Below are 56,929 nucleotides of genomic sequence, written 5' to 3' on the forward strand. Positions count from 1 at the left end.
CTCGCGCACACGGGCACGGACTCCCTGGGCTTCACCGTACCGGCGGGCGCTGCCCTGCTGATCGGCGGCACCGTGCTGTACCGGAGGTCACGTCCGCGGACGTGACGGGCTCCTGGGCCGGCCCGGGCCGGCGGCCGAACTCCCCCGGCCCCCGGCCGCGGCACGTCGGCCGCAGCAGCCGGCCGACCGCCCCATCACATCAGTGAATGACATCATTTGGGTGCATACAAGGCGTTCCCCTGCGTGGGACACCGCGGGAACGTGCATCCACCACCAGTGTCGTCTCACGGTCTCGCGGGGCCGTGCGGGCCCCGACTCCCGCGGCGGCGGAACCGGGCGCCGCGCACCGATATCTGAGCCACACTGCGAGAGCAAGGTAAGTGAAAGCACCAGAACAACGTGGCGAAGTCCCAGCCAGAACCGGCACCGGCGGCTTCGGTGGCGGCGCCCCAGGACTCGCGGCCGGGGCGGTGTGGCCGGTGGCCGGGGCGGCACCGGCCAGAACTCTGCTCGATGTGCTGGAGGCGTCGGCCCGGGCGCATCCCGACGCGCCCGCTCTGGACACCAGCACGGGCTCGCGGGCCGATGGGGGTTCCGGGCTGCTCGACTACCGCGCCCTGACGGCCCGGGTCACGGAACTGGCCGACCGGCTGGCGGCCGCGGGCATCGGCAGGGGCGACCGGGTCGGGGTGCGCGTCCCGTCGGGCACGGCGGAGTTGTACCTCGCGATCCTGGCGGTGCTGCGCACCGGAGCGGCCTACGTACCGGTGGACGCCGACGATCCGGACGAGCGCGCGGAGCTGATCTGGGCCGACGCCGCGGTGTGCGCGGTGATCGGCGCAGGATGCGAGATCGTGCCGCGCCCCGCGCAGCGGCCCGGTGGCCGGCCGGGCCGCCCGGGACCCGACGACGACGCCTGGATCATCTTCACCTCCGGCACCACCGGCCGTCCCAAGGGAGTGGCGGTCAGCCACCGTTCGGCCGCCGCGTTCGTCGACGCCGAGGCGCGGATCTTCCTCACGGACGCGCCGCTGGGCCCGGGCGACCGGGTGCTGGCGGGGCTGTCCGTCGCGTTCGACGCCTCGTGCGAGGAGATGTGGCTGGCCTGGCGGCACGGGGCGTGCCTCGTACCGGCCCCCCGGTCGCTGGTGCGGGCCGGCGTCGACCTGGGGCCCTGGCTGGTCGAACGGGGCGTCACCGTCGCCTCCACGGTGCCGACGCTGGTGGCGCTGTGGCCCGTGGAGTCGCTGGCCCGGGTGCGGCTGCTGATCCTCGGCGGTGAGGCGTGCCCGGCCGGACTCGTCGACCGGCTGGCAGCGCCGGGCCGCGAGCTGTGGAACACCTACGGGCCGACGGAGACCACCGTTGTCGCGTGCGCCTCGCTGCTGACGCCGGGGCAGCCGGTCCGGATCGGCACACCGCTGGACGGCTGGGAGATCGCCGTCGTCAACAGTGAGGGCAAGCCCGTCGCCTGGCACGAGACGGGAGAACTGCTGATCGGCGGGGTCGGCGCCGCCCGGTACCTCGACCCCGCCAAGGACGCCGAGAAGTTCCGTCCGCACCCGGGGCTGCGCGGCCCGCGCGTCTATCGCAGCGGTGACCTGGTGGTGGCGGAACCCGAGGGCCTGGTCTTCGTCGGGCGCGCCGACGAGCAGGTGAAGCTGGCCGGCCGCCGGGTCGAACTCGGTGAGATCGACGCGGCGTTGCGGGCGCTGTCCGGGGTGCGCTCCGCCGCGGCGGCCGTGCGGAACACGGCGGCGGGCGGCCAGGTACTGGTCGGCTACCTCGTCCTGGACCCACCGGACGGGGAGAAGGGACAGGACGGCGGAGACGCGACCGCCCAGCAGGACCCGCCGCGGTTCGACTCGGCTGCGGCGCGCGCCCTGCTGCTCGAACGGCTTCCGGCGACGCTGGTCCCCGCCCTGGCCGTGGTGGACGAACTGCCGACCCGCACCTCGGGAAAGGTCGACCGCGACGCCCTGCCCTGGCCGCTGCCGACGACCGCCGGTACCGGAGCGGACCCGTCGGGCGACGGCGCCACGCTCGGGGAGACGGCGGCCTGGCTCGCCGGGAAGTGGCGGGAGGCGCTCGGCCTGCCCGTCACCGGTGACAGCGACTTCTTCGCGCTCGGCGGCACCAGCCTGGCCGCCGCGCGACTCGTCTCGGTCCTGCGGGAGCGGTACCCCGGGGTCTCGGTGGCGGAGGTCTACGGCCGCCCCCGGCTGCGCGACCTCGCCGCCCACCTCGACGAACTCGGCGGCGGCCCGCGCGAGGAACGGCAGGTCCGGCCGACGCCGCGCCGCGCCGGAGCCGTTCAACTGCTGGTGCTGTCCGTGCTGTACACGCTCGGCGGACTGCGGTGGATGCTCGGCCTCGCGACGGTCGACAACCTGATCGGGCCGCTGCCCTGGGCGCCGCACACCTCCTGGTGGCTGATCCTGGGCGGCTGGATGGTGCTGTCGAGCGCCGCCGGCCGGGTCGCCATCGGCTCGGCGGCGGCCCGGCTGCTCACCGCCGGGATGCGACCGGGTTCCTATCCGCGCGGCGGCCGGGTCCATCTGCGGCTGTGGGCGGCGGAGCGGACGGTGGCCATGTTCAACATCGCCTCGCTGCTCGGCACACCCTGGGCCCGGCACTACGCCCGCGCGCTGGGCTGCCGGGTCGGGCGGAACGTCGATCTGCACACCGCGCCGCCGGTGACGGGCATGGCCCGGTTCGGCGACGGATGCGCCGTCGAACCGGAGGCCGACGTGGCCGGGTGGTGGCTGGACGGCGATGTCCTGCACCTGGGCGCCGTCGAGATCGGGGCCGGTGCCCGCGTCGGCACCCGGAGCACCCTGATGCCCGGTGCCAGGATCGGCGACGGCGCCGACATCGCGCCCGGCAGCTGCGTCCTCGGCGACGTCCCGGACCACCGGCAGTGGCACGGCTCCCCCGCCCGCCCCGTCACCGGCACACCGCAGGCCGGCGACGGCTGGCCGCTCCCCGACCACCACCGTGCACGCCGCTGGGACCTCGCCTACGCGCTCGCCCTGCCGGTCTTCAACCTGCTGCCGCTGATCGCGGCGGCGCCCGCGCTGTGGATGACGTACCAGGCGGTCCGCGGCGAGGGGACGCTCACCGGGGTCCTGGTGCGGCTGCTGGGGCTGACCCCGCTGCTCATGGTGGTGGGCGTCGTGGCGTACGCGGGGCTGATCGTCGTCCTCGTCCGGCTGTTCGGCATCCCGGTGAAGCCCGGTCATCACCGCGCGCACGGCGGTGTCGCCTTCTGCACCTGGATCGTGTCGGGTCTGATGACCACGGCGCGCGGCTCGCTCTTCCCGTTCTACGCCAGCCTGTTCACCCCGGTCTGGCTGCGGCTGCTCGGCGCCCGGGTGGGCCGCCGGGTCGAGGCGTCCACCGTGCTCGCGCTGCCCGGACTGCTGCGCGCCGACGACGGCGCGTTCCTGGCCGACGACTCGCTCGTCGCCCCGTTCGAGCTCCGTGGCGGCTGGTTGCGGCTCGGCGCCGCACGGGTCGGCCGCCGGGCCTTCGTCGGGAACTCCGGCATCGTCGGCCCGGGACGGGAGCTGCCCGACCACGCCCTCATCGGAGTGCTGTCCGACGCCCCCGAGCACGCGGAGCCGGGCTCGTCCTGGACCGGACGGCCGGGCTTCCCGCTGCCCCGCGTCCCGGACCACGCCGATCCCGGGCGTACCTACGACCCGCCCCGCCGGCTGGTGCTGGCCCGCTCGGCGGTGGAACTGTGCCGTGTCGTCCCGATGCTGTGCTCCGCGCTGCTGGGCGCCGGGTCCCTCGCGGTGCTGCAGGCCGTCTTCACCACGTACGGGCTGCTGGTCGGCGCGGCCGTCTCCGGTCTGGTGAGCGTGGGCGCCGGCATCGTCGCGCTGCTCCTCACGACCGCGGCCAAGTGGATGCTGGTGGGCCGCTTCCGCACGGGCGAGCACCCGTTGTGGTCGTCCTTCGTCTGGCGCAACGAGCTGTACGACAACTTCGTGGAAGAGCTGGCCATGCCCTGGATCGGCACGACCCTGACGGGCACACCGTTCCTGAACATCTGGCTGCGCAGCCTGGGTGCGCGCATCGGCCGTGGGGTGTGGTGCGAGAGCCACTGGCTGCCCGAGGCGGATCTGGTGCGGCTGGACGACGGCGTCAGCGTCAACCGCGGGTGCGTCCTGCAGACGCATCTGTTCCACGACCGGCTGATGCGTCTCGACGCGGTCCACGTCGGGGCGGGCGCCACGCTCGGCCCGCACTCCATCGTGCTGCCCGGCTCGGTGCTCGGCGCCGGGGCCTGCGTCGGCGCCTCCTCGCTCGTCATGCGCGGCGAGGGCGTACCGGCGGGGTCCCGGTGGGTGGGCAATCCGGTGGCTCCGTGGCCGCGGGAGGATCCCGGCACGCCGCCCGGAGCCGGCGCGGGCACCGGACGCCTCAGGTCCCCGGGCCGGCCCCGTGGTCCGGAGGACGGAGCGTCCGGTTACGAGGCCGGCGTCCCCACGGACACCAACCGCTCGGCCGCTTCGGGGTCGAGGGCGTAGGGGGCGACCCCGCTGCGGCTGCCCGGCTCGTTCGGCGCGGCTTCGTTGCAGTCCTCGAAGTACCGGCGGCCGATGCCGTCGAGCAGCGGCGAGGTCGCGACCAGCACAGAGGTGGCCGCGCCCTGCTCCGGTGTCTTCCACCGCATGCCGCCGCCAATGCTCTGGGCGCGGAGCCACACCCCCGCCTGACGGCCTGCCGGAACTCGTCCACGGATTTCTGTTATCGGCCTCCGCCCGCCGGATCTCCTGTGTGTGCACCCGCACCCAGCAGACCCCGCACCGGAAAGTGAAGCCGCGTGAACCGTGAGACCCAGCCCCCGACGTCCACCCCGGAACCGGGCGCGAGCAGCGCCCCGTACCAGCAGCGCCCGGACGGCCGGGGCACGCATTCGGCCGCCGGGCGGGGCCGCAGCGCCGGGCGGCACAGCGGGCGGAGCGGGCAGCACCGGGGGCGCCGCTCGCGGTGGGCGGCGGCCGTCGGTGGCGCCGCCGCGCTCATAGCCGTCGCGGGCGGCGGGTACACCGTGGTCCAGTCGACGACGGACCGGACCGACGAGACGCGTGCGGCCGCCGGACCCGCGCCGGTCACGGACGCCCCCGATCCGGCCGGCACCCCGGGCGGCGCCTCGGCGGCCACGGGATCCGCGGCCCCCGCCACCCCTTCCCACAGCGCCTCCGCCACGGCGACCCCCTCCGCGCAGCGGCCGGGCACCCACCCGGCCACCACCGTGCCGCACACCACCGGAACGGGCACCGGCACCGGGGGGACCGGCACGGGCGTCGGCTCCCGTAAGGCACCCTCCTCGGGCACGCTGTCCGGCGGCGGAACCACCGCCCGGTACGCGCAGCAGGTCGTGGACATGGTCAACACCGAACGCGCCCGGCAGGGCTGCAAACCCGTCACCGTCAACGCGAAGCTCCAGGCCGCGGCCCAGGCGCACTCCGATGACATGGCCGCCCGCAACTACTACGAGCACGACACCCCTGAGGGCGTCGGGCCGGGCGCGCGGATGACGGCCGCCGGCTACCGCTGGAGCACATGGGGCGAAAACATCTACAAGAGCCCCAAGGACGCCCAAACCGCGATGGACGGCTGGATGAAGAGCCCCGGACACCGTGACAACATCCTCAACTGCGCCTTCAAAGAGATCGGCGTCGGCATCAACATGAGTGCGAACGGTCCCTGGTGGACCCAGGACTTCGGCGCGGCCTCCTGAGGTCACGGACGGTGCGGGGCAACACGGCACGAGACGGTGGACGGGAGCGGTCGGACGTGGAGCGGGACAGCGGGGCCGCGCTGGTGGCGGCCGCCAGGGCCGGGGACGAAGGGGCCCGCGAGGAGCTGGTCGCGGCGTATCTGCCGCTGGTCTACAACATCGTGGGCCGGGCGCTGGACGGGCATGCCGACGTCGACGACGTCGTGCAGGAGACGATGCTGCGCGTCCTGAGCGCCCTGCCCGACCTCCGCGATCCGGCGGCCTTCCGTTCCTGGCTCGTCGCCATCGCGATGAACCAGGTCCGCCGGCTGCGGTCGGCGAGCGGTACGCCCCGCGCCGACGGGCTCGACCAGGCGCGGGAGATCGCCGACCCGACGGCCGACTTCACCGACCTGACGATCTGGCGGCTCGGCCTGTCCGGGCAGCGCCGGGAGGTGGCCGAGGCCACCCGCTGGCTCGACGCCGACGACCGGGAGCTGCTGTCGCTGTGGTGGCTGGAGGCGGCCGACGTCATCACCCGCGAGGAGCTGGCCGCCGGGCTCGGGGTCCCGGCACGGCACGCGGCGGTGCGCGTCCAGCGGATGAAGGAGCAGTTGGAGACAGGCCGGCTCGTGGTGCGGGCGCTGGCCGCCGTACCGCGCTGCCCCGAGCTGGGCTACCTCGTCGCGCCCTGGGACCAGATACCGTCCGCGCTGTGGCGCAAGCGCATCGCCCGGCACGCCCGTGACTGCCCGGACTGCTCCGGGCGCGCCGCCGACCTGGTGCCGGCCGAGGGGCTGCTCGCCCGGCTCAGCCTGGTGCCCGTCCTCCATTCCCCCGGCCTCGGCTCCCCGGCCGGCTCACCGACCGCAGCACACGGCTCGGGTGGTTCAAGCGGTGCCCATGGTCCCGCCAGTGCGCACGGCTCCGGCGGTTCGCACCGCTCCGGTGGCGGCTCGGGAGGCTCACGCGGCTCGGGCTCGCGCGGAAAACCGCCGCGCTCCCGGCGGCCCCGTACGCCGGCCGTCGTCGCCGGCGTGCTGCTGGTGACGGGCACAGCGGTGGTGGCCGCGCTGCGGTGGGGACCCGGTCAGGCGTCCCCCGCGCCGGCTGCCGCGCCCTCCCTGGCGGCCACCGCACCCGTGACCACCGCGCCCGCCCCCCTATCCCCGACGCCGACCGCGACGCCCGCTCCGACCACCAAGCCCGCGGCGCCGCCCGCCCGTCCCCGGCCCACCCTCGAACAGCAGGTCACCGAGCTGGTCAACGCGCAGCGGGCGCTGCACGGCTGCCGCCCGGTGCGCGCGGACGCGAAGCTGCATGCGGCGGCGCAGGCACACTCCGACGACATGGCCGCCCGTGGCTACTACGAGCACGACACCCCGGAGGGGGTGGGCCCGGACGCGAGGATCACCGCCGCGGGCTACACGTGGAGCAGATGGGGCGAGAACATCGACCGCGGCCCGTCGACCGCCTCCCGTGCGGTCGCCGACTGGATGAGCGATGCCGCACACCGGGACAACATCCTCAACTGCCAGTTCACGCACATCGGAGTGGGCGCCCACCTTGGTTCCGGCGGCCCTTGGTGGACCCAGGACTTCGCCGCCCACTGACGTCCGGCCCGGAGCGCATCCGGGCCTGATCGCTTCGGCGGTCCGGGAGTCTCAAGCGATGCTGGAGCGCTTCGGGGAACCCTGCTCGCAGTTGCCTGCGCAGTTCTTCGAAGGGATCCCTCATGGCTGTCGTCGCGGAGGCCACCACCACCGCCGTCCCGGCAAGGCACCGCCTGCGCTGGTACGCGCTGGCCGCGGTCCTGGCCACCCACTGCATGGACCTGCTCGACTCCATGATGGTCAGCACCGCCGGCCCGACGATCCGCACCGGACTGCACGGCAGCTACTCCGATCTCCAGTGGATGACCGCCGGCTACACCCTCGCCTTCGCCACGATGCTGATCACCGGGGGGCGGATGGGCGACATCTTCGGCCTCAAGCGGGTGTTCCTGGTCGGCACCGCCGGCTTCACCGTCGCGTCGGTGGTCGCCGGACTCTCCGTGAACACCGACATGCTCATCGGGATGCGCAGCCTGCAGGGGTTCTTCGTCGCCATCATGGTCCCGCAGGGCCTCGGCATCCTGCGGGAGCTGTTCCCGGGGCGTGAACTCCCGAAGGCGATCGGCATGATGGGCCCGGTCGTGGGTATGGCGGCGATCATCGGACCCATCCTGGGCGGCGCTCTGGCCAGTGGCGACCTGTTCGGCCTGGGCTGGCGCGCGGTGTTCTTCGTCAACGCACCGATCGGTCTCGCCGCGGTCATCGGCGGGATCAAACTCATCCCCGGCACCGGCCCCACCGACCGAGGCCGATCGCGCCGGCTGGACGGAGTGGGTACGGCGCTGGCGGCGGCGGCGATGCTCCTGCTCGCCTACCCCCTGATGCAGGGACGCGACAAGGGCTGGCCCGCCTGGTGCTTCATCAGCATGGCCGCCGCGCTACCCGTGCTCGTCGTCTTCGGGATGCACCAGCGGCGCCGTGCCGCGGCAGGGCGCACCCCGCTCGTGGAGCTCGGGCTGTTCAACAACATGCGGTTCGTCGTCGCGCTGCTGCTGGGCATGCTGTACTACGTGGCGCTGAGCGGCATGATGTTCGCGCTCATCGTTCAGCTGCAGCTCGGCCACGGGTTCTCGGCCCTGGACGCCGGGCTGGTGATGATGCCCTGGACACTCGGCTCGGCCATCGGTGCGGCCCTCGCCGGAGCGGTGCTGGTGCGCCGGTGGGGTGACCGGGCGACCCTGCAGGCGGGGCTGGGGGCTCTGGCCGTCGGGGCGGTGGCCCTGACCGTCGTCGTCGCCAACATCCACTCCAGCGATCAAACGGTGACAGCGTGGCAGCTGCTGCCGGCGCTGCTGGTGATCGGACTGGGTATGGGCGGCGTACTGACGCCCTACTACAACATCGCCATCGGGAGCGTGGCCATCAAGGAGACCGGCTCGGCCTCCGGACTGCTGAACGCCTTCCAGCAGGTGGGCAACAGTATCGGGGTGGCAGCGCTGGGCACGGTCTTCCTGAGCTGCCTCACCCACGGGGGCACCGGAGGATTCGACGGGGCCATGCAGGTGACCTTCTGGATCGCGGCCGGGCTGCTGACCGCGGCCTTCGCGTCAGCCTTCCTGCTCCCGAGCCGGACGCACCATCGGGAGGACTGACACCCCCTTGGTGTACGCCCGGCAACCGGACGGGTGTCTCCCGCAGCGCCCCCGTCGCTGCGGGAGACACCTTCGTGTTCGGATACCGTTCGCCTCAGCAAGGTGAAGGACACGTTCTGAGGAGCACGGCCGATGGGCGCACCGCTACTGCAACTCACCGGCGTGAGCCGCTCCTACGGAAAGCGCACGGTGCTGCATCCGGTGGACCTCTCGCTGGACGGCGGCCAGTGCGTCGCGCTGCTCGGCCACAACGGGTCGGGGAAGTCCACACTGCTGCGGATCGCCGCCGGGCGGGACAAGCCCACCAAGGGCAAGGTCACCTTCGACGGCCGCCCCATGACGGAGAACGACGCCCGAGTGCGGGCCCGGGTGGCGGTGGTCGGGGACACCGTGGCGTGCTACCCGGACCTCACCGTGCGCCAGCACCTGCAGCTCGTCGCCGTCGCGCACGGGGTGGAGGGGGCGGACGCGTGGATCGATCACGTACTCGCCGACCGGCTGCTGAGCGAGCACGCCAGGTCGCTGCCCTCGGGCCTCTCCTCCGGGCAGCTGCAGTCGCTGCTGCTGGCGTCCGCGCTCGTGCGGCCGCGGGATCTGCTGCTGCTGGACGAGCCCGAGCAGCGGCTCGACCCCGACGCGCGGCGGCGGCTGGCCGACCTGATCGCCGCGGAGGCGGCCGACGGGGTGGGCGTCCTGCTGGTCACCCACCACGCCGAGCTGGCGCGCGCGGTCGCCGACCGGGTGCTGGTGCTGCGCGAGGGCAAGCTGGTCGCCGACGGCACACCCGATGAGGTGCTTTCCGACGACGCGGCCGACACCACGTGGCAGACCGGCGTCGCGGGCGCGGCCCGGTGAGTATGACGACGCGGCACACCGGGGAACAGGCCGGAAACGACGGAGCCGACGGCGGCCTCGACGACGAGCGGGACGCCTCCTGGGACGAGGAGGAGGACGACTGGACCGCCGAGGCGCTGCTGCTGTTGCGCAATCTGCGCTCCCCGCACCGCCGCAAGCGGGCCGGCCAGGTCGGCTTCGCGGTCTACTGCGTCCTGCTGATCCTGGTCGTGTGGGGTGTGCTCCCCGGCTTCAGCCTGTTCATCAAGAGCTCCATGGGCGCGGACTACACCGTGCACGGCGCGGCGATCCTCGCCGCCGTCCCGTCGGGGGTCTGCGCGCTGGCACTCGGCGCGCTACTGGTCGCCGCGCGCGACGCGCTGTGGCGGGGGCCGGTGGTGCCGCCGCGTGACAGCGCGGACTGGCTGCTGACCCAGCCGGTGCGTATCGCCCGCATCCTGCTGCCGTGGTTCTGGCTCTCCTGCGCGGTCTCACTGTCCGTGGGACTGCTGGCCTCCGTGATCGGCATGGTGACGCTGGGACTGACGGTCAAGACCGGGCTCGCGGCCGCCTTCGCCTGGTGCGCGGTCGGCGGCGTGTGCGTACCGCTGCTCGCCACCGCGCTAGCCGTGGCCGTCGAGGCCCATGAGTCCTTCGCCCGGCGGGTGCGGACCGCGACCCCGTACGCGGGTCTCCTCGTACTGGCCCTCGCCATCCAGAGCGGGCTGGCGGCAGCGGGTCACCGGGTGACCTGGCTGGAACGGATCGAGCTGTGGTCGGGGCCGTGGGGCTGGAGCGGTATCGCCGCCCTGTCGCCGACCCCGGCAGCCGTGCCGGGCGGTCCGGTCGCGGCGCTGCTGGCGCTGGCCGTCACGGCGGCGGCGATCGAGCTGGCGCGGCGGGCGGCGGGTTCGCTGCCGCTGGCCACCGTGCGGCAGCGGTCCCGCACCACGACCGTTGTGCTGGCCGCTTTGCAGACGGTGGAACTGCGCACCGCCCGCCAGGTCGCCGCGGGCGCCTCCGGGACGCCGCGCCCCGCGCGGCTGCAGCTGCCCGCGCCGCGCCACGCGGTCCTGGCCGTGCCGTGGCGCGACGCGCTCGCGCTGATCCACGCCCCCGGCCGGATCGGGCGTTCCGTTCTGCTGTCCGTGCTCGCGGTCCTGAGCGCGGTCGTGGCCGCCGACTCACGGCACGCCGGGGGCGTCGCTGCCACGGCCGCCGCACTGGTCTTCGGCTACTGGGCCGTCGCACAGCTTCTGGAACCGGCCCGGCTGGAGACCGACGACACCCGGCGCGGTTCGTGGTCCCCGTACCCGTACGGCGGCCTCATGCTGCGGCACACCATCGTGCCCGTGGTCCTGGGGCTGGTGTTCGCCCTGGTCGCGGGGGTCTGCGTGGTGCTGCTCGGCGGCGGGGTGCGCGTCGCGCTGGCGCCGGCCGTGGTGCCGGCGTTCGTCGCCGCCGGCCTGGTGAACGCCTGCCGGGGTGTGTCCAAGCAGCATCTGCTGCTGTCGCCCGCGCAGAGTCCGACCGGCAGCGTCGGCCCGGTGCTCTTCCTGGCCTGGTACCTGTCGGGACCGCTGGTGGCGATCGCCGCGCTGATCGTTCCCTTTGTGCTCGCCCTGCACACACCGACGGCTGAGCATCTCCTCCTCACGGTGTGTGTGAGCGCGGCCGTCACCGCGGGTCTGCTGCAGTGGGCGTACGTGCGTGCCGGCAAGCTCCTCGCATGACCGACGGGGTGGTACCGCGTCGGGCAGGCTGGGCGGCATGAACGTTCCCAGCCGCGGTGCGTGGCTGCGCGCCGGAATCAGCCGCGACGGCGGACCGCTGCGCGAGGACCACCATGTGGTGTGGGTGCAGGCCGGCGCGTACTACGCGGACAGCCGCGGTTTCGCCGGCCGTACCTCGTACGACGGTGAGCAGGTCCGCTTCCACCATGACGTGGGCGAGGCCGGCGACGACACCGGCACGCTCAGGCCGGACGGCGAGAACCTGACCGAGACCGGCACCAACCCCGACGGCAGCACCTTCCGGGAGATCTGGGGACCTCTCCCGGACGGCGGCGGCCCGTGCGGCGCCTGGCGGGCAGGACCGGTGCAGGTCGTCCGGGTCGGCGCACATGTCGTGCACGTCGACGGCACCGGCGGAACCTACCTGCTGCTGCCGTCGCCCGGCTCCCGCTGAGCGTTCACTTCGCGGAGAACGCCGCGTCGAACGAGGCGGCGGGGGGTTCGATCGCCGCCAGGCGGCGCACGAAGGCCAGCGCTTCGGGGGCACCGAGCAGCCGGTCCATGCCCGCGTCCTCCCATTCGACGCTCAGCGGTCCGGTGTAGCCGATGGCGTTCAGCGCCCGGAAACTGTCCTCCCAGGGCACGTCGCCGTGCCCGGTGGAGATGAAGTCCCAGCCGCGCCGGAGGTCGGACCACGGAAGGTGCGAGGAGAGCCTGCCGCGGCGCCCGTCACCGGTGCGGACCTGGGCGTCCTTGCAGTCGACGTGGTAGATCCGGTCGGCGAAGTCGAGGATGAAGTTCACCGGATCGAGGTCCTGCCAGACGAAGTGCGAGGGGTCCCAGTTGAGGCCGAACGCGGGCCGGTGGCCGATGGCCTCCAGCGCGCGGACCGTCGTCCAGTAGTCGTAGGCGATCTCCGACGGGTGCACCTCGTGGGCGAACCGGACGCCCTCGGTGTCGAAGACATCGAGGATCGGGTTCCAGCGGTCGGCGAAGTCCTGGTAGCCCGCTTCGATCATGGCGGCGGGCGCGGGCGGGAACATGGCGACGGTGTGCCAGATCGACGAGCCGGTGAATCCGACCACGGTGTCGACGCCCAGCAGCGCGGCGGCGCGGGCGGTGTCCTTCAACTCCTGCGCCGCACGGCGGCGTACCCCTTCGGCGTCGCCGTCGGCCCAGATCCGGGCCGGGAGGATGTCCTGGTGGCGCTGGTCGATGGGGTGGTCGCAGACGGCCTGGCCGACGAGGTGCGTGGAGATCGCCCACACCTTGAGGTGGTGCTTCTCCAGAATCTCCAGCCGCCGCGGTACGTAGCCGGGATCGGCGAGCGCGCGGTCGACCTCGAAGTGGTCGCCCCAGCAGGCGATCTCCAGGCCGTCGTATCCCCAGCCGGAGGCGAGCGCGCAGACCTCCTCGAAGGGCAGGTCCGCCCACTGGCCGGTGAAGAGGGTGACGGGACGGGGCATGGCGGTCCTCCGGCGGGAGCGGGTCGGTCCGGTCGTCGGCTGTCGGACGGCCGGTGGAAAGCGGGGCGGCGGCGCCTGTCGGCGGCAGGAGCCACCACCCCGCGCTGAGGGGGGCGGTCGGGCAGGGTCCTGGGTCAGCCGACGGGTGTCCACCGGCTGTCGTCGCGCGCGCTGGCCTCGACGGCGGCCAGCACCCGCTGCACCTGCAGTCCGTCGGCGAACGACGGTGCGGGATCGGAACCGTCCCCGATCGCCTGCACGAAGTCCCGGATCTCATGGGTGAAGCTGTGCTCGTAGCCCAGGAGATGGCCGGGCGGCCACCAGGCGCCGGCGTAGGGGTGGTCGGGTTCGGTGACGAGGATGCGGCGGAAACCGGCGGTCCGCGCGTTCTCGGTGTGGTCGTGGAACCAGAGGTCGTTCATCGACTCGAAGTCGAAGGCCAGTGACCCCTCGGATCCGTTGAGTTCGATCCGCAGGGCGTTCTTGCGGCCCGCGGCGAACCGGGTGGCCTCGAACGAGGCGAGCGCGCCGGCCGCGGTGCGCGCGGTGAACAGGGCGGCATCGTCCACGGTCACCGGACCCGTCCCGCCGGCCGCCGCTCCCGGGGCGAGCCCGTCCGAGGTGCCGGCCAGCGGGCGTTCCTTGACGAAGGTCTCGGTCACCGCCGAGACGCCGGTGATCCGGGAGCCGCCGACGAACTGCGCCAGGTCGATGATGTGCGCGCCGATGTCGCCGAGGGCGCCGGAGCCCGCCCGTTCCTTCTGCAGCCGCCACACCAGCGGGAACAGCGGATCGGTGATCCAGTCCTGGAGGTACTGGGCGCGGATGTGCCGGATCCGCCCCAGTCTGCCGTCGGCCACCAGCCGGCGGGCGAGCGCGATGGCCGGCACCCGCCGGTAGTTGAAGCCGACCATGGAGCGGACACCGCGGGCGGCGGCCCGTTCGGCGGCCGCCGTCATCGCCTCGGCCTCGGCGACGGTGTTGGCGAGCGGCTTCTCGCACAGCACGTGCTTGCCGGCCTCCAGCGCGGCGACGGCCAGCTCGGCATGACTGTCGCCGGGAGTGCAGATGTCCAGGACGTGGATGTCGTCGCGGACCAGCAGCTCCTTCACATCGGTGACGGCCTCGGCCCAGCCGAGCTGTTCCGCTGCGCGCGCCACATCGGGACCCGACCGGCCGGCGACGGCCACCATCGCGGGGCGGCGCGGCAGCTCGAAGAACGCGCCCACGGACCGCCAGGCCTGGGAGTGGGCGCGCCCCATGAAGGAGTACCCGACCAGGCCGACGCCGAGGGCCGGTGGCTGTGCTGGGGACATCGTCGTCGATCCCTTTCCGTCGTTCGTTTCCGTCGTTCGTTTCCGGAACGGCCGCGCCGCCGTCCGGCCGGGTGGTTACGAGAAGCCGACGGCCATGTACTGGTCGACGTTCTCCTTCGTCACCACCGCCGAGAAGGTGGTGACCGAGGCCGGTACCTCGTGCTCGACGAGGTCGGCCATGCCATGGCCCTGGGCGATGAGCCGGGCGACGGTGATCGAGGACGACGCCATGCTCGGGCTGTAGAGCACGGTGGCCTTCACCGGGCTGTCGTCGGCCTTGATCGACTCCATGGCCTTGCGGGATCCGGCGCCCCCGACCACGACGAACTCCTTGTCGCGCTGCGCCTGCTTGATCGCCGCGAGCACGCCGATCCCCTGGTCGTCGTCGTGGTTCCACATCGCGTCGATCTTCGGAGTGGCCTGCAGCAGCTGCGCGGTGACCCGCTGGCCGGTGGCGGCGGTGAAGTCGGCGGCCTGCCGGGCCGCCAGCCGCAGCCCGTTGGCGGCCAGCGCGTCCTTGAAGCCCTTGCTGCGCTGCTGGGTGAGTTCGAGGTTGTCGATCCCGGCGACCTCGACGATGACCGGATCGCTCTTGCCCGCCGCCTTCATCCGGCGGGCGATGAAGTTGCCCGCGTTCACGCCCATGCCGTAGTTGTCGCCGCCGATCCAGGTGCGGTAGGCCAGTCCGCTGGCGAAGATGCGGTCCAGGTTGATCACCGGAATGCCGGACGCCATCGCCTTCTTGGCGATCTCGGTGAGGGCCTTGCCGTCGAAGGGCAGGATGACGAGCGCGTCCACCTTGGCGTCGATCAGCGACTGCACCTGCTGGATCTGCGCGGCGACGTCGTTGGTGCCCTCGGTCGCCTTGAGGGTGACGTCGGAGTACTGCTGGGCCTGTGCCTTGGCGTTGATGGTGATCGCGGCGGTCCAGCCGTGGTCGGCGGCCGGGGCCGAGAACCCGATGGTGACCGCCTTACCCGCGGTCGCTCCCGACGAGGACGCGCCGGCCTTCACCTGCGGGGCGCTCTTGTCGTTGTCGCTGCTGTTGGTGCATCCGGTGAGGAGGGCGCCCGCGCCGATCGCCGCCCCGCCGAAGAGGACGTGTCTGCGGTCCAAACTGGTGCTCATATCGGTCTCCGAATCAGGTGGTGACGGACCGGCCACGGCCCCAGCGCTGGATGAGCAGGACGGCGATGATGATCGCGCCCTGGGCGATCTCCTGGATGGGGGTGGTGAGGTTGTTGAGGATGAACAGGTCGGTGATGGTCGTGAAGACCAGGACGCCGAGGATCGAGCCGAGCACGGAGCCGAAGCCGCCGGTCAGCAGCGTCCCGCCGACGACGACCGCGGCGATGGCGTTGAGTTCGTAGAGCATGCCGTGGGTGCTCGCACCGGTGTTGGCCTGCGCGGTGAGCATCACTGCGGCGATGCCGCAGCAGAAACCGGAGACCACGTAGAGCAGACAGGTGTGCAGCCGGACGTTGATGCCCGCCAGCCGGGCGGCCTCCGGGTTGCCGCCGACGGCGAAGGTGCGGCGGCCGAACGTGGTGCGGTTCAGCACCAGCCAGCCCAGCACGACGACCGCGGCGAAGATGTAGACCAGCAGCGGCATGCCCAGCCAGCGGGTCTCGGCGATGGACAGGAACGTGTCCGCGGTGACGATCTGCGACTTGCGGTCGGAGAGCTGTTCGGCCAGACCACGGGTGGCGACCATCGTCGCCAGCGTCACGATGAACGCGACCAGCCGCCCGTAGGCGATCAGCAGACCGTTCAGCAACCCGCAGAGCGTGCCGACCAGTACGGAGGTGAAGATCATGACGGCCGGGCCCTGGGCCTGGCTGCCGGTGGTGGTCGACCACACCGAAGCGAGCGCGATCAGCGCGCCGACCGACAGGTCGATGCCGCCGCCGATGATGACGAACGTCATCCCGACGGTGACCACCCCGATCACGGCGGCGAGGCTGAGGATCAGCACCATGTTGCTGGTGGTCGCGAAGCTGCTGCCCTTGGTGACGGCCCCGATGCCGCACAGGATGCCGAGGGCGATCACCAGCGCCAGATGCCGTAGCGCGCCGGCGCCCCGGGCGGCGCCGGATCCCCCGCCGCGTCCCCCGAGCCCGCCGATCCCGCCCAGGGAGGCGAACGGCCCGGTGCGTACGCCCTCCTTGGCGGCGTGCGCGGCGAGCTCCTCCACCCGGCGGTGCTCGTCCGCCTCGGGAACGCCGCCGGGGACGCCGGCGCGAGCGGAGAGGTCCGGGGCGGGGGCGTGTGGTGTGTCGCTCATAGCGCGCTTCCTTCCATCACCAGGTCGAGGACCCCGTGTTCGTCGATGTCCACCGCGTCGCAGGCGTGGATCACCCGGCCTTCGCGGAGCACGAGGATCCGGTCGGCCAGACCGAGCACCTCCGGCACCTCGCTGGACACCAGCACGATCGCGAGACCCGCGTCGGCCAGCGCCCTCATCTGCGCGTACAGCTCGCTGCGGGCGCCGACGTCGACGCCACGGGTCGGTTCGTCCAGCAGCAGCACCTTGCAGCGGCGCAGCAGCCAGCGGGCCAGCACCGCCTTCTGCTGGTTGCCGCCCGACAGGGTGCGTACCGGCCGCTCCGGATCGTCGGGGCGCAGCTGTACGGCGGCGATCTGCTGGGCCGCGTCGGCCGATTCGCGGCGGCGGTCGAACCAGCCGTAGCGGGTGTAGCGGCTGAGCGAGGCGACGGTGATGTTGCGTCCGACGCTCTCCAGCATGAGGAGCGCCTGCGACTTGCGTTCTTCCGGGGCGAAGCCCATGCCCCGGCGGACGGCCGCCGTGGTGCTGCCGGGGCGCAGGGGCGCACCGCCGAGCAGGACGCGGCCGGCCAGCGGGGTACGGGCGCCGTAGATCCCCTCCAGGATCTCGGAGCGGCCGGAGCCCACCAGCCCCGCGATCCCGACGATCTCGCCGGCCCGGACGCTGAACGAGACGTCGTGGACGCGGCCCGCCACCGACAGCCCCTCGACGCGCAGCACTTCGGGACCGCCCTTGCGCATTCCCGGCGCGGGCCGGCGCGGGAAGGTGTGCTCCACGGCGCGGCCGGTCATCAGAGCGACCACGTCGGCGGTCGGGGTGGTGCGGGCGGGCAGTCCGACGGCCCGGGTGCGGCCGTCCTTGAGGACGGTGATGCGGTCGCCGATCTCGCGGATCTCCTCCAGCCGGTGCGAGATGTAGACGACGGCCACCCCGGTGGCGGCGAGCTCGCGGATGATCCGGAAGAGGTTGGTGACCTCGTCGTGCGCGAGGGCGGCGGAGGGTTCGTCCATCACGATCAGCCGGGCGTCGTGCGACAGCGCGCGGGCCATGCTGACGACCTGCTGCGCCGCCGCGGGCAGTTGGCCGACCGGCTTCCACGGCGGGATCTCGGCGTGGCCGAGGCGTCCGAGCAGTTCACGGGCGTTGCGGTGCATCTCGCCGCGCCGGGTGACACCGAAGGAGGCCGGTTCATGGCCGAGGAAGATGTTCTCGGCCACGCTGAGGCCGGGCACGAGGTCGAGTTCCTGGTAGATGGTGGCGACGCCGAGCCGCATGGCGGCGGTGGGGTGGGAGAGCCGTACCGGCTCGCCCTGCCACAGCAGTTCGCCCGCGTCGGGGTGGTGGGCGCCGGACAGCACCTTGATCAGCGTGGACTTGCCGGCCCCGTTCTGCCCCAGCAGACAGTGCACTTCGCCGGCGCGGACCTCGAGGTCCACCCCGTCCAGGGCGCGGACGCCCGGGAACTCCTTGACGATTCCCCGCATCGCGAGCAGGGGTGGATCTGCGGTGGCGGTCACGGGGACCTCCTCGGTGGCGCCAGAAAGCGGCGGTACGTAAGCGGCTGTGGTGCTGAGCGGCGGTACGTGTGCGGCTGTGCGGCGGAGCGGCACCGGTCCTGGCGCACCTCTGTGACCTGCGATTACCGGTCGATTAAGGTGACGTGAGGGGCAGTCGGAACCTTGACGCCCCGGTGCGGTGCGACTTAGTTTGTGGTCGCGACTAACGACTGTCAATGCTTCGCACAAAGGGGTGTGCCATGCGGCCCGTCAGCAGCGGAGCTGTCGACTTCATCGATGTCCGGGAGACCAATCTCGCCGTCGTCCTGCGCTTCATCCGCCGCGAAGCACCGTGTTCGCGGGCCGAAGTGGCCGCCGGTACCGGGCTGAACAAGGCCACCATCTCCAACATCGTCGCCGAGCTGATCACCCGTGGCATCGTCGTCGAAGTGGGGGCGAGCGAGGAGCGGCGGATCGGCCGGCCCGCCGTCATGCTCACCCTCGACGGCCGGCGTTTCACCGCGCTCGGCCTGGAGGTGAACGTCGACTATCTGTCGGCGGTCATGGTCGACCTGGCCGAACGCGACGTCCTGACCTGGCACGAGCCGGTCCAGGCAGCCGAGTTGGGCGCCGAGGGCTGTGTCGTCCGACTGGCCGACCTGGCCCGCCGGGCGATGGGCGAGATGGCACGCCAGCACCGCGAGGTGCTCGGCATCACCATCGCGGTCCCCGGTCTGATCGGCACCTCCGACGGCGAGGTGGCCGAGGCGCCGAACCTCGGCTGGCACGAGTTCCCGCTCGTCGACCGCTTCCGGGAGCAACTCGACGACAGCAGCGTCGCCCTGTCGCTGGACAACGACGCCAACCTCGGGGCGGTCGGCGAGTACCGGCGCGGTGCCCTGGCGCACACCCAGAACCTCGTCTATCTGACCGGCGAGGTCGGCGTGGGCGGCGGCGTGATCATCAACGGCGCGCTGATGCGCGGCTCTTCGGGGTACGGCGGCGAGGTCGGGCACATCACGCTGATGCAGGACGGTCCGCTGTGCGGTTGCGGCCGCAGAGGCTGCTTCGAAGCGCTGGTCGGCATCGGCTCGATCATCCAGCAGGCGGCTCCGGACCTGGCCGGCAGTACGGCGCAGCCGCTGACCGACCTGGCCGCGAAGGTCGCCGAGGTGGCCCGCCGGGCCGAGGCCGGCGACGCGCGGACGACCGCCGCGCTGATCCGGGTCGGCGAGTGGCTGGGCCGCGGATCGGCGATCCTGCTCAATCTGTTCAACCCTCAGGCCCTCATCCTCGGCGGCTACTTCGTGACGCTGGCGCCCTGGATCATGCCGCCCGCCCGGCGGACGCTCGCCGCGCATACCATCGCGCCGAACCTCGGCGGCTGCCAGGTCGCGCTGTCCACCCTCGGCTTCACCGCGGCGGCCAGGGGCGGAGCGTCGTCGATCATCGACGCCATCGACACCGCACGGCTCCCGCTGCCGCGCAGCGGCTCCGCGGCGCACCGATAACCGGTGCGGGACCTCTTGACGACTGCTCCCGGCCCACTTACTTTCTCCCCTCAACTAACGAACGCCTCCTGAGAGTTCAGGAGGACCGGTCACCGGGCGCCTCGGCGGGGCGTCCTTTCCGCAAGGCGGCTTCGCGCTGCCCTGGAAGGGGAACCCCGTGCGTTCAGTCCTGCCCGCAAGCCTCCTGCCCGCAAGGCCCGCGAGACGTCCACGTCCACGCCGCGTCCGGTTCCGCACCCTGTTCACCGCTCTCCTCGCCTCGGCGCTGCTCCTGCTGGGCGCCACCGGAGCCATCACCCCGGCGGCCGCGCACGACGGCCCGCACCCGGACGCCGCAGCCGCCGCGGCCGCCTTCCAGCAGGTCCAGCTCGCGCGGGGCACCGCGCAGACCGGCGAGCCGATGAGCCTGGCGGTGCTCCCCGACCGCATGGTCCTGCACACCGACCGGCGCGGCACCATCTTCAAGACCGACGCCGGCGGCACCACGACCGTCGCGGGCACGCTGCCCGTCTACACCCATGACGAGGAGGGCATCCAGGGCATCACCACCGACCCGGCCGTCGCCACCAACCACTGGATCTACGTCTACTACTCCCCCGTCCTGAACACCCCGGCGGGCGACGCCCCCTCCGACGGGACCGCCGCCGACTTCGCACCCTTCGCCGGGCACAACCAGCTCTCCCGCTTCACCCTGCGGGCCGACAACACCATCGACCCGGTCAGCGAGAAGCAGCTCCTGCAGATCGCCACCAACCGCGGCATGTGCTGCCACGTCGGCGGCGACCTGGACTTCGACGCCGCGGGCAACCTCTTCATGACCACCGGCGACGACTCCAACCCCTTCTCCTCCGACGGCTACAGCCCGCTGGACATCCGCGCGTCACGCAATCCCGCCTACGACGCCCAGCGCTCCGCCGCCAACAGCAACGACCTGCGCGGCAAGCTGCTGCGCATCCACCCCGAGGCCAACGGGACCTACACCGTCCCGGCCGGGAACCTGTTCGCGCCGGGCACGACGAAGACCCGGCCCGAGATCTACGCGATGGGCTTCCGCAACCCGTTCCGCATGAGCGTCGACCGCCCCACCGGCACCGTCTACATCGGCGACTACGGGCCCGACGCCGGCGCGCTGAACGCCACCCGGGGACCGGGCGGCCAGGTCGAGTTCGACCGGGTGACCTCGCCCGGCTTCTACGGATGGCCGTACTGCACCGGCACCAACACCACCAACGAGACGTACAACGCCTTCGACTTCGGCACCAGCACCTCGGGCGCGAAGTTCGACTGCGCGGGCGGCCCCGTCAACAGCTCGCCCAACAACACCGGCATCAGCAAGCTGCCGGCCGCCCGGTCGTCCTGGATCAAGTACGACGACTGCAGCGTCGCCCAGTTCGGCTGCGGCAGCGAGTCACCCATGGGCGGCCCGGTCTACCACTACGACCCGAACCTCTCCTCCTCGGTGAAGTTCCCGCAGTCCTACGACGGGCATGCCTTCATCGGCGAGTTCGGCCGCCGCTGGATCAAGGACGTGCAGGTCAACGCGGACGGCAGCGCTGGCACCATCACCGACTTCCCCTGGACCGGCACCCAGGTGATGGACATGGCCTTCGGCCCGGACGGCGCCCTGTACGTCCTGGACTACGGCACCGGCTTCGGCGACGGCGACTCCTTCTCCGGGCTGTACCGCATCGAGGCGATCGGCGCCGGCGGCCGCGCACCCGTCGCCCAGGCCGCCGCCACCCCGTCCTCGGGCCGGGCGCCACTCGCGGTCACCTTCTCCTCCGCCGGCACCACCGACCCCGACGGCGACGCGCTCACCTACGCCTGGGACTTCGACGGCAACGGCAGCACCGACTCCACCGCCGCCGACCCGTCGCACACCTACGCCGCCAACGGCCAGTACCCGGCGAAGCTCACCGTCACCGACACCCACGGGCTGACCGGCACCGCGAGCGTCACCGTCACCGTCGGCAACACCGCGCCGGTGCTGACCGTCACCGCGCCCGCCAACGGCCAGATCTTCCACTTCGGCGACGCCGTCCCCTTCCGGGTCACCGTCACCGACGCCGAGGACAGCGCCGTCGACTGCTCCCGGGTGCAGGTCCAGTACCTGCTCGGGCACGACAGCCACGCGCATGCCATGACCGACGCGACCGGCTGCTCGGGCACCATCCAGACCGTTGTCGACGGTGAACACGCAGGCTCCGCGAACCTGTTCGGCGTCTGGCGCGCCTCGTACACCGACAACGGCGCGAACGGCCAGCCCGCGCTGACCGGCACCGCCACCAACGTCACACCCACCGCGACCAAGCAGGCCGAGTACTACACCGGCTCCAGCGGCGTCCAGCCCGCCGGCCATGACGCGGCCGAGGGCGGCACGACCGTCGGCTACATCGAGAACGGCGACTGGATCTCGTTCACCCCCTACAACCTGGCCGGCATCACCACCTTCACCGCCCGCGCCTCCTCGGCCGGCTCCGGCGGCACCCTCGAACTGCGGGCCGACTCCCCCACCGGCACGCTCATCGGATCCGCCACGGTCCCGGTCACCGGCGACTGGAACACCTTCACCGACGTCACCGGAACCGTCACCGCCCCGACCGGCACCCACACCCTGTACTGGGTCTTCAAAGGCGGCACGGGGAACCTCTACGACCTCGACCAGTTCACGTTCGGCGGGTCCGGCACGGTGCCGGGCGCCGTCCAGGGTGAGGCGTTCACCAGTTCCGCCGGCGTGCAGATCGCCCCGCACGCCACCGCGCACGGCGGCCAGACCCTCGGCTACATCGACAACAACGACTGGGCAGGATACGCCGGCACCGACCTCACACACGCCAACGGGCTGACCGTACGGGTCGCCTCCGGCGGCATCGGCGGCACCCTCGAAGCCCGTGCCGGATCGGCCACCGGACCGCTGCTCGGCAGTGTCACCGTCCCCGTCACCGGCGGCTGGGAGAACTACACCAGCCTGACGTTCCCACTGACCCCCTCCACGACGAGCGGGCTCTTCCTGGTCTTCCACGGCGGCACCGGCGGTTCGCTCTTCGATGTCGACGACTTCACCGTCACCAACGGTGCCGCCCTCACCACCGTCACCCAGGCGGAGAGCTGGACCGCCACCGGCGGACTGCAGCCCGCCGACCACGCGGCCGCGCACGGCGGGAAGACCGCCGGCTACATCAACAGCGGCGACTGGGCGACGTACGCCGGCACCGACCTGTCCAAGGTCACCGGTTTCAGCGCCCGGGTCGCCTCCGCCGGAGCCGGCGGCACCCTGCAGATCCGGGCCGGATCGGCCACCGGTACGGTCCTGGGCACCGTGGCCGTCACCGGCACCGGCGGCTGGGAGACCTTCGCCGACGTCTCCACGACGCTCACCGCCAACCCCGCCACGACGCTCTGCCTGACCTTCACCGGCGGCAGCGACTACCTCTTCGACGTGGACGACTTCACCCTCACCCGCAGCGCCTGACTCACCCATCTTGCGGAAAGGCACTCCATGTACCCATCCATCCGGTTCCGCCGCACGCACGGCGCGCGCCGCCGGCCGCTGCTGCCGACCCTGGCCGCCGCGCTGCTCGGCCTGCTCGCCCCCTTCGCCCTGACCTGCTCCGCCCAGGCCGCTCCGGCCTTCAAGGTGCTGGTCTTCTCCAAGACCGCCGGCTTCCGGCACGACTCCATACCGGCCGGGATCGCCGCCATCCAGAAACTCGGCCAGGACAACGGCTTCGGTGTCGACGCCACCGAGGACAGCGCCGCCTTCACCACCGCCAACCTCGGCCAGTACCAGGCGGTGATCTGGCTCAGCACCACCGGCGACGTCCTCGACGCCGCCCAGCAGTCCGCGTTCGAGCAGTACATCCGCTCGGGCGGCGGCTACGCGGGAGTGCACGCCGCGGCCGACACCGAGTACGACTGGCCCTGGTACGGAAGCCTGGTCGGGGCGTACTTCGACTCGCATCCCGCCATCCAGCAGGCCGCCGTCACCGTCGAGGACCGCACCGACCCGGCCACCGCGCACCTTCCGGCCCGCTGGACCCGCACCGACGAGTGGTACAACTACCGCGCCAACCCCCGGGCGCAGGTGCACGTCCTGACCGCGCTCGACGAGAGCAGCTACTCCGGCGGCACCATGGGCGGCGACCATCCCAACACCTGGTGCCACCCCTACGACGGCGGACGCGCCTGGTACACCGGCATGGGACACACCCAGGAGAGCTGGGCCGATCCCGCGTTCACCACGCTGGTCCTGGGCGGCATCCGCACCGTCGCGGGAGCCGTCAGCTCCGCCTGCGACAACCCCATCGGCACCCCCGTCGGCACCACCGTGCAAGGGGAGGCCTGGAGCAGCCAGAGCGGGGTCCAGGCCGCCGCGCACGCGGCGGCGCACGGCGGAGCGACCGCCGGCTACATCGACAACGGTGACTGGAGCGGCTACGCCGCCCTCGACCCGCGGACCGCTTCGACGGTGACGGTGCGGGTCGCCTCCGCAGGCGCGGGCGGCACCATCGGATTCCACTCCGGTTCCGCCACGGGTCCGCTCCTCGGTTCCGTCGCCGTGCCGGTGACCGGGAGTTGGGAGACGTTCACGAACGTGTCGACGCCCCTGACGTCCGGCACCGCACCGGGCCTGTACCTGACCTACTCCGGAGGCCAGGGCGCGCTGTTCGACGTCGACGACATCACCCTCACCCCCGGCTCGACGGCCCCCACCACGACCACGCTCCAGGCCGAGAACTGGACCAGCCAGAACGGAGTCCAGGCCGCCGACCACGCGGGAGCCCACGGCGCTCGCACCGCCGGCTACATCGAGGCCGGCGACTGGATCGGCATCGCCGCCGAGGACACCTCCCACCTCACCCGGATCTCCCTGCGGGTCGCCTCGGCGGGCTCCGGCGGCACCACCGCCGTCCACACCGGATCCCCCACCGGACCGCTGCTCGGCACCGTTACCGTCCCGGTCACCGGCAGCTGGGACACCTTCACCGATACCGCCGCGTCTCTCACCCCGAGTGCGGGCACCGGCCTGTTCCTCGTCTTCAACGGCGGCGGCGGATTCCTGTTCGACGTCGACGACCTCACGCTGACCCGGACCGGCTGACCGGCCGACCGGGTGGCCGACTGCCCGGACCGGCTGACCGGTTCGGGCGGGCGGGAGGGAGTGCGCACGCACCGGCCCCGAAAGGTCCTGGCACTCACCTACGCCCGGCTCCCGCTGGAGCGCGCGGACCTCGCCGCGCTCACCGAACGCCCGCACCCCGGCTACCGGCTGGTCTCCTGGGCCGGAACCGTCCCCGACGACCTCGCCGGGACGTTCGCCGTCGCGCCGCGCCATGCACGACGGACTGGGCTACGTGCCGACCCACCGGTCCGCCGAATACCAGCTCGACCTCCAGGGTTTTGGTGACACGGCGGAGAAAGTGATATGTACTCAGTCGATCACCGAACCGCCGGTCCTGATCCGGGCCGTCCCGCCCACCTGTTGAGGACTCCGTGCCGAACCGTCGCCAGCCCAAGCAGCGCCGCTACATAGCGCTGTCCGTCGCCAGCCTGATCCTGCTCGCCGGCGGCGGCGCCATCACGGCCGAGGCTGTCTCCTCGCGCGGGAGCGACGGCGCACGGCAGTCGCGTACCGCTGCCGACGGGACCGGCTTGGACAGCGACGCCGGTTCCGCGGCCGGAACGGCCAAGCCGTCCGCCTCAGGAACCGCCAAGCCGGCGACGGGCGCCTCGTCCCCGGCGGGCAGCACACCGTCGGCCGGGACCCCAGGCGGGCCGTCCGCCCACGCGTCGTCGGCCGCCACCACCGCTGCGGGCCCCGGCGCGAAGCAGCCGCCGCCCCAGTCGCACACCGTGGTGCAGCTGCCGGCGTCGCGGGTGTTCACCGGTCAGGCCTTCGACACCTGCACCGCCCCGAACCTGACCACGATGAGCGCCTGGCGCAAGAGCTCGCCGTACGGCGCCGCCGCCGTCTACATCGGTGGCAAGAACCGCGGCTGCGCGCAGCCGCAGCTCACCAGCTCGTGGGTGCAGTCGGTGCACGCCGCCGGCTGGCAACTGATCCCGCTGTACGTGGGGGCGCAGCCGCCCTGCCAGACGAGCAGCAACCCCGAGCGGATCACCGCCGCCAACGCCTCCTCACTGGGCACGGCGGACGGCGCGGACGCCGTCGCCAAGGCGTCCGCACTGGGGATGCGCGCCGGCAGTGCGATCTACCTGGACATGGAGGCGTACGACATCAGCAACGCCTCCTGCGTCCAGTCGGTCCTGACCTATGTGCAGGCGTGGGACCGTGCCGCGCACGCGAAGGGCTACTGGGCCGGGTTCTACGGGTTCAGCCAGTCCAGCGCCGCCGCGATCGCCACCGCCGCCGGCAACCACACGGCGGACCTCCCGAACGCCCTCTGGTACGCCCGCTACGACAACAACGCCGACACCACGACCGGCTTCCCCTTCGCCTCCACCCTGTGGACCGGCCACCGCCGCGGCCACCAGTACGCGGTGAACAAGAAGGAGACCTTCGGCGGGGCCACGGTCACCGTTGACCACAACGCCTGGGACGCCCCCGTCGCCGTGGTCGGCTGACCGGCCGCAACCAGGGTGCCCGCTCCCAGGTCCCCGACGACCGGACGCTCCCTCCGAAGAACTCCGCCCGAAAACCTCCGCTGCCGTGACGGCGCGGGGGTTTTCGCGTTTTGAGCGGGAAGGCTTCGCCTGCGCTCCTTGTGAACCATGAACCGATGCATAGGTTCATATCCACTAGTTGACTTGCAACTAGTGGATATGCGATGCTTGCGGTGTCCGCACAAACCCGCTGGGAAAGGACCACGTCATGCGCTCCACCATCCGAACCGCCCTCGTCATCGGCGGCGGCATCGGCGGCCCGGTTGCCGCGATCGCCCTGCACCAAGCCGGTATCGAAGCCACCGTGTACGAGGCCTACGACAGCAGGGCGGACGGTGTGGGAGGCGGGCTGGGCCTGGCGCCCAACGGTCTGGGCGCCCTCGACGTCATCGGAGTCGGCGACCTCGTACGCGCCATCGGCACGCCCACCACGCACATCGTGCTGCAGAGCTGGAACGGCAAGCGGCTCGGCGAGTTCGGCAGCCCGCCCGGCGTCGAGTCGTCGCAGTTCGTCTGGCGCGCCGATCTGTACCGGGTGCTCTACGACGAGGCGGCCCGCCGCGGTGTCCGCACCGTGCACGGCAAGCGGCTGGTCTCCGCGCAGGAGAGCGACGACGGTGTGACCGCGCACTTCGCGGACGGGACGACGGCAACGGCCGATGTGCTGATCGGGGCGGACGGCATCCGCTCCACGGTGCGCTCGCTGATCGACTCGGACGCGCCCCAACCCAACTACGGCGGCCTGGTCAGCTTCGGCGCCCCGGTGAGGAACACCGGACTGCCCCCGACCGGCGGCAAGATGTACATGATGTTCGGCAAGCGCGCCTTCCTCGGCTACCAGGTGCACGAGGACTCGTCGGGTGTGTGGTTCGTGAACCTGCCGCACCCCGAGCCGATGACCGTGGCCGAAGCCGGGCGGACCGGCGCCGAGGAGTGGCTGCGCGTGCTGGCCGGATCGTTCACCGGCGATCGCGTCCCGGCTGCGGACCTGCTGCTGAAGACCGACCCCGCCGACCTGCTGATCGCCGGCCCCATGGAGAACATGCCGAGGGTCCCGGCCTGGAGCCGGGGGCGGATGGTGCTGATCGGCGACGCGGCGCACGCGGCCTCGTCCAGTTCGGGACAGGGCGCCTCGCTCGCCATGGAAAGCGCCGTCCAGCTGGCCCGCTGCCTGCGTGACCTGCCGCACGAGGAGGCGTTCGCGGCCTACGAGGACCTGCGCAGGCCCCGCGTCGAGCGGATCATCAAGGAAGCCAACCGCACCAACAGCAACAAGGCCGCAGGACCGGTCGGCCGGGTGCTGCGGGATCTGCTCCTCCCCCTGGTCATGAAGTTGAACAAGCCGGAGAAGTCGGCCTGGCAGGCCGGCTACCGCATCGACTGGGACGCCCCGGTCACCGCCGTCCCGCACCCGGACGGAGCCGCGGCGTAACCGGCGCCGGCCCACCACCGCCCGTCCCCCGCCGTGGCACCGCCACGGCGGGGGAAATCGGCGTGACCGATTCCGGGTACCGTGGAGGACGGCAGCCGCGTCTGCCTGTTCCGAGCCTGGGCCCGCGCTGGTGGGTCATGAGGGCGAGGACAAGGGTCATCGACTCACGCCATCGCCTCAGTCCGGTCTTCCCGGCCTTCTGCGGGACCGCGTGGAAAACCGCTGGAGGACTGTATGACGACGAACCGTGCCCGCAAGGACGTCATCCGCGACCGGATGACCGCGACGGGCGAGACGTACAACGTCGCCGCCCGCAACATCCTGGCGATGCGCCACACCTCGCAGACGGCGGAGGCGTGCCGCGTCCAGCGTTGGCAGCCCCCCGTCCGGCTCGACCTCCCGTGCCCGTGCGGCAGCACCTGCGAGCCCGGCGAGAAGTGCGGCCGCTGCCACGCCCTGCACAAGCACGTCGCGCGCAACCCCGGCAGCCTGGTCGACGTGGAGGTCTGGGAGGACCAGTACGACTGCGTCGGCTGCTCGGCCTCGTACGTGATCCCGGTGCTCCTGCCGGACAGCCCCTGGGGCGTCGTCGAGATGGTGCCGCAGGGAGGCGTCGCCGAGCCGGTGGCCAAGGCCCGGCTCTACCCCGGCGTGCTCCACCCGCGGATGGCCTCCGAGGTCAACCACGACCCGTCCTGATCCAGGCCGCCTCGTCACCAGCCCTTCCGGCTCCCCGTCGGGAATGCGGGGAGGGGCCCGGGTTGATTCACGGAGCCCCACCCCTCAACCCTTGATATCCCTCAGGGTTGACGTTCACTTTGAACGCCTTTCCGACCCTTTACGCGACGTGGAGGGTGAGCTTGCCCCGCGTGCGGCCCTGCTCGCCGCGACGGTGCGCCTCGGCGGCCTCCGCCAGCGGCAGGACGTCCTCGACCTCGACGGTGACGCCGCCCTTGTCGATCAGTTCGGCGATCGTGGCCAGCGAGGCCCCGTCGGGCTCCACGAGATACGCCGCGGCCCGCACTCCGCGATCCCGCGCCGCCTCCATGAGCGCGGGCGAGACACCCGACGGGACGGCGACGACGATCCCGCCGGGGCGCAGCGTGTCCAGCGAGCGGGTACTCGTACGGTCGTGCTCGTCGCCGATCAGGTCGATGACGACGTCGATGTCGCGCACCTCGTCCTCGAAGCGGACCGCGGTGTAGTCGACGAGTTCATCGGCGCCCAGTTCGCGCAGCCAGGCGTGCTTCGGCGCGCGGGCGGTCCCGGTGACGTGCGCCCCCAGATGCTTGGCGAACTGCACGGCGAAGTGCCCCACCCCGCCCGCCGCGCCATGGATCAGCACCCGCTGACCTGCGGTGACTCCGGCGGTGACGGTCAGGGCCTGCCAGGCGGTGAGGGCCGCGAGCGGCACCGCGGCGGCGTGGTCGTGGTCGAGCGTGGCGGGCTTGCGGGCGAAGTGCCGGGCCGGGGCGGTCACGTACTCGGCGTACGCGCCGGCCTCCCGGGGGAACGACGGCATCCCGTACACCTCGTCACCGACCTCCAGGGTGTGCACGCCGAACCCCACCTGCTCCACGACGCCGGAGACGTCCCAGCCGAGCACGAACGGCGGCGCGCCCAGCGCACCGGCCATGCCGCCGCCCTCCCGGGTCTTCCAGTCAACCGGGTTGACCCCGGCGGCACGCACCCGCACCAGCACCTCGTGCGGTACCGGCTCCGGGCGCGGCAGCTCGGTGAGATGCAGCACCTCCGGGCCGCCGAAGGTGTCCTGGGTGATCGCGCGCATGGTCGGCTTCTCGTTCATCTGATGGCTCCCGGTGGGGGGTGGGGCCGGCGCGCACACGGCGCGCCGACCGGTTATCGTCAACACCGTGGACGCTACCCATGGGGTAGTGGTTACCTGCAAGGGCTACTACTATCTTTTGGAAAGCATCACAGGTGGGAGCCGTGAACGGCAACGCAACCGGCGTGTCGCCCACCCTCCACGACCGGGAAAGGCAGTGGCCATGACCATCGCGTGCACGACAGGAAACCACGCACAGCACGACGTGTACGCCGCGCTGTGCCCGTGCCGCGACGTGCTGGACCTGCTGGCCAACAAGTGGACGGCGCTGGCGATCGGAGCGATGGAGGAAGGGCCGCAGCGCTTCGGCGCACTGCAGCGCCGCCTCCAGGGCATCAGCCCCAAGGTCCTGACGAGCACCCTGCGCCGGCTGGAGGACAGCGGGTTCGTCGACCGCACCGTCTACCCGGCCGTCCCGCTGCACGTGGAGTACGAACTGACGGAGCTGGGGCGCGGTGTGGCCGTGCCGCTCGGCGTGCTGCGCGCGTGGGTGGAGACCCACCTCGACACCGTCAAGCCGGACGCACCGGCCGGGTGTGTCTGACCACCGGACGGGCCGGTCGACCCGGCCGGGATCCCGTCCCCGCCCGGGCACACATCAGCGGCGCGGGAGGGGACATACGTACAGGTATGAGGTTTCCCAGCGCAGAGCCGCACAAGGAACAGACCGTCGGCACCAGGTCACTGGCCGAGGTCGAGGAGGCATTTCACGCCCTGGAGGCCGTCGGGGCGGGGCCGGCCCAGCAGACGCAGCTCTCCCGGGGCGCCCTGACGGGCTACCTGTGGGCGCTGGGCCGCGGCGACCCGGCGCCGGTCACGGGCGCCTCGTGCGAAGGGGCACCGGATCTGCCCCTGCTGACGGCCGAAGCGGACGCCGCGGTCGTGCAGCTGGCGGACGCCACCCAGCGCACGATCCCGCGCGACTACATCCAGGGGGTGCACGACGCGCTGGCCTGGGTCTGCGGGCACAGCGACCTGCGGCCCTGACCCGGGTCAGGGCAGGGTGAGGACGCGGGGGCCCTCCGCGGTGACGGCGACGGTGTGCTCGATGTGGGCGGCCCGGCTGCCGTCGACGGTGCGCAGTGTCCAACCGTCGGGATCGGTACGGTAGTCGTCACGTCCGCCGGCCATCAGCATCGGTTCGATGGCGAGCGCGAGACCGTGCCGCAGCGGGAAGCCGCGGCCGGGACGGCCGCGGTTGGGTACCCCCGGATCCTCGTGCATCCGGCGGCCGATGCCGTGGCCGCCGAAGTCCGCGGGCATCCCGCAGCCGGCCGCCTTGGCGACGGTGCCGACGGCGTGCGAGATGTCCCCGATCCGGTTGCCCGGGACGGCGGCCGCTATGGCGGCGTCCAGCGCCCGCTGGGTGGCGTCGATGAGCCGCAGGTCGGCGGGACGCGGCGTGCCGACGATGAAGCTGATGGCGGCGTCGCCGGTCCAGCCGTCGAGCTCGGCTCCGCAGTCGATGCTGACCAGATCGCCGTCCCGCAGCCGGTGGTCGCCGGGGATGCCGTGCACGATCGCGTCGTTGACCGAGGCGCAGATCACCGCGGGGAACGGCACCGGGGCGAATTCCGGCCGATAGCCGAGGAACGGCGAACGCGCCCCGGCCGCGCGCAGAACGTCACGGGCCACGACGTCCAGCTCCCGCAGCCGGACCCCTACGGCCGCCGCCGCGCGGACGGCGCCGAGCGCCTGGGCCACGACGCGCCCGGCTTCGCGCATCGCCTCCAGCGCCGCGTCGGTCTTGATCTCCACCATGTTGCTGACCCCTGACTGATGACCTCGATGATGCCCAATACTTATACCGGTATTAGTATCACGGTCATGGTGAGAACTCCTTTGACCCCCTGGGAACGTGAACGCGGTGAGCGCTTCGGCGCGCTGCTGCGCCGGGCCCGCGGCGACCGCAGCATGGTGGAGGTCGCCGCCGCGGCGGGACTGTCCGCGGAGACCCTCCGCAAGATCGAAACCGGCAGGGCACCGACCCCGGCCTTCTTCACCGTGGCAGCGCTGGCCGCCGCGCTGGACGTTTCCCTGGACGAGCTGGTCACCGCGTGCGCGGAGAGCGCAGAGGACGCCCCCGAGGCGCTGACGGCCTAGGCCGGGGCCGCCCGGGTCGACGGGAGCCGCCGCGGGTCGGCGCGGCGGCGGGTCGGCGCGGCGGCGCCCTCAGGCATGCCCTGCCGGAGGCGCCGGGAAGCGGGCGGGGATCATGGACGGCGGCAAACCGCCGACCCGCGGCCCCTTCGGGCCGCGCCCGTGACCCACCGGACCCGAGGATTCATGCCCTCCCTGCTCTCCAGCTTCGCCCCGATCTGGATACTCACCGCGGCCGGCTACCTGGTCAGCCGCACGGGTCTGCTGGGCGAGCAGGCGGAACCCGTCCTCGGCCGGTTCGTCTTCCATGTGGCCATGCCGGCCGCGCTGTTCGTCATGATCTCCAAGGCGCGCCTCGATACCTTCGCGAACACCTCGATGATCGCCTTCGCCGCAGGCACCGTCGTGGTCTGCGCCCTCGGCCTCCTGGCCGCTCGCCGGCTCTTCCACCACAAGCTCGCCGACCAGGCGATCAGCAGCATGGCGGCCGGCTACGTCAACTCGGCCAACCTCGGGATCCCGGTGGCCCTGCAGGTACTCGGAGACGCCTCGTTCGTCGCCCAGATCCTGCTCTTCCAGGTGCTGCTGATATCCCCCCTCATCCTGACCCTGCTCGACGCCGGCACCGGCGCCGGCTGGAGGAGCGGCGGCCTCACCCGGATGCTGATGATGCCGGTGCGCAACCCGATCATCATGGCCTCCGCCCTCGGCGCCGTCGTCTCCGCCGCGGGCTGGCAGCTTCCGACGGCCCTCGGCCACTCCTGCGAACTGCTCGGCGCGGCCGCCGTTCCCACCGCCCTCGTCACCCTCGGCATGTCACTGCACGGCCGCCCGGCCGCGACCGGCACGGGCCGGCTCACCGAGGTCGGCGTGACGGTCGTGCTCAAGACCCTCGTACAGCCCCTCGTCGCCCTGGCGGTCGGCGGCCTCCTTCTGCACCTGCCGCAGCACCAGTTGCTCGCCGTGGTGCTCTGCTCCGCGCTGCCCACCGCCCAGAACGCGTTCATCTACGCGCGCCAGTACGACCTGGACACCGATCTCGCCCGCGACTCCGTGATGGTCTCCACCCTCGTCTCGATGGCCACCCTGTCCGTCGTCTACTGGACCCTGGGCCCGACCCACCCGTAGAAACCGTTGGCGCCCCCGCGGCCGGTGGCCGCACCCTGTATCCCGTGGAAGAACCGAAACACCTCCTGGACGAGCCGAAACACCGGATCCGCGCACTGCACACGGAGACGACCGTCACCGTCTACCAGGCGTACTCGCCGCACATCGGACTCCCGGCGGCGAGCACCGGCCGGTTCCCGGCGGCCTGGCAACGGAACCGGATCACGTGGATCAAGCCGCGCTCATAGTCTTTTTCCATGACGCCCGACACCAACAACCAGCAGTCCGAAGCACGATTACGGCGCGCGCTGCGTGCCAACCAGGCAGCCGGACCACAGCGGACGAAGAAGAGCCGCACCGATTGGGAAGGGGAGCCGGCCGCGATCTACTGCCGGATCTCCCATGTGAACGACGACGACCAGACCGGCGTGGAGCGCCAGGAGAGCATCTGCCGGGAGGCCTCCGGCGCCACCGCGCACCGCAGTACGCCGAGCCGGGATGTGTCCACAGGTATGGCCTGCATGGGGTGTTGGTCTCCTTGACCACTCACACGCGGCGCATACCATCGTCGGCCCTGTGGTTGCCAGCCGTCCACGGGCACTCCTCTCGGAGTTCCATGGTGGACATTGAAGCGGAGGTGCGTACAAACCCGCCGCCGAACGAGCTGATCCACCCGGGCCGTCTCCGAGCCGTCAAGGGGTGGCCCGGCACCACCGGCCGAACTCATATGATCCGCACCTCCGGCACTCCCCCACAGCGGATGTGCCTCAGACAACCGGGGGCAATATGAACGAGCACTGGCAAACGTCGGACTGGGATCTCATGGACGGCGAGACGCTACTCGGCCGGCTCACCGGATATGACGTCGACCAGCCGAGGTTTCTCCTGCGCTTCGCTCCCACGCCGGCCTGGGAGCCGATCAGGCCGCTCTTTGATGCCTTCGCGGCTCTACGCGGGCCCGATCCTGAGGGGACCGCCATGATGCGCGTCCTGAGGCCCATCCGTGATCTTGGGCTCACGCTCGTTCCAGCCGGGGGCGGCACCCCGCTCACCGAGTACATCCTCACCATCGACGGAGATGAAGCTCGCTTGCGCTACTAGCAAGCAACCCCCTGCCCGATCCGTGCCCGGTCCGGCGGGAAGCGGCGGGGATTCGCGGGGAATCCCGGCGACGCTTCCGCTCCGGGGCAGGTCAGACGCTTCCCAGGTCGGCCAACATCCGCATCCCTGGTCTTCCAAACTAGGGCTCTACAGGCCAGCCTCGCACTGGCATGATCGGCCCATGTCTGAGTACGCGTGGCCGGCGGGGCCCGGAATCCCGGCCGAAGAGGACGTTCGCCGAGATTGGCCGGCGACCGTGTTCGCACTCCCGGTAGGAGCAACGATCAGCTGCCAGGTCATCGGTCGCCAACGCTTCGGCGTGTTTGTCCGGATAGATGGCGTGCCAAACGCAGTGGGGTTGGCGGAGGTCACACTCATGCCACCCGAGATGGATCTACCCCGCATGGGCGCTGTAGTCACCGGTCAGGTGATCTGGCATGCCGACCACAATCACCAGGTGAAGCTCAGGCTGGACGAATGGGTGAGTCCGTAGAGGATTGTCTCGCGGGCCGTCTCAGGACCGCGCGAAGCTGACCGACGTCGCTGCGCTCGATCTGACGCCGGGTCGCGCGCGTCAATCGGGTTCGATCATGTTCCTCAAGATGCCACAGCGGATACGACAAAGCGGGACGACGGCAGACGGGATGGCAGCCAAGAGCAGCGTGGCGGGCACCGCATGATCAGGCCGAGGGCGCCGTTAGGCTCGGTGCATGGCAATAGATGAACCGTCCGTCGTCTGGTCCTTGGACGGCTTCAGCAAGGACGACGAGTTCTTGCGAACTGAGCGCCCGATCAGCCGCGAGCAGATCATCCAACTCCGAGAAGTGATCACTCCGGACCCGGACGATCCTTGGATGCTCTACTGCTACGACGTGCCTCTCAGTGACTGGGCCGCAGTCGACGCGATCTTGCATTGTGGCCCCCCTGACGCGACCCTCGACTACCAGACCTCGGCCAGCGCCCAGCGTTAATCCCCGTGCCCCTTCCGTGCCCGATCTGCCGGGAAGCCACGGGGAACCACGGGGAACCACGGGGAACCACGGTCGCCCGCAGGCAACACGCATGAGAACGGCCCCCGACCGATGTCCCTGGTCGGGGGCCGACTTGGTGTCTCTGGCTGCGGAGGATGTGAGATTCGAACTCACGGTGACATCGCTGCGCCAGGGAAGGTCAAGAACGGCAGCCGCCGGACCTTCCCGGACGACGACCCCGGCCCGACCTATGGGGGCAGTGAGCGACCCTCCCGCGCTTCGGCCGCCACCAGCTCAGCGAACCCGGCCGGCAACCTCCGCAGATCCTCCTGCGCGCGGGCATCGGACATCCCGGCAGTGATCCGGGCACGCTCCCCATCCAGCAAGCGGAACAGACGGCGATCCGTCACGTGGCGCCACCACCAGACCTCCAGCACGAAAGCGGCAGACGCCACCCGCTCGCGGGCACCCACTCCCCTCACCGTGGCCCTTCTACCAGCGAGGCCCGGAAGAAGCTCGTGATCACGCCACGGAATCCCGTGTGCCCAGTGAGCCCGGCATGGCGCAAGCACCACACCTCCGGACCCTCTTGCTCATCCGCTGCCGCCGACGCCTCGCCGCACGAAGTGCACTCCGCCGCATAGATCGGGCCGCTAGCCGTTGTGTCCGTGGCCAGCGACCAATCCGTGTACCGATAGACCGCCCTGCCCACCATCACCGCAGCCCCCGGCCACCACGTTCGACCGCCAGGCCGTCCGCCGCATTGAGCCGCAGGGCCAGACCAGAGGTGAAGACCAGCACGACTACCAGGCCACCCGAGGCAAACCGGTCCGAACGAACCGCCTTCACCTCTCGCCACTGACCGCGCACACTGACCCGGTCCCCGCGCTGTACCCTCAGCGCCGCAACGCGGGCCATCACGACCACCGGTCCTCAACGCTGCTCGCGTCGTCGACCCGCGTACCAGTCTGACCGTCAGTCCCGGCAGGCTTGACGTCCTCCGGGCAGGCGCCCCATTCCGTTCCACCGCCGACTGGCCGCAGTTGGATGTACGGGCCTACGCGGCCAATGACGTGGCCCGTGCGCCGCTTGGCTGTATCCACTGCCAGCGCGCCGACTTCAGGAATCCCGTCATTGCTCATGCCGGGATCATCACGCGCATCACCAGGACGTTGGAACCTCCCCCAAAACCCACTTCGGGACGTCCCACACCGGGTAGAACGTCCCTAGTGCCGTCCCGTCAGGTGGGGAAAGATCAGATGCCGAACGAGAGATTACGTGCCGCCATGGCAGCCGGAGGCTGGACATACGCCGCCCTTGCGGTAAAGGCCGAGGTGGACCCGAAATCCGTTGAGCGATGGGTCAATCTCGGCCGAACGCCACGCCGCGTCACGGCCATGCTGGCGGCAGAGACCTTAGGAGAAGATGTGCACGCTCTGTGGCCAGCGCTCAGGCAGGCCCGCGCTGCCCGAGCAGTCAGTCCCGAACTGGTAGCTCTCTATGATCAGCGCGCTGACATTCCAGCGTCGACGTTCGTCGACATGCTGTCGCAAGCACACGAGCAGATCGACGTGTTGGTGTACGCCGCCATCTTTCTGCACGAGGCGTATCCCCGGCTCAATGAGCTTCTGCAGGAGCGAGCCACCGATGGCTGCGCGGTCCGCATCGCCATTGGTGATCCGGACGACCCCAACGTTCGGCAGCGCGGCCAGGAAGAGCGATTCGGGCACGGCATCGAATCGCGCTGCCGGCTCGCCCTCATGCACTACACGCCGTTGGTGGGTGTGCCCGGGATCGAGTCCGGACGCACGGGACCACCCTCTACAACTCGCTGTATCGCGCCGATGACCAGGCCCTGATCAATGCCCATGTCTGGGGAGTGAACGCATACGCCGCACCCGTCTGGCACCTCCGCCGGCACGGCGATGGTGGAATGTTCGACACCTACGCGGGAAGCTTCGATGCGGTTTGGGCGACAGCGACGCAGGTACAGGAGACGTGACCGTGATCCGGACCGAGTACTACGACAACCCCAAAGCGCCCAAGCCCAACAGCTTGGTCGTGGCAGCGTCCGCTGTCGTCACCGACGAGGAGGGCCGCATCCTGCTTCAGCGGCGGACGGACAACGACCTCTGGGCCTTGCCGGGCGGCGGTATGGACATGACGGACTCGCTTCCAGGTACCGCAGTCCGTGAAGTCAAGGAAGAGACCGGCCTGGACGTGGAGATCACCGGGCTTGTCGGCACGTACACCGACCCGCGGCACGTCATCGCCTACTCGGACGGCGAAGTACGACGGCAGTTCAACGTCTGCTTCACCGCCCGAGTCGTTGGTGGTCGACTCGCCATGTCGGATGAGTCGACGGAGCTCCGATTCATCGCCCAGGCTGAGATTGCCGAGCTTCCGATGCATCACACTCAGCAGCTCCGAATCCGCCACTTCATGGAGCACCGCGCTGAGCCCTACCTGGGCTGATGTCGCACGACGTTTCCCTTGGCAGGCGCATCCAGCACGGAGACAGCTGTAGGTGCCGGCTGAAGGATGGCTGTGTCCACTTGACTTGTCGCCAACGTGTCAGTCGACCAGCCGCCCTGCCGGTGGCGGGCCGTGCGGGATCTCCCTGCCTGCCAGCAGGGTTCGCGGTCCGGCCTCGCTCAGCCACAGAGTCCCATCATCGAGTCGTCGAAGTCCGGGAACTCCCCAGCTGCCTGCTCGATCACGGCTGCGGCCGACTGCTCCCGGTCCGGGGCGAATCGCTGCGCGAGAGCCGCGAATGCCTCGTTGGGCTGCGCAGTCCAGTCGGGCTCGTAGTCAGTGGCAGCCTCACAGGGGCCGTAGCCGCCGGCGAGCAGCCACAGGAAGTCGCCCAGGCTGCGGGCCACGACGCCGGTCTCGCCCTCGGAACCGAAGAACACCACGGGCTGATCGACGAGTGGCTGGCCAGGGCGTACCAGCCAGAACGCCGCATACCCGCCCGAGCCGTCCTGGCCGAACACGCGGAAGGCGTCGCCGCTGAGTTCCGGGTTCCCGGTCCAGGCCCGGAACCAGTCGGTGGTGTCCTCACCGGTCAAGAAGGCCGGGAAGGGCTCGAAGTCGACCCCTTCGCCGTCGCTGTATTCGAAGGGAACAGCAAGGGCAGCGGCGAGCGCGGCGGGAACCTGTCGATCATCGGTAGATGGCACGCCGACAGGCTAGTTCCCACCGCTGACAACGGATGGCGGGGCTCCCGGCGCAACAGTCATCGGCCAGGCGGACGCTCACCGAGGGCCACGAGCTGCCATGCGTGAAGTCGGAACGAGCTACCCCTCCACGCGCACCGCAGAAAGTAACAGATCACATGGACAAAGCCACTGACAACTCCCTTGGACAACTGCCCATAGCAGCAGGTTACGAGACACGAAGATGACATGTGAAAACGGAACCTACAGCAGCCTCTCGGGCTAGGCCCGAAAAAGGACTATGAACACGGCTTGACATGGATCATCAAGCAGCGTTCACAGACCTTATCCATGCTGCTGGTGACATGACCGTGAACGGCTGCCGGTGTGTGGCCTGCCTCGCGGGATGCGTTGGACGGGAGCCCTCGGGCGCGGGGTCGCCTGGCTTGACCTTCGTCCCAGTGAGCCTGTGCTGCCATGTGGCCCCGGGCGATGCCGGCCGTTGTGTCCGGGTTGCCGGTCAGGGACGCAGGTGGGCCAGCAGTTCGTCACCGCCGGGATATGGCTGTTCCTGGGGGAGCAGCTGCGCGGCGGAGTCTGAATCGCCGCGACTGACGAGCGTGCGGATTTCGCGGGCAAGCGGGGTCACGTCTCTGATGGATACGGTCCATTCGTCCGCGTAACGCAGCGATGCCTCGCCAGCGAGCCCCAGTTGAAGTGAGCGGTACGGCAGGGAACGCAGGTTCAGGTCTCGTTCGGGATCCCACTGGACACGAGCCGGCGCGCGCTTGAGGTCACGCTGCCAGGCGGCTTGATCGGGGTGCAGCCCGCTGACGTAGCTCGACGCGCAGGCGTGGCGCAGCGCCCAGTCGAAGCCGTCGCGATCGATCTCGACGGCAAGAACGGTCTCCTGGCCTTCCTTTGTACCCCAACCGGAGCGGTACATCATCCACAGGAAGCTTGGTTTAATCCACGTCATGCGGTCACGCTTCCACGCTGCGGGAAAGCGGCCGTCGCGGACCGCGGGAAGTCCGATTTCAGGGGATTATGCCTGGTAGACAGTAATCGTGGATGCCGTGTGGAGCGCGCGGATCCTGCGGTGCGGTTCTTCCATGGCATACAGCGTGGGGCCGGCCGGTTCGGGTGGCCACCAATTTTCGACCGCTGTTCGTTGCGCCAGGCAATGCCGGCCGCAGCACCGACATGGTCAGGGCTGTCCTGGACTTGCAACTCGCCGCGTCAGCACGAGGGCGACGAGACCCGCCGCATGGACAACGACAGAACCGACATGAACTTCACCAAGGGCCCCAGATCACCGTGCCAGACGTGCGAGTCACCTACGACAAGACTGTGGACGCCGCCTACGTGTACTTCACCGAACCGCAGGATCGCGTGCAGTCCGCGCACACGTACCCCTGCGATCCGGTGAACGTCGGCGGGATGATCAACCTGGACTTCGACGAGCAGGGCCGCCTCATCGGAATCGAGGCTTGGCGGCCAGTTCAAAATTGCCCGCATACCTGCTCCAGTCCGCGGAGCGGCTGGACACCGAAGGCGCATGAAGCAGTAGAGCGCGGCAATCGCGGCCACCCGCTGAGGTCAGCCACAGGCTAGAAAAGGCTCACGGTGGCTATTGGAGCTCTCCGGGGTCGAGGCGATCCTCGTCAGGCTACTCCCCCAGTTGGTCCCGACCGAGGCTCTCACCATTCCGACAAATGAGTGCCTGTCTGCTCCGCGGTCGAGCCAGATGCAGTCGGCCTACTTGTCTGCCGCACCTCGAATCTCAGCCGATGGTCAGGTCGAAACGGGCTGAAAGCGAGACATTGCCCCTGTACCTGCGGAGCGCGGACCGCAAAGTCGGCTCTACATCCCCATCCCCGAACCAACGAGCAGCTTCGGTCGGATGTGTCTGCCGTAGATCGGTTTGTCGGTCCCCGCCCGTACGCTGTTCCCGGCGTAGGCCGGGATGTAGGGAGAGGCTCATGGCAAGGCAGCTGACGCTCACACAGCGTCTCGCTCTGGTCAACAAGTGGAAGAACCCGCCCGGCCCGTCCGAGCAGCTTCGGCTGGATCGGGCCGAGCGCATGGTCAAGGCGGCGGTCGATCAGCACAGGCCGTTCCAGAGCCTGGACATCACGGTCGCAGCCAAGGGCTCCTACCCAAACAACACCAACGTCCGCGGCGACAGCGACGTGGACATCATGGTGAAACTCAACCATCCCTTTCACACCGACGGCCTGGCGAGCTGGTGGTTCGGTGAGCAGGCCGACAAGGGGACATGGACCAAGACCGGTCTCCGCCAGGAGGTCTACGTTGCTCTCACGAATCACTTCGGACGGGTGGACCCGGACCACAACCTCGCCTTCTTCGTTCCGGAGGTTCTCGGGAGCCGCCCCAGCATCGACGTGGTGCCGTGCTTCAAGTGGGTGACATACGACTTCTCAGCTCCCGGGGGCCAGTACGTGGGGAGCGCCGTCTATGGCCGCAACGGCAAGCGAATCATCAACTGGCCCGAGCTGCAACTGATCAACGGTCGCACTAAGAACACCGATACCAATCTGCGGTACAAGTTCGTGGTTCGGGTCCTGAAGAACGTGGAGAACGACCTCGCGGCTGCGGGCGTGATCGAGGCACTGCCGTCGTACTTCTCAGAGTGTCTGATCTACAACGTGCCCAAACCCATCTTCCTCGCTGGCGACTTCGACGACGCAGTCCGGGCGAGTCTGCAAGAGGTCCGCCGGCAGCTCACGGGGACCTGGTTCGGTTCGCAGCGCATGGTGGAACCGAACGGAATCAAGAAGCTCTTCGGTGAAGGCCAGAAGTGGGCGGAGAAGGACGCACGGGAGCTGATCGAAGGCGCCTGGTACTACCTCGGCTACGGAGGCTGACGATGGGCACAGCCACCACCATCCGCACTGGCGCAACCGTCGCCGCCACTCTCTACACAGGCATTCTGCTCGTGCTGGGTTTGTACCCATCGCAGTTCCGTTACCTGTTCGCCTACATCCCAGCCGCTGTCGGATACGGCGTGGTCGTCTTCGACAAGTGGGTCTGGCGCTGGTCCGGAATCCACCGTTTCACCGGCCGACCCTGGGTCACCGGCACATGGCGCGTGATCCTGTCCCCGAGCGCGGACAGCCACATACCCGAAGGCGGAAACCGGGGGCCGATCACCACATACCTAACGATTGAGCAGACCTTCTGGAGCCTGCACGCCACGCTTCGCACCAAGGAGAGCACCTCGCGCTCAAGCAACGCCCACATCAGTTCCCCCGAGAACTCTGGTACCGCAGAGATCGGGTTCCTCTACGACAACACGCCGCGCGCGGAGCACCAGCACCGCAGCCCTCGGCACGAAGGGGCCTGTCGCATCTCTGTCACGGGCCTGAACCCCCGGGCAGCAACAGGGCACTACTACACCAGTCGGTTCACCGCCGGCGACATGGACTTCACCCTGCTCAACCGCTCCATCGACTACGGCACCTTCGCCGAAGCCCAGGCAGCCGATCCGGAGCACACCACTAGCTGACTTAGCTATCACCGGAGAAACCCGATACCCCTGAGCGCTGTCACCCGCACATGGAATGGGGTTGTACGAACGAGCAATGAGCGGCGGCAAGGAATGGACTATGAACACGGCTTGACGTGGGTCATCAATCCGCGTTCATGACCTCTTTCGTGGGCTGAAGAGCTTGGGATTACTTCGTTGATCGCTTCTCAGGGGTGCTCGAATCGACTGAGCAGGCTGGAGCCCAATTTGAGAACCATGATGCCGCGTGGACCAGCCACGACGGCTCGTTTGCCGGGAAGGAACCTGGTGCTCCACAACGGTGATCCGACCCGTAGATGGTGCTCTCATCGACTTTCCGCGGACCAAAGGACAGCGGAACAGGTGTGTCCGCCAGAGAGGATGAGCGACTGCCTGCCGATCTGGGTGGTGTCCACGTCGGCCAATGCCATGTGATGAGCCTGCTCGAGTTGAGCATCGATCATCAGGGAACCGTCTTCGGTGTTCCAGATGTGCAGACGAGAGTAGGCGCAGGCTCCGACAGCGACCGGGAGGTCACCTATGTGACCGAAGGAGACAGCCGAGATAGACACCGGGTCGCCGTTGTCCATTCTGCGAACTGGTAGGTCGAGATGCCGCGTCTCATCGCTCCTCACATTCCATAGCCGGGCCTGGAGGCACTCCCAGTCACATGTGATGAACCGGAGTGCTTCGTCCGTTTGCTCTGGGAGTGGAGCCACCATGAACCTGCCGGTGTGGCAGGCCAGCGATGGCCGAACAGCATCGCACGTGGCAAGGTCGAAGAATCCCAGTCGCCCGCTGGTCGCTGTGACGAGGAGCAATGGCCGCTGCCTGTTCATGACAGCGATGGAACTCCATTCCTCGTCCGAGGCCAACTGGAATTCGTGTGACGCTTGGCCGTCCGGGAAGACCCGTAGGGTGATGTGCCTCTGCCTATCCAGCGTGACGAAGGACCGCGGGTCGCCCGGCACCACGGCTGCGCTGCGGAAGCCCTCCTCGGCCGATCGCCTCAGTTCGGCGAGGACGCCACCGCCGTCAGCCGCAAAGATCACGAGAGAGCCGCCGGCCCTGATGGACGCGATGCAGCCCTGTTGGGTGGAGTCGACGCCTGTGACGACGCTGTGGTGGTCGCCGACACTAGCCGCCGGGCGGGCTGCTTGGATGTTCCAGGCACGTACGGCGCCGTCGCGTCCCCCCGAGATAAGCAGGCGGGCACCGTTCAGTTCGCACTGTGCCAGCGATTGCACCCCACCGTCATGAACGGCCAGTTGCCGTACCTCCTCTTGGGCGGCGCCACGCATGAAGAGGTTGCCGTTCCAATCGCCCCAACACCACAGATCGTTGTCGTGCCCCGTAACCAGGGTGGTGAACACTCCCGCGTCACCATGATGTGGGTCCCCGACAATCTCTCCACGGACCGGGTCCCAGGCGATCACCTGGCCTGCCGTAGTTCCCAGAAGGAGCACAGGCCCGTCCTGGCGCTCAGCGAGCGATGCTGCCCAGAAGCGCGTGTCATTCCGCCAGCCCGGCATGTGTACTCCGGGATGCAGCGGTTCACTGAGCGGACGACCGGTGGTGAGGTCCCACGTCTTAATGTCACCACTGTTGCCGCTCACCACCGCAAGGCACCGCCCGCCTACGTTGTCCACCACGAGAACTTGGTCTTCTCGACCGATCGCGACGGGCGGCAGATCCAGCACATGACCGTCCCTGACGGACAAGACCTCGACTACGTGATCTCGGCTGACCGTAGCCACTGCGGATTGACCTGCGACGTCTAACGACCAGACACCGTTTGGCGCACGATCTTCCGCGAGAATCCTCTGCGGATCGACCGCGTCCGGCGTCGTGCGCAGTAGATGCCCATCCTCGTGAAGGGTCACGATGGCGATGCCGTCACCCTGCCGGAAGGTAGCCATGTTGAGGATGCGTGAATCCGGCTCCCGTACGCCGGTCACCATGGGTTCTCCATCGGCGAGGCGCCACGCCTGGATGCCCCATGCGCTCGCCGAGAGCACCACGATCCCCCTCGCTGTCTCAACGGTGTCGACAGCAAGGACGTAGTCGTCATGGTGACCGAGCATGCGGCTCTCAATGAGCGCGTCCCAGCGAGCCCAGAGCACCGACCAGGGACGATCGGGAGCCGTAGCTGCCAATTCGCCCGCCAGGCGCACGTCGCCAGCCATGTGGGCCGCCATCTCGAGGTAGCAGATGCGCTCGTCTTCCGGTGCCACAAGGAGTTGCTGGCCGACTCGTTGAATGATGCGAGCCACTCGCCAGCCCGACCCGGTGCGAGTGGTGGGGAGTGCCGTCAGCAGGCGAGCCGGATCCACGGCAGCCAAAAAGCCCGCGTCATCGAGAAGCTGGTCCAACACCTGGCCCTCGCCCGCATGGAAAGGCAGATAGGTACGCGTGTACCTGTCGGCGTGCGCCCAGTCCCGCTCGTCAAGGGAAGACGATGACAGCTTCTCGAGGAGGATGTCCGCAAGACGGCGGTGGACCTCGGCTGCCGGACGCTGACGAGTGCTCAACTGCCGCAAATACTCGCCCAGCGCTTCGTGGAAGAGTCGGAAGGCGACACGGTCTGCGTGGGTGCTGCGGTGGAGCAGGTCCACCGCAGAGCTGTCCAGGAGCAGCCGGGTGACATCGCGTTCGGAGTACGCGGCTGTTCCCAGCATGGTGGCCGCGGCCGCCCAGGTTCCTGGGTCGCTGAAGCCATCGCCCTGCGACCAGGCCAGAGCCATCAGCAGATCGCGTAACCATGGCCCACCTGGCTGAACGTCACCAAGGTATCGGTCCATGGCGGCACCCACTGTGGTGGGAAACGTCGCCGCCCACCCAGAGCTCCCTGTATCCACGGGTTCGTCAGATCCCATCAGGGACAGCGCCGTGAGCTGTGCCACGAGAAAACTGGAGCCGGCACGAGCGGCTACGGCCGCAGCGACCTTTTCCGCGAGTGCAGGGCGGCCACGGTAGGGAGTGCGGACCTGCGGGTCCGGATCGGCCAGCAATGTGCTACGGACGTACTCAGCAACATCGCGTCGATCCAGATACTGTTCCTCGTCCAGATCGAGTACGAGCGCCGAAGCTCCGAACAGCCGCAGCAGGTGGTCCTCGCCACCTCGGCGCGTGCCGACGAGCAGACGGATGCCCGTCCGCTCCGACGCCGCCGCCAGCGGCTCGAGTAGGTCAATGATGAGCCGATGGGCGTCGGCAGCCTCATCCACCCCATCGACGACGACCACAGTTGATCGATGCTCGAAATCCTCGCGGAGATGTGCGAGGAGACCGCTGCACGTCCCCTCGTCGATCGCCAGGGCCTGTGAGATCTCGGCGGCCACTTCGTCTGCCGTGTGGCCACGTACGTGCACCGCCATGCTGATGGAGCCGACCGGCGGTCGCGTCCCGGCTGGTGCGGTGGCAAGCACCTCATTCGGTTGTCCGGCATCGGCCAGACTCACCAGCCTTCCGAGAACCGCTGACTTACCGGATCCCGGGGCACCGGTCACGACACGAGACCACGCAACGTCCAGACCGGCGCCGTTGATCCAGTCCACCAGCTCACGCAGCACTCGAAGCCGGCCCATGAAGTATGAGCCCTCGCGCACGAGCGAAGGCAGAATTCCACGCCCTCTAGGGTGGAAGTGACTGCGCAACTGCTCCGCCCGCTGCGCAGCTGCGGTATCAGACCTATGAGCCAGCAGTTGCTGGTGCAGCGCCCGCCTCGAAACTCGATCGCTAAGCGCATCAACCGCCGGTGGTACCGCAAATCCGCACACCATGACCAGGGCTGTGAGGACCACCAGGACAGGGGAGACGTGGTCAGACGTGAGGAGCCCCAGCAAGGCCCCAATCGCAACTGCCAGGCCCGGCAGCATGTAGAGCAACAGGCGCTCGGTCAGTGACCGTCGGTTGTCACGCTGGCGCAGTGAGTACACGGTTTCATTCGTATATCCAATCGCGCCTCCTCGTCCATGGAATCCGCGGACGATCATCAAGCCGGCTCGACATGGTCATCAAGCCGCGTTCAAGCGACCCGGCCTGATCGTTGAAGGAAGGCCAGGAGCCGGTACTCGCCGTCGAGATCACCCGTGAAGGCTTCGAGTGGGCGCTGCGCCATGCCTGCCTCTCCCACTACGAGCGCGGGCTCCACCCCGACCTGGCCACCTGGAAGCGCGACCTCAAACGCTCCCCCGCCCGCGTCCAATGGGACCCGGAACGCGATCTCCACCTCCAGCCGCTGCCGTACCGCTCCCTCCAACTCGGCCTCACCGGCGACGCCGCCCGCCGATACGCGGACGAGTGGACGGTCACCATCACCGACGTGACGCCGCTCGCCCAGGAGATCCACACCCTCGTACGCGCCGGAGACCTGCACACCGCGGACCGGCTCCTGCCCGCCGAACTCCCCTACCCCGCCGGCGAAGAACTCCTGGCGCCGCTGCTGCCGTAGAGCCAGGGGCAGCGGTTCAGTGCCGCCGGCGCGCTCCTCGTGGTGCCCGCGGCACCGCTCAGTCGTGATCTGAGGTGACCGGGCAACCATTTGCGGTGTCGCGTGACTCTAAGGGGGTCATGAGCATCTTCAACGTGAAAGCGCGTGGCACGGCGCCCCCCGGAGTTGCTGCGGAATCGGTCGAGGAGAGTGAGGGGATACCGGATTTCGACCTGCTGGCGGCGAGGCGGTGGCCATCGCTCGTCAGGACCGGTTATCTGCTGACCGGTGATGTCGGCGCCGGGCAGGATCTGGCCCAGACCGCTCTGGCGTCCTGCTATGCCCATTGGGACAAGGTGTCGCGGGCGCGGGACGTGGACGCCTATCTGCATCGGGTCCTGGTCAATGCGCACCGCACCCGGATGCGTCGGCGTCGGGTGCGGGAAGTGGCGTGGGACCGCCGGACCGAGGCGAGCGCGGCCGCCTCGGTGGACTTCGCACCCGCCGCCGCATGGCGGGTGACGGTCAACCGGGCGCTGGCGGCGCTTCCGCCGCGGCAGCGCGCGGTTCTGGTGCTGCGTTTCTGGTCGGACCTGACCGAAGCGCAGGTCGCTGCGGCGATGGGCTGCTCGGTGGGCACCGTGAAGAGCCAGACCTCCAAGGCACTGGCCAAGCTTCGGCTCGATCCCGCGTTGCGGCTCGACCCTTCGGAAGGACAGTCATGAACGACCCCACGAGCCCTACCGAGGACGGTCTGAAAGCGGTGTTCGAGCGGCTGTCGCAGGACAGTGAGGTGGGCCGGGTACCACTGGGAGCCATCGTGACCTCCGGCCGGCGGCAACGTCGGACGCGGCGGGCCCTGCTGGGGCTTTCGGCGGTAGCTGTCGCGACGGTGCTGGGGGGAGGCGGCTGGCTGGCGGCGCAGGCGAACTCCGCGGGCACCACGGCCACCCCGATGTCCCCACCGGCCGCTACGACCCCGAAGGCCCCGGCGATCCCCCGGCCGAGCATCACGACAACGAAGGCCCCACGCACGCCGCAGGATCCGCCCTTCCCGATCTACCGAACCTTCCCCGAACATTCGGGAAAGATCGCGGGCGTCCCCTGGAAGCTGGGGCTGGTGCACGCCGGCGGCGGCACCTCCTGCACCGCGGTCGTGGCAGCGACCGGCCCGGACACCGGCACAGCCGGCATGTTCGGCTGCGACCAGCAGCCGGCCAATTCGGACGGCGGCGTCAGCACCACCGGCTACACGATCGACGCTCCGTCAGGCCACGGCTCCGTGGGGTGGGTGACCATCGGGCAGGTCAGTCCCAGCGTGAAGTCGGTGGACTGTGTCTGGAAAGGCGTGCACTACAGCACCCCGACCTTCCGGCTCCCGGGCCTGACCCAGACCTACTTCGCCCTGGGACTGCCGGGTACCCAGGGCACCGACCACTCCTCCGAGATCAAACTGCGGGACGCCCAGGGCAAGGAGATCGGCACTGCTCCCTTCTGATCCGGCCACGTCCGTGGACCGTCCGTGGACCGTCCGTGGACGCAAGGATCACGGCAACAGCCCCGGTCCTGCTCAGCGGATTGCTCACCGGACCGTCCCAGCCCCGCGATGGCCCCGCACTCGGTCTCAACCCGCCGTCGAGGTCGCCCGCTACGGCTCCGTCGAACGGGGCTGGGTCGTCGGGATCCGTGAGGTGAAGAACATCGCCAGGAGAGCACTGAAGGCGAGGATGGCGAGTGCGGCGCGCAGGCCGTCGATCCTGGCGTCGGCGTTCGCGTCGAGTGCCGCCTGAGTCACCTTCGCGCTCGTGCCGGCGTCGCCGAGGGCGGACTTGAGCTGGGCGTCCGACAAGAACGGTACGCCGCTCTGGAGCTCGACAGCCGCCTGGCTCTTGACGTCGGCCGGGACCGCCGGATTCTGCTCCACGCTGGTCAGGAATGACGTCGACAGCGCGGCGATCATGATCGACCCGGCGAGCGCCGTACCGATCGAGGCGCCCAGGTTGGTGACGGCGTTCTGAACGCCGCCGACTTCCGAGCTCTGGGCTTCGGGCACGGCGGACACGGTGACCGACCCGAGCTGGGAGGCCAGCGCGCCCATGCCCAGTCCGATCAACAGGAGGGGAATGGTGACGACTTCCGCGCCGGCGTCCGCGTCGAGCGCGGCCATCAGGATCACCGCGCCCGCGAGCAACGCGAGGGTCCCGAGCCGCACCACCCGCCGCGGCGAGACATCCGGGAAGAGGCGCGGAATCAGGATCGCGGCCGCCAGCAGCGTCACGGAGAGCGGCAGGATGCGGGCGCCGGTCTTGAGCGCGGACAGGCCCAGGGCGACGGACAGATAGAGCGGTACGACGAAGAAGACGCCCATCTGAACGAGGTACTGGAAGAAGAACATGGTCAGTCCGCCGGTGAGCTGCCTGTTGTGCAGCATGGCCGGGTCGACGAGAGGTTCCCTGTGCCGCTCCACCATGCGGGCCTCCCAGCGAAGGAAGAGCCAGATCAGCAGTAGGCCGGCCAGCATCAGCCACACGACCAGCGAAACCCCGAGCCACGAGGGCGCGTCGGGCTTCGGCTGGAACCAGCCCCATTCGTCCGAGCGGAGTACGCCGTAGACGAAGATCCCGAGCCCGAGCGCGGACAGCACGGCGCCCACGAGATCAATGCGCGGCCGCTCGCTGATCGGCGTGTCGACGATGCGGGCGGCAAGCAGCAGGATGCCGAGCACCACCACGACCTCACCGGCGAAGACCCATCGCCAGGAGAAGTACGTCGTCGCGACACCCCCGATGAGCGGCCCGACCGCGATCGCCACGGCCCCTGCGGCCGCGACGAGACCGTAAGCGGCGGGACGGCGCTCGGCGACGAAGTTGCTCGCCACGAGTGCCACGATGGCGGGCAGGATCAGTGCCGCCCCGATCCCCTCGAGGAACGCCCAGCCGAACAGCAGCACGGGCAGGTTCGGTGCGATCGCCGTGGTCAGGGAGCCACAGCCGTAGATGACGCAGCCGATCATGAACGCGCGTTTGCGGCCGATCAGCGCCCCCACCTTGCCGCCGAGGATCATGAACATCGCCATCACGAGGGTGTAGGCCGTGATGGCACCCTGGATTCCCGTCACCGTCGTGCCCACGTCCTCGGCCACCGTCGCGATCGAGACGTTCATGACCGAGCTGTCGAGCGCCATCAGGAACTGGCCGGCAGCGAGTGCCAGCAGGACGATTCGCGCCGTTGCCGAACTCGCGGCGGTTCCTGCCTTGGATGCCATGGGCCGAATCGTCCCAGCTGTCCCGGAGCGCGGACCCGCGACCCACCACGAAGGTCAACCGGTTGGTGGACTCAGGTCGGCGGAGTCACCGCGGACATCAACTGCTGCTGCGGCGGGACGAGCGGACGGAGATTCAGCCCTGGGCTTCCATCTCGGCATCGGCGACGGCAATGGCGATGCCGAGCGCCGTGGCGATGTTGCCCGCTGCCGTCATGACACGGGCGGTGCCGACGATGGGTGCGATGGCGACCAGGATGTCCTGCACCTGTTCGGCGGTCAGACCGGCTTGGAGTGCGGGGTCGATATGCGCCACGTACGAGATGGGCGGGGCATCCGAGGCGGCGAGTGCCGCGATACGCGTGACGATGAACATGTCGGGTGCCATCCCGCATCGCTCGATCGAGTCGACCGTCATGGCAGCAAGGGTGTCCAGGACAGGGGTTTCCGACGCAGTGGACATGTCGCATGGCCTCCTGGTGAGTTTCGAGCTTCAGGGAGATATCTCGAGAGAGAGAGGGAGAGAGGGAGATATGAGGCGGAGAGAACCGCGTTCCGCGAGCGTGAAGCTTCCCCAATCGTAGAACCCATCCTGGGCTCCCGCATGGGGGCGCATGGTCCGCCGGGCCATGGGTGCAGGCGTCCGACCAGGTGCGGGCCCGGATGGGGAGAGCCCGTTTGTCGTGATCGGTCACGTCGTCGCCGTATGCGTTACGACACCGCTCCGACCTGCACAGATGGGCTGCGAGTTGCTCATCGAGCGCTGTCGGTCAGGCACCCCGAGGTGCGGAGTGATCCCGGTGGGTCGACATTGGAAGTAGGCCGGGCGGCCGAGCGCGGACGCGCGGTAATGATCTTCGTGGGCATCGCCGCCATCGCTGAGGACGACGTGTTCCCTACACGCCCGCATGGCCTTGACGCGACGCCCGACGCCCATGCCGTTTCCGGATCGGAGACACCCATGAAAGACCTCAAGTTCGAGCAGAAGCGCTCACTGACACGCCTTGAGGCGGCTGACCAGCTCACAGCACTCGCAGCCGCGCTGAGGAAAGGTGAGGATGCCGAACTTGAACTCAGCCCGGGAACGCTGAGCCTGCGGATCGCCGACGATCTTCGCAGCGAGATCGAGGTCGAGATCGGCGATGGGGAGATCGAGCTCGAGATCGAGTTCACCTGGTCGACCGGGTCGAGCAGGAAAGAGCCGGCGCGGAAGGCCGCGGGCACGGCGAAGGCCGTAGGCACGGCGAAGGCCGCGGGCACAGCGAAGGCCGCGGGCACAGCGAAGGCCGCGACGCGAAAGAAGGCCCGCCGGGCCTGACAAACCGTCATGAGGTCGATGTCGGGCGATACGGATCTTCACCCACAGGGCTCATCTCGTCGGGGCGCCGCGTCGCATAGCGCGCTCCGAAGCGGGTGTTGGGGAACGGGAACCCGTGACGCCCCGCGCGTTCGAGCGTCTCCAGCAGGTCGGACGGCGGTACGGCGATCACCGGGCACTTGGCGTGGGCCAGGCAGTAGCGGGCCACCGAGCCGTGGAACATCCGGGTCAGCGGGCCGCGGCGGCCCGCACTCACCACGAGCAGGTCGTCCGGCCGGTCGGCGATCCGCACCAGCGCCTGACCGGCCCCGGCGCGCACGATCAGCGGCCGGATACGCAGGCCGTTGGGGTAGCCGCCGAGGGCCTGCTCGAAGGCGGTGTCCAGGCGCTTGCCGGCCGCGCGCTCCCATTCCTTGAGCAGCGGCGGGCAGGGCGTCCTGCGATACGCGATCTCGCCGCCCACCGGCACCCAGGCGAGCACCGGCACGAGGAGGGCGTCGGAGCGGCGCGCCTCGGCGACGCCGCGGTGCAGTGCGGCCAGGCTGCTCAGCGATCCGCTGACGCCGACGATGATCCGCGTGGCCTCGGCCATGGTGGTTTCGCTTCCTTCTCTACTGAGACCGGTGAACCGTGGACCCTGCGCCCCGGCTCCTTGTCCCTTCCAGTGGATCCCCGCGAAGCGCCAGCGGCGGCATCCCTTGACGGACCCGATATACGGCCGGCGAGATCCTTGACGGCCCTCTGACAGCCTCACGCCCGGACGCGGCAGGACGACGGGTCCTGACGGAAAGGTCCAGACGGACGGCTCCTGGCTGACGGGTCCTGGCTGACGCGTCCTACAGACCGATGTCGCGCAGGCTCATGTCCGTCAGCGTCTCGCGGCGTACCAGGAGCCGGGCGGTGCCGTCGTGGACGGCGACGACGGGCGGAGGCGGGCCAGACGACGAGCGACGACGGGTCCACCGCCGGCGCCGTGGCCAGGGCCGGTACGAGCGAGGTGGCGGTCATGCGCAGCGCGCCGGCGTCGTGCGGTCCGCGTGGCACCAGTTGTCCGGCGCCAGGGTCTTGACGGGAGCGGGAGCGACGACGTCAGGGCCGGCGGCGGGGTACGCCGGGGCCGACCGGGCGCAGAGGGTGGTGCGGACGTACGGAGTCGGCCGGTCCGACGGCGCCGGGACGACAAAGGAACCGGCCGCGATCCGTTCGGTCGGCTCGGGTTCGTCCTCGTACTGGCACAGGCACATGGCGGTCCTCCGGAAGGGAGACGAGATGCTCTCCCGCGTGATCGCCGGGAGCACTGCCATCACGCTATGCCCGCAGGTCCAGGCCCCGACCCCCTCCCTGACGCGTGCTTGACGCGCAGGCCGGAGCTTTGATGCACCTCTGACGACGCAGGCCTCAGGACGCCGCTCCGCGCCCCGTCAGCTGCCCGTCAGGAGCGCGTCAAAGGGGCCGGTGCCCGCATCAAGCCCCCGTAAGGAGCGTGATCGACGACCCCCCGCGCGGGGATACCTTCATCGGAGCGGCGCCGGCGATCACGCCGGAGAACGCTTCGCCTCTTTCAAGGAGCACTGTGATGGTCGAGCACCAGTACGCGGAGGATCCCGAACCTTCCGAACGCATCCCGGCCGGACCACTTCTCGTCCCTGTCCGGCCGGGTTCCGCGGGCTGCACCGCCCGCTTCTTCCGCACCCCGCTCGGCGGCCGCACCGCCGTCGCCTTCACCACCGAGCAGCGGCTCGTCGCGGCGCTGGGCGCCGGCCAGGAGTGGATCAGACTGTCCGCGTCCGCGCTGCACGAGCTCGGGGCGCCGCTGGGCGTCACCGCCCTCACCGTCGACCCGTCGCTGGTCGCCCCCGCTCCCAGGCCCGTCGGAACCACCGCGCACCTCGGAACCACCGCGCCCGTCAGAACGGCCGGACCCGTCAAGGCCGCTGGACCCGTCAGAAGCGTCGCGACCCCGGCGACCGTCGCGGCCGCCGGGACCTTCCGCTGAGGCGGGGAACGCCCTTCCGGCCGTCCGCCGTCAGGAACGCTCCTCACGCCGCCCGCGCGGAACCACGAAGTCGGTCAGCAGGGCGGACCCCGGCTCGAGGGCCGACCACGGTCCGCTCCAGGTGAGCACGGCGGTGCCGGACGTGGGGAACTTGGTCCGCGCGCGCTCCAGGGTGTCGCCGGCCGCCTCGCCGGCGAGCAGCAGGGCCAGTTCCTGGAGGCCGGGGTTGTGGCCGACCAGCAGCAACGTCCCGACATCGGAGGCCACTTCGCGGACGACGTCGAGCAGATCGTCGTCGTCCGCCGCGTAGAGGCGCGGTTCGTAGCGGACCGGTGGAGCGCCGTCGAGCTCGGCGGCGGCCAGTTCCCAGGTCTGGCGGGTCCGGCGGGCGGAGGAGCACAGGACGAGGTCGGGCAGCCGGCCCGCCTCGTCCAACCACCGGCCGGCGGCGGGGGCATCGCGCAGGCCGCGCCGGTTCAGCGGTCTGTCGTGGTCGGGAACGCCGTCGGGCCAGGCGGACTTGGCGTGCCGCAGGATCACCAGTCGCCGCATCCCGCTCATGCCGGTGCCCCGGCGGAGCGCGGGCGGCCGATCTCGCGGACGACTTCCAGGCCGAGAACCCGGTCGAGATGCGCGAAGGTCTCGAACTTGGCGCCGGACGGTACCTCACCGGCCGTCTCCAGCCCGCGCAGCAGCCGCAGCACCTCGGAGGTGTCGAGGGTGTCCTCCAGCGTGGCCCGGGCCGTTCGCACCAGGTCGGCGGCCATCGGCTTGGACGGCTCCTCGGCCCAGTCGGCCACCGCTCGCCGCCAGCGGGCCAGCAGGCGGCCGGCCACGGCGATCTCCTCGGACGTGACGGCGATCGGTTCGTGGTGCGGGTGGCCGAGGAGCAGCACGCGCACGGCGAGCATGTCCTCGTCCACCGGGTCCGGTCCCGTGGCGCTCGCCTCGCCGACGCGGAGGCTGGCGCCGCCCGCGCCCTCGTAGGCGCGATGGGTGATGTGCACGACCGGTGGGCCGCCCAGTGTCTCGGTGATCTCCTCGAGGGTGCCGGTGGCGTCGGCCGGACGGATGCCCGCCCCGTCGGCGGAGGGCACCTGCGGTCCGGTCCACCCCATGAGCACCGCCCTGCCGCGCAGCTCGACGACGCGCGCCAGCACGTCGGCGACGAGGAGCACCCGCAGTCCGGTCAGATCGCCCGGATCGCCGTCCTGTGGGGCATGGGCGCAGATCCGCAGCGGACCAGGGCCGGTCAGTTCATCCACGATGCTCAGCACAGCACCGACCCTAGGCGCTCCGGCGCCGTCGTGGCACGGGCCCGCACCGCCCCGTCCGGCCCGGATGCGCCGCCCGGACGGTCAGTCGTCCCCGGGCGGCGGGCCGCCGGCCCCGCGGCGCAGCTCCTCGTTGAGGCGCAGGGCCTCCTCGAGCTGGTCCTCCAGGATGACGATGCGGCACGCCGTGTCGATGGCCGTGCCCTGGTCGACGAGTTCGCGCGCGCGGGCGGCGACGCGCAGCTGGTGGCGCGAGTAGCGGCGGTGGCCGCCCTCCGAACGCAGCGGGGTGATCAGCCGCGCGTCACCCAGCGCCCGCAGGAAGGCGGGCGTGCTGCCGATCATCTCCGCGGCCCGGCCCATGGTGTAGGCGGGGTAGTCGTCGTCGTCGAACCTGTCGGTCGTGTTCGTACGGGTTCTGGGGGTCATTGCACCTCTGCGGCGGACAGCCCACTCGGGGGGAGGCGACAGCCGGAGATCACCGACGTCCTGCATTACGTCAGAAAACCTAACAACCCGATCGGGAAATGTCTATCGTGGCCGAGACAGATTTACGCACGCCGGGAAGCCAGGTACGCTTCCCTCGCGCTACCTCGCCACGGAGTCGGCCGACCCGTGGCAAGGCGGGGTGGGGGCGACGAGAGCACACCCAGATTTCCTCGATCTTGATCTTCGGGAGACGACCATGACTCGGCTGCAGGTGCGGCCCGTACGCCACGGCCAGGGGGATGTCGACGTACTCGCGCTGGCGGGCGAGCTCGACCTCGACAGCGAGGACGTCCTGGCGACCGCCGTGGCCGACCTGCTCCGGGCCCGGCAGGACGGCCGGCCCGGGAACGGCGAGCTGCCGGCCCAGCAGGACGGCGACACCCGCCGGTCCCGCCTGGTACTGGACTGCGCCGGCCTCACCTTCTGCGACTCCCGCGGGCTGGGCCTGCTGCTCACCATCCGGCAGACGCTGCAGGACCGCGGGGACGTCCTGGTCCTCGCCGACGTCAGCCCGCAACTGCTGCGCACGCTCGAACTGACCGGTGCGGACCAGGTCCTGACGCTCGCCGACGGGGTGGGCGAAGCCCTGCTCCCGGTCGCTCCGCCCGAGCCGCGCACCGGCGACGCGTCCGCCTGACGACGCCTCCGCCTGACGGCCCTTCCGCCTGACAGCGACAACGAAAAGCCGGGCCCCACTCGTCAGTGGGGCCCGGCGGTATTCGGGGTGCTGCCGGCCGTTGGCCGGCAACGGTCAGACGGCGGTCGTACGGGGCCTGGAGGAACGATCCGGCGCACCGGCGCGACGAGCCTGGGCCGTACGGCTGCGGCGCCCGCGGGTCGAGGCGGCACTGCGCTTCGCGGTCTCGGACACCGGGGAGGTGATGACGACCGGAACACCGGACGGGGCCTGGGCACCGGTGATCCGGGTCAGCTCGGCCTCGCCGGAACGGACCTGGGTCGTCTTCGGCGTGATGCCGGCGTCGGCCATCAGACGCGTCATGTCGCGGCGCTGGTTCGGCAGCACCAGCGTGACGACCACACCGGACTCCCCCGCGCGGGCGGTACGGCCGCCGCGGTGCAGGTAGTCCTTGTGGTCGCTCGGCGGGTCGACGTTGACGACGAGGTCCAGGTTGTCGACGTGGATACCGCGGGCGGCGACGTTGGTCGCCACCAGCACGGTCACGTGGCCGGTCTTGAACTGCTCCAGCGTCCGGTTGCGCTGCGGCTGCGACTTGCCGCCGTGCAGCGCGGCCGCGCGCACACCGCTGGCCAGCAGCTCGCGGGTCAGCAGGTCGACGGCGTGCTTGGTGTCCAGGAACATCAGCACCCGGCCGTCACGGGCGGCGATCTCCGTGGTGGTGGCGCGCTTGTCGGCGCCGTGCACGTGCAGCACGTGGTGCTCCATCGTGGTGACCGCACCGGCCGACGGGTCCACCGAGTGGACCACCGGGTCGTGCAGGTACTGGCGCACCAGCTGGTCGACGTTGCGGTCCAGGGTGGCCGAGAACAGCATCCGCTGGCCGTCGGTGCGCACCTGGTCGAGCAGCGCGGTGACCTGCGGCATGAAGCCCATGTCCGCCATCTGGTCGGCCTCGTCGAGCACCGTGATGGCCACCCGGTCCAGCCGGCAGTCACCCCGGTCGATCAGGTCCTTGAGCCGGCCCGGCGTCGCCACGACGACCTCGGCGCCGCCGCGCAGCACGCTGGCCTGGCGGCCGATCGACATACCGCCGACGACCGTGGCCAGCCGCAGGTGCAGCGAGCGGGCGTACGGGGTCAGGGCGTCGGTGACCTGCTGGGCCAGCTCACGGGTCGGCACCAGCACCAGGGCGAGCGGCTGGCGGGGCTGGGCACGCTGTCCGGCGGTGCGGCAGAGCAGCGCCAGACCGAACGCGAGGGTCTTGCCGGAGCCGGTACGCCCCCGGCCGAGGACGTCACGGCCGGCCAGCGAGTTCGGCAGCGTCGCGCCCTGGATCGGGAACGGCTCGTTCATGCCCAGGCTGGTGAGCATCTTGAGCACCTCGACGGGCATGTCCAGCGCGCCGAAGGTGGTGACGGCGGGAAGCGCCGGGGTGATGGTCACGGGCAGGGCGAACTCGCCCTGCAGCGCGGCCGGCCGGCGGCCGGAACCGCCGGAGCGGTTCGGGGACTGCGAGCGGGAACGGCCGGTGAAACCGGCGGTGTTGTTGCCCGAGCCGGCGGAGCGGCTGCTGTAGCTGCCGCCACTGCCCGAGCCGCCGGTGCGGCTGCTGCGGGAGTAGGGGCTGTTCGAGCGCGTGGTGCGGTTCATGCGGAACCTTCCTCGAGGCGGCGCGTGTCGAGGAAGTCCCGGCGGCCGGCAGCCGCGCAAGGAATCGCAAGAAACGAACCGAAGCAAATGACGAATGCGGAGTCCGGCGGAAATATCCGCGCGGTGAACTCCGATGAAAACGGCGCCTACTGAGAAGTGGCGGCCGGAATACCGGACCGATGAGGTCCGTGTGGTGAATGGTGCCCGGGAGGTCCTACGGAGTCCGGGCAACGGCCAGGGCCCGCACCGTGAGGTGCGGGCCCTGGCTCAGCTCTTGTCAGCGTCAGGCGGGAACGATGTTCTCGGCCTGCGGGCCCTTCTGGCCCTGCGTGACGTCGAAGGAGACCTTCTGGCCTTCCTGGAGCTCACGGAAGCCCTGGGCGGCGATGTTCGAGTAGTGGGCGAAGACGTCAGCGCC

General features: G+C 70.3%; 50 protein-coding genes and 6 pseudogenes (2 of these 56 cut by a window edge). 35 read left to right on the plus strand and 21 right to left on the minus strand.

Annotated features, from left to right (window positions below):
• Together G3I60_RS06400 and G3I60_RS06405 are read left to right on the plus strand one after the other, a co-directional pair.
• Positions 1-105: the final stretch of a chaplin gene (locus G3I60_RS06400; RefSeq protein WP_138355614.1), read on the plus strand. It extends 573 nt beyond the left edge of the window; only the last 105 of its 678 coding nucleotides appear in the window; its start codon lies beyond the left edge, outside the window; its stop codon occupies positions 103-105.
• Between the two features lie 374 nt (positions 106-479).
• Positions 480-4,538, plus strand: coding sequence for a Pls/PosA family non-ribosomal peptide synthetase (locus G3I60_RS06405; RefSeq protein ID WP_343241926.1), 4,059 nt, complete (start codon positions 480-482; stop codon positions 4,536-4,538).
• On the opposite strand, the pseudogene G3I60_RS06410 reads toward G3I60_RS06405, so the two are convergent.
• Positions 4,478-4,678: pseudogene (locus tag G3I60_RS06410) on the minus strand (oxidoreductase); the annotation flags it as partial. The gene G3I60_RS06405 and the pseudogene G3I60_RS06410 overlap by 61 nt on opposite strands.
• 156 nt (positions 4,679-4,834) lie before the next feature.
• Here G3I60_RS06410 and G3I60_RS46715 point away from each other — a divergent pair.
• From G3I60_RS46715 to G3I60_RS06440, 6 genes are all read left to right on the plus strand, one after another.
• Positions 4,835-5,755, plus strand: coding sequence for a CAP domain-containing protein (locus tag G3I60_RS46715; RefSeq protein WP_343241923.1), 921 nt, complete (start codon positions 4,835-4,837; stop codon positions 5,753-5,755).
• A 56-nt stretch (positions 5,756-5,811) separates the two neighbouring features.
• Positions 5,812-7,347, plus strand: coding sequence for a sigma-70 family RNA polymerase sigma factor (locus G3I60_RS06420; RefSeq protein WP_164298870.1), 1,536 nt, complete (start codon positions 5,812-5,814; stop codon positions 7,345-7,347).
• A 122-nt stretch (positions 7,348-7,469) separates the two neighbouring features.
• A complete protein-coding gene (locus G3I60_RS06425) occupies positions 7,470-8,939 on the plus strand; it encodes an MFS transporter (protein WP_164606776.1) in 1,470 nt (489 codons plus the stop codon).
• Positions 8,940-9,071: 132 nt separating this feature from the next.
• A complete protein-coding gene (locus tag G3I60_RS06430; RefSeq protein ID WP_138359313.1) occupies positions 9,072-9,794 on the plus strand; it encodes an ATP-binding cassette domain-containing protein in 723 nt (240 codons plus the stop codon).
• Between the two features lie 2 nt (positions 9,795-9,796).
• Entirely contained in the window at positions 9,797-11,506 is a 1,710-nt protein-coding gene (locus G3I60_RS06435) for a hypothetical protein (protein ID WP_164606820.1), read from the plus strand.
• A 37-nt stretch (positions 11,507-11,543) separates the two neighbouring features.
• A complete protein-coding gene (locus G3I60_RS06440; RefSeq protein ID WP_164298868.1) occupies positions 11,544-11,960 on the plus strand; it encodes a hypothetical protein in 417 nt (138 codons plus the stop codon).
• A gap of 4 nt (positions 11,961-11,964) precedes the next feature.
• On the opposite strand, the gene G3I60_RS06445 is transcribed toward G3I60_RS06440, so the two are convergent.
• The 5 genes from G3I60_RS06445 to G3I60_RS06465 form a co-directional block, all read right to left on the minus strand.
• Positions 11,965-12,972 (minus strand): sugar phosphate isomerase/epimerase, encoded by a 1,008-nt coding sequence (locus tag G3I60_RS06445; RefSeq protein WP_164298866.1) that lies wholly within the window; start codon positions 12,970-12,972, stop codon positions 11,965-11,967.
• 134 nt (positions 12,973-13,106) lie between these two features.
• Entirely contained in the window at positions 13,107-14,288 is a 1,182-nt protein-coding gene (locus G3I60_RS06450; RefSeq protein WP_164298864.1) for a Gfo/Idh/MocA family protein, read from the minus strand.
• 75 nt (positions 14,289-14,363) lie between these two features.
• Positions 14,364-15,416: a substrate-binding domain-containing protein gene (locus tag G3I60_RS06455; protein WP_138359321.1), complete on the minus strand. Its 1,053-nt coding sequence runs from the start codon at positions 15,414-15,416 to the stop codon at positions 14,364-14,366.
• Positions 15,417-15,429: 13 nt separating this feature from the next.
• Positions 15,430-16,572 carry an ABC transporter permease gene (locus G3I60_RS06460; RefSeq protein ID WP_164606778.1) on the minus strand — a complete coding sequence of 381 codons (1,143 nt, stop codon included), beginning with the start codon at positions 16,570-16,572 and terminating at the stop codon, positions 15,430-15,432.
• Positions 16,569-18,059, minus strand: a complete 1,491-nt coding sequence (locus G3I60_RS06465; protein ID WP_164298876.1) for a sugar ABC transporter ATP-binding protein — start codon at positions 18,057-18,059, stop codon at positions 16,569-16,571. Before G3I60_RS06465 ends, G3I60_RS06460 begins: the two co-directional genes overlap by 4 nt.
• Before the next feature lie 272 nt (positions 18,060-18,331).
• On the opposite strand from G3I60_RS06465, the gene G3I60_RS06470 reads away from it, so the two are divergent.
• The 7 genes and pseudogenes from G3I60_RS06470 (at position 18,332) to G3I60_RS06495 (ending at position 28,337) form a co-directional block, all read left to right on the plus strand.
• Positions 18,332-19,582: an ROK family transcriptional regulator gene (locus G3I60_RS06470; protein WP_164298860.1), complete on the plus strand. Its 1,251-nt coding sequence runs from the start codon at positions 18,332-18,334 to the stop codon at positions 19,580-19,582.
• 271 nt (positions 19,583-19,853) lie between these two features.
• A complete protein-coding gene (locus G3I60_RS06475) occupies positions 19,854-23,054 on the plus strand; it encodes a carbohydrate-binding protein (RefSeq protein ID WP_343241863.1) in 3,201 nt (1,066 codons plus the stop codon).
• Between the two features lie 27 nt (positions 23,055-23,081).
• On the plus strand, positions 23,082-24,683 hold the full coding sequence (locus G3I60_RS06480; protein WP_164298842.1) for a ThuA domain-containing protein: 1,602 nt from the start codon (positions 23,082-23,084) through the stop codon (positions 24,681-24,683).
• Between the two features lie 78 nt (positions 24,684-24,761).
• Positions 24,762-24,924 (plus strand): annotated as a pseudogene (locus G3I60_RS45170) (GNAT family N-acetyltransferase); the annotation flags it as partial.
• A 151-nt stretch (positions 24,925-25,075) separates the two neighbouring features.
• Complete coding sequence (locus tag G3I60_RS06485) at positions 25,076-26,167, plus strand: glycoside hydrolase domain-containing protein (protein ID WP_343241862.1); 1,092 nt, start codon at positions 25,076-25,078, stop codon at positions 26,165-26,167.
• A gap of 247 nt (positions 26,168-26,414) precedes the next feature.
• Positions 26,415-27,638: an NAD(P)/FAD-dependent oxidoreductase gene (locus G3I60_RS06490; protein ID WP_138355274.1), complete on the plus strand. Its 1,224-nt coding sequence runs from the start codon at positions 26,415-26,417 to the stop codon at positions 27,636-27,638.
• Positions 27,639-27,872: 234 nt separating this feature from the next.
• Complete coding sequence (locus tag G3I60_RS06495) at positions 27,873-28,337, plus strand: hypothetical protein (RefSeq protein WP_138355273.1); 465 nt, start codon at positions 27,873-27,875, stop codon at positions 28,335-28,337.
• Between the two features lie 139 nt (positions 28,338-28,476).
• Here the strand turns inward: G3I60_RS06495 and G3I60_RS06500 are convergent, their stop codons facing one another.
• On the minus strand, positions 28,477-29,445 hold the full coding sequence (locus G3I60_RS06500) for an NADP-dependent oxidoreductase (RefSeq protein ID WP_164298840.1): 969 nt from the start codon (positions 29,443-29,445) through the stop codon (positions 28,477-28,479).
• A gap of 202 nt (positions 29,446-29,647) precedes the next feature.
• On the opposite strand from G3I60_RS06500, the gene G3I60_RS06505 reads away from it, so the two are divergent.
• Both G3I60_RS06505 and G3I60_RS06510 read left to right on the plus strand, forming a co-directional pair.
• The gene (locus tag G3I60_RS06505) at positions 29,648-30,028 is read left to right on the plus strand and encodes a helix-turn-helix domain-containing protein (RefSeq protein WP_138355271.1); all 381 of its coding nucleotides are present in this window, start codon (positions 29,648-29,650) and stop codon (positions 30,026-30,028) included.
• 86 nt (positions 30,029-30,114) lie between these two features.
• Positions 30,115-30,471: a hypothetical protein gene (locus G3I60_RS06510; protein ID WP_138355270.1), complete on the plus strand. Its 357-nt coding sequence runs from the start codon at positions 30,115-30,117 to the stop codon at positions 30,469-30,471.
• 6 nt (positions 30,472-30,477) lie between these two features.
• Here the strand turns inward: G3I60_RS06510 and map are convergent, their stop codons facing one another.
• On the minus strand, positions 30,478-31,245 hold the full coding sequence (gene map, locus G3I60_RS06515; RefSeq protein ID WP_164298838.1) for a type I methionyl aminopeptidase: 768 nt from the start codon (positions 31,243-31,245) through the stop codon (positions 30,478-30,480).
• 66 nt (positions 31,246-31,311) lie between these two features.
• Here map and G3I60_RS06520 point away from each other — a divergent pair, with 66 nt between their 5' ends.
• From G3I60_RS06520 to G3I60_RS06550, 7 genes and pseudogenes are all read left to right on the plus strand, one after another.
• A complete protein-coding gene (locus G3I60_RS06520; protein ID WP_138355268.1) occupies positions 31,312-31,587 on the plus strand; it encodes a helix-turn-helix domain-containing protein in 276 nt (91 codons plus the stop codon).
• Positions 31,588-31,770: 183 nt separating this feature from the next.
• A complete protein-coding gene (locus G3I60_RS06525; RefSeq protein WP_164298836.1) occupies positions 31,771-32,712 on the plus strand; it encodes an AEC family transporter in 942 nt (313 codons plus the stop codon).
• A gap of 65 nt (positions 32,713-32,777) precedes the next feature.
• A pseudogene (locus G3I60_RS06530) lies at positions 32,778-32,930 on the plus strand (DUF4291 family protein); the annotation flags it as partial.
• An 18-nt stretch (positions 32,931-32,948) separates the two neighbouring features.
• Positions 32,949-33,233 carry a hypothetical protein gene (locus tag G3I60_RS06535; RefSeq protein WP_232485100.1) on the plus strand — a complete coding sequence of 95 codons (285 nt, stop codon included), beginning with the start codon at positions 32,949-32,951 and terminating at the stop codon, positions 33,231-33,233.
• Between the two features lie 244 nt (positions 33,234-33,477).
• The gene (locus tag G3I60_RS06540; protein WP_138355266.1) at positions 33,478-33,792 is read left to right on the plus strand and encodes a hypothetical protein; all 315 of its coding nucleotides are present in this window, start codon (positions 33,478-33,480) and stop codon (positions 33,790-33,792) included.
• Positions 33,793-33,973: 181 nt separating this feature from the next.
• Complete coding sequence (locus G3I60_RS44490; RefSeq protein WP_194445645.1) at positions 33,974-34,285, plus strand: RNA-binding protein; 312 nt, start codon at positions 33,974-33,976, stop codon at positions 34,283-34,285.
• A 217-nt stretch (positions 34,286-34,502) separates the two neighbouring features.
• The gene (locus G3I60_RS06550) at positions 34,503-34,763 is read left to right on the plus strand and encodes a hypothetical protein (RefSeq protein WP_138355265.1); all 261 of its coding nucleotides are present in this window, start codon (positions 34,503-34,505) and stop codon (positions 34,761-34,763) included.
• A 714-nt stretch (positions 34,764-35,477) separates the two neighbouring features.
• On the opposite strand, the gene G3I60_RS06555 is transcribed toward G3I60_RS06550, so the two are convergent.
• Complete coding sequence (locus tag G3I60_RS06555) at positions 35,478-35,690, minus strand: hypothetical protein (protein WP_164298834.1); 213 nt, start codon at positions 35,688-35,690, stop codon at positions 35,478-35,480.
• 332 nt (positions 35,691-36,022) lie between these two features.
• Between G3I60_RS06555 and G3I60_RS06560 the strand changes: the two are divergent.
• Together G3I60_RS06560 and G3I60_RS06565 are read left to right on the plus strand one after the other, a co-directional pair.
• A pseudogene (locus G3I60_RS06560) lies at positions 36,023-36,765 on the plus strand (helix-turn-helix domain-containing protein).
• A 2-nt stretch (positions 36,766-36,767) separates the two neighbouring features.
• Entirely contained in the window at positions 36,768-37,238 is a 471-nt protein-coding gene (locus tag G3I60_RS06565) for an NUDIX domain-containing protein (RefSeq protein WP_164297271.1), read from the plus strand.
• Between the two features lie 179 nt (positions 37,239-37,417).
• On the opposite strand, the gene G3I60_RS06570 is transcribed toward G3I60_RS06565, so the two are convergent.
• Positions 37,418-37,945 (minus strand): SMI1/KNR4 family protein, encoded by a 528-nt coding sequence (locus tag G3I60_RS06570; protein WP_164297269.1) that lies wholly within the window; start codon positions 37,943-37,945, stop codon positions 37,418-37,420.
• A gap of 496 nt (positions 37,946-38,441) precedes the next feature.
• Positions 38,442-39,035, minus strand: a pseudogene (locus G3I60_RS06575) (DUF4291 domain-containing protein).
• Positions 39,036-39,247: 212 nt separating this feature from the next.
• Between G3I60_RS06575 and G3I60_RS06580 the strand changes: the two are divergent.
• The 3 genes from G3I60_RS06580 to G3I60_RS06590 all read left to right on the plus strand — a co-directional run bounded on the left by G3I60_RS06580 (position 39,248) and on the right by G3I60_RS06590 (position 41,450).
• The gene (locus G3I60_RS06580; RefSeq protein WP_343241795.1) at positions 39,248-39,535 is read left to right on the plus strand and encodes a DUF2283 domain-containing protein; all 288 of its coding nucleotides are present in this window, start codon (positions 39,248-39,250) and stop codon (positions 39,533-39,535) included.
• A 368-nt stretch (positions 39,536-39,903) separates the two neighbouring features.
• Complete coding sequence (locus G3I60_RS06585) at positions 39,904-40,809, plus strand: nucleotidyltransferase (protein WP_164297268.1); 906 nt, start codon at positions 39,904-39,906, stop codon at positions 40,807-40,809.
• 2 nt (positions 40,810-40,811) lie between these two features.
• Complete coding sequence (locus G3I60_RS06590) at positions 40,812-41,450, plus strand: hypothetical protein (protein ID WP_164297266.1); 639 nt, start codon at positions 40,812-40,814, stop codon at positions 41,448-41,450.
• A 326-nt stretch (positions 41,451-41,776) separates the two neighbouring features.
• On the opposite strand, the gene G3I60_RS06595 is transcribed toward G3I60_RS06590, so the two are convergent.
• Positions 41,777-45,445 (minus strand): AAA family ATPase, encoded by a 3,669-nt coding sequence (locus G3I60_RS06595; RefSeq protein WP_203672324.1) that lies wholly within the window; start codon positions 45,443-45,445, stop codon positions 41,777-41,779.
• Positions 45,446-45,501: 56 nt separating this feature from the next.
• Between G3I60_RS06595 and G3I60_RS06600 the strand changes: the two are divergent.
• The 3 genes and pseudogenes from G3I60_RS06600 to G3I60_RS06610 form a co-directional block, all read left to right on the plus strand.
• Positions 45,502-45,903 (plus strand): annotated as a pseudogene (locus G3I60_RS06600) (DUF4291 family protein); the annotation flags it as partial.
• Positions 45,904-46,022: 119 nt separating this feature from the next.
• Positions 46,023-46,607, plus strand: coding sequence for a SigE family RNA polymerase sigma factor (locus G3I60_RS06605; RefSeq protein WP_164297260.1), 585 nt, complete (start codon positions 46,023-46,025; stop codon positions 46,605-46,607).
• Entirely contained in the window at positions 46,604-47,380 is a 777-nt protein-coding gene (locus G3I60_RS06610) for a hypothetical protein (RefSeq protein WP_138355259.1), read from the plus strand. The genes G3I60_RS06605 and G3I60_RS06610 overlap by 4 nt, the downstream gene beginning before the upstream one ends.
• Before the next feature lie 150 nt (positions 47,381-47,530).
• Here G3I60_RS06610 and G3I60_RS06615 read toward each other — a convergent pair whose 3' ends face one another.
• Both G3I60_RS06615 and G3I60_RS06620 read right to left on the minus strand, forming a co-directional pair.
• Positions 47,531-49,147, minus strand: coding sequence for an MFS transporter (locus tag G3I60_RS06615; protein WP_164297258.1), 1,617 nt, complete (start codon positions 49,145-49,147; stop codon positions 47,531-47,533).
• Between the two features lie 133 nt (positions 49,148-49,280).
• The gene (locus tag G3I60_RS06620; RefSeq protein WP_164297256.1) at positions 49,281-49,607 is read right to left on the minus strand and encodes a carboxymuconolactone decarboxylase family protein; all 327 of its coding nucleotides are present in this window, start codon (positions 49,605-49,607) and stop codon (positions 49,281-49,283) included.
• 387 nt (positions 49,608-49,994) lie between these two features.
• Here G3I60_RS06620 and G3I60_RS06625 point away from each other — a divergent pair, with 387 nt between their 5' ends.
• Positions 49,995-50,462: an amphi-Trp domain-containing protein gene (locus G3I60_RS06625; protein WP_239069568.1), complete on the plus strand. Its 468-nt coding sequence runs from the start codon at positions 49,995-49,997 to the stop codon at positions 50,460-50,462.
• 7 nt (positions 50,463-50,469) lie between these two features.
• Here the strand turns inward: G3I60_RS06625 and G3I60_RS06630 are convergent, their stop codons facing one another.
• Together G3I60_RS06630 and G3I60_RS06635 are read right to left on the minus strand one after the other, a co-directional pair.
• Positions 50,470-51,054, minus strand: coding sequence for a universal stress protein (locus G3I60_RS06630; protein ID WP_164297254.1), 585 nt, complete (start codon positions 51,052-51,054; stop codon positions 50,470-50,472).
• Between the two features lie 412 nt (positions 51,055-51,466).
• Positions 51,467-51,706, minus strand: a complete 240-nt coding sequence (locus G3I60_RS06635) for a hypothetical protein (RefSeq protein ID WP_164606785.1) — start codon at positions 51,704-51,706, stop codon at positions 51,467-51,469.
• A 332-nt stretch (positions 51,707-52,038) separates the two neighbouring features.
• Here G3I60_RS06635 and G3I60_RS45175 point away from each other — a divergent pair, with 332 nt between their 5' ends.
• Positions 52,039-52,458: an SAV_915 family protein gene (locus tag G3I60_RS45175; RefSeq protein ID WP_239069569.1), complete on the plus strand. Its 420-nt coding sequence runs from the start codon at positions 52,039-52,041 to the stop codon at positions 52,456-52,458.
• Positions 52,459-52,488: 30 nt separating this feature from the next.
• Here G3I60_RS45175 and G3I60_RS06645 read toward each other — a convergent pair whose 3' ends face one another.
• The 3 genes from G3I60_RS06645 to G3I60_RS06655 form a co-directional block, all read right to left on the minus strand.
• Positions 52,489-53,010, minus strand: coding sequence for a histidine phosphatase family protein (locus G3I60_RS06645; protein WP_164606822.1), 522 nt, complete (start codon positions 53,008-53,010; stop codon positions 52,489-52,491).
• A gap of 5 nt (positions 53,011-53,015) precedes the next feature.
• Entirely contained in the window at positions 53,016-53,735 is a 720-nt protein-coding gene (locus G3I60_RS06650) for a hypothetical protein (protein WP_164297250.1), read from the minus strand.
• An 81-nt stretch (positions 53,736-53,816) separates the two neighbouring features.
• Positions 53,817-54,161 carry a MerR family transcriptional regulator gene (locus tag G3I60_RS06655; protein ID WP_164297248.1) on the minus strand — a complete coding sequence of 115 codons (345 nt, stop codon included), beginning with the start codon at positions 54,159-54,161 and terminating at the stop codon, positions 53,817-53,819.
• A gap of 256 nt (positions 54,162-54,417) precedes the next feature.
• On the opposite strand from G3I60_RS06655, the gene G3I60_RS06660 reads away from it, so the two are divergent.
• Positions 54,418-54,858: an STAS domain-containing protein gene (locus G3I60_RS06660; protein ID WP_164297246.1), complete on the plus strand. Its 441-nt coding sequence runs from the start codon at positions 54,418-54,420 to the stop codon at positions 54,856-54,858.
• A gap of 114 nt (positions 54,859-54,972) precedes the next feature.
• On the opposite strand, the gene G3I60_RS06665 is transcribed toward G3I60_RS06660, so the two are convergent.
• Together G3I60_RS06665 and G3I60_RS06670 are read right to left on the minus strand one after the other, a co-directional pair.
• Positions 54,973-56,511 (minus strand): DEAD/DEAH box helicase, encoded by a 1,539-nt coding sequence (locus tag G3I60_RS06665; RefSeq protein ID WP_138355248.1) that lies wholly within the window; start codon positions 56,509-56,511, stop codon positions 54,973-54,975.
• 283 nt (positions 56,512-56,794) lie between these two features.
• A protein-coding gene (locus G3I60_RS06670) for a cold-shock protein (RefSeq protein WP_034275260.1) crosses the window boundary here: on the minus strand, positions 56,795-56,929 show its 3' portion. 69 nt of this gene lie beyond the right edge of the window; only the last 135 of its 204 coding nucleotides appear in the window; its start codon lies beyond the right edge, outside the window — the gene reads right to left on this strand; the stop codon is at positions 56,795-56,797.

The sequence above is a fragment of the Streptomyces sp. SID13666 genome (genome assembly GCF_010548325.1).
Classification (GTDB): domain Bacteria; phylum Actinomycetota; class Actinomycetes; order Streptomycetales; family Streptomycetaceae; genus Actinacidiphila; species Actinacidiphila fildesensis.

Bases quoted from the DNA above. Each gene is read 5' to 3' on its own strand.
- G3I60_RS06510 (WP_138355270.1), top strand. From the start codon at position 30,115: ATGAGGTTTCCCAGCGCAGAGCCGCACAAGGAACAGACCGTCGGCACC.
- G3I60_RS06635 (WP_164606785.1), bottom strand. From the start codon at position 51,706: ATGTGCCTGTGCCAGTACGAGGACGAACCCGAGCCGACCGAACGGATC.
- map (WP_164298838.1), bottom strand. From the start codon at position 31,245: ATGGTGGAGATCAAGACCGACGCGGCGCTGGAGGCGATGCGCGAAGCC.
- G3I60_RS06620 (WP_164297256.1), bottom strand. From the start codon at position 49,607: ATGTCCACTGCGTCGGAAACCCCTGTCCTGGACACCCTTGCTGCCATG.
- G3I60_RS06540 (WP_138355266.1), top strand. From the start codon at position 33,478: ATGAACGAGCACTGGCAAACGTCGGACTGGGATCTCATGGACGGCGAG.
- G3I60_RS06425 (WP_164606776.1), top strand. From the start codon at position 7,470: ATGGCTGTCGTCGCGGAGGCCACCACCACCGCCGTCCCGGCAAGGCAC.
- G3I60_RS06465 (WP_164298876.1), bottom strand. From the start codon at position 18,059: ATGCGGGGAATCGTCAAGGAGTTCCCGGGCGTCCGCGCCCTGGACGGG.
- G3I60_RS45175 (WP_239069569.1), top strand. From the start codon at position 52,039: ATGGTCGAGCACCAGTACGCGGAGGATCCCGAACCTTCCGAACGCATC.
- G3I60_RS06495 (WP_138355273.1), top strand. From the start codon at position 27,873: ATGACGACGAACCGTGCCCGCAAGGACGTCATCCGCGACCGGATGACC.
- G3I60_RS06500 (WP_164298840.1), bottom strand. From the start codon at position 29,445: ATGAACGAGAAGCCGACCATGCGCGCGATCACCCAGGACACCTTCGGC.
- G3I60_RS44490 (WP_194445645.1), top strand. From the start codon at position 33,974: ATGTCTGAGTACGCGTGGCCGGCGGGGCCCGGAATCCCGGCCGAAGAG.
- G3I60_RS06625 (WP_239069568.1), top strand. From the start codon at position 49,995: ATGATCTTCGTGGGCATCGCCGCCATCGCTGAGGACGACGTGTTCCCT.
- G3I60_RS06520 (WP_138355268.1), top strand. From the start codon at position 31,312: ATGGTGAGAACTCCTTTGACCCCCTGGGAACGTGAACGCGGTGAGCGC.
- G3I60_RS06655 (WP_164297248.1), bottom strand. From the start codon at position 54,161: ATGACCCCCAGAACCCGTACGAACACGACCGACAGGTTCGACGACGAC.
- G3I60_RS06590 (WP_164297266.1), top strand. From the start codon at position 40,812: ATGGGCACAGCCACCACCATCCGCACTGGCGCAACCGTCGCCGCCACT.
- G3I60_RS06585 (WP_164297268.1), top strand. From the start codon at position 39,904: ATGGCAAGGCAGCTGACGCTCACACAGCGTCTCGCTCTGGTCAACAAG.
- G3I60_RS06610 (WP_138355259.1), top strand. From the start codon at position 46,604: ATGAACGACCCCACGAGCCCTACCGAGGACGGTCTGAAAGCGGTGTTC.
- G3I60_RS06435 (WP_164606820.1), top strand. From the start codon at position 9,797: ATGACGACGCGGCACACCGGGGAACAGGCCGGAAACGACGGAGCCGAC.
- G3I60_RS06450 (WP_164298864.1), bottom strand. From the start codon at position 14,288: ATGTCCCCAGCACAGCCACCGGCCCTCGGCGTCGGCCTGGTCGGGTAC.
- G3I60_RS06480 (WP_164298842.1), top strand. From the start codon at position 23,082: ATGTACCCATCCATCCGGTTCCGCCGCACGCACGGCGCGCGCCGCCGG.
- G3I60_RS06645 (WP_164606822.1), bottom strand. From the start codon at position 53,010: ATGCGGCGACTGGTGATCCTGCGGCACGCCAAGTCCGCCTGGCCCGAC.
- G3I60_RS06630 (WP_164297254.1), bottom strand. From the start codon at position 51,054: ATGGCCGAGGCCACGCGGATCATCGTCGGCGTCAGCGGATCGCTGAGC.
- G3I60_RS06505 (WP_138355271.1), top strand. From the start codon at position 29,648: ATGACCATCGCGTGCACGACAGGAAACCACGCACAGCACGACGTGTAC.
- G3I60_RS06605 (WP_164297260.1), top strand. From the start codon at position 46,023: ATGAGCATCTTCAACGTGAAAGCGCGTGGCACGGCGCCCCCCGGAGTT.
- G3I60_RS06490 (WP_138355274.1), top strand. From the start codon at position 26,415: ATGCGCTCCACCATCCGAACCGCCCTCGTCATCGGCGGCGGCATCGGC.
- G3I60_RS06430 (WP_138359313.1), top strand. From the start codon at position 9,072: ATGGGCGCACCGCTACTGCAACTCACCGGCGTGAGCCGCTCCTACGGA.
- G3I60_RS06615 (WP_164297258.1), bottom strand. From the start codon at position 49,147: ATGGCATCCAAGGCAGGAACCGCCGCGAGTTCGGCAACGGCGCGAATC.
- G3I60_RS06595 (WP_203672324.1), bottom strand. From the start codon at position 45,445: ATGATCGTCCGCGGATTCCATGGACGAGGAGGCGCGATTGGATATACG.
- G3I60_RS06660 (WP_164297246.1), top strand. From the start codon at position 54,418: ATGACTCGGCTGCAGGTGCGGCCCGTACGCCACGGCCAGGGGGATGTC.
- G3I60_RS06535 (WP_232485100.1), top strand. From the start codon at position 32,949: ATGACGCCCGACACCAACAACCAGCAGTCCGAAGCACGATTACGGCGC.
- G3I60_RS06455 (WP_138359321.1), bottom strand. From the start codon at position 15,416: ATGAGCACCAGTTTGGACCGCAGACACGTCCTCTTCGGCGGGGCGGCG.
- G3I60_RS06525 (WP_164298836.1), top strand. From the start codon at position 31,771: ATGCCCTCCCTGCTCTCCAGCTTCGCCCCGATCTGGATACTCACCGCG.
- G3I60_RS06445 (WP_164298866.1), bottom strand. From the start codon at position 12,972: ATGCCCCGTCCCGTCACCCTCTTCACCGGCCAGTGGGCGGACCTGCCC.
- G3I60_RS06665 (WP_138355248.1), bottom strand. From the start codon at position 56,511: ATGAACCGCACCACGCGCTCGAACAGCCCCTACTCCCGCAGCAGCCGC.
- G3I60_RS06550 (WP_138355265.1), top strand. From the start codon at position 34,503: ATGGCAATAGATGAACCGTCCGTCGTCTGGTCCTTGGACGGCTTCAGC.
- G3I60_RS06470 (WP_164298860.1), top strand. From the start codon at position 18,332: ATGCGGCCCGTCAGCAGCGGAGCTGTCGACTTCATCGATGTCCGGGAG.
- G3I60_RS06460 (WP_164606778.1), bottom strand. From the start codon at position 16,572: ATGAGCGACACACCACACGCCCCCGCCCCGGACCTCTCCGCTCGCGCC.
- G3I60_RS06440 (WP_164298868.1), top strand. From the start codon at position 11,544: ATGAACGTTCCCAGCCGCGGTGCGTGGCTGCGCGCCGGAATCAGCCGC.